At 65.5% G+C, this 57,671-nt stretch carries 47 protein-coding genes and 1 pseudogene (1 of these 48 running past the window's edge); 21 read left to right on the forward strand and 27 right to left on the reverse strand.

Going from position 1 to position 57,671, the window contains the following annotated elements:
• Positions 1-158: pseudogene (locus tag AC0L3U_RS33595) on the reverse strand (flagellin); the annotation flags it as partial.
• A 319-nt stretch (positions 159-477) separates the two neighbouring features.
• Between AC0L3U_RS33595 and flbT the strand changes: the two are divergent.
• Complete coding sequence (gene flbT, locus AC0L3U_RS33600) at positions 478-918, forward strand: flagellar biosynthesis repressor FlbT (protein ID WP_027566886.1); 441 nt, start codon at positions 478-480, stop codon at positions 916-918.
• Between the two features lie 102 nt (positions 919-1,020).
• Here flbT and AC0L3U_RS33605 read toward each other — a convergent pair whose 3' ends face one another.
• The 9 genes from AC0L3U_RS33605 to AC0L3U_RS33645 all read right to left on the reverse strand — a co-directional run bounded on the left by AC0L3U_RS33605 (position 1,021) and on the right by AC0L3U_RS33645 (position 15,040).
• Positions 1,021-2,517, reverse strand: a complete 1,497-nt coding sequence (locus AC0L3U_RS33605; RefSeq protein WP_473364606.1) for a pyridoxal phosphate-dependent decarboxylase family protein — start codon at positions 2,515-2,517, stop codon at positions 1,021-1,023.
• A complete protein-coding gene (locus AC0L3U_RS33610; RefSeq protein WP_473364607.1) occupies positions 2,514-3,767 on the reverse strand; it encodes an ATP-grasp domain-containing protein in 1,254 nt (417 codons plus the stop codon). Before AC0L3U_RS33610 ends, AC0L3U_RS33605 begins: the two co-directional genes overlap by 4 nt.
• 1 nt (position 3,768) lies before the next feature.
• The gene (locus tag AC0L3U_RS33615) at positions 3,769-5,418 is read right to left on the reverse strand and encodes a hypothetical protein (protein ID WP_473364608.1); all 1,650 of its coding nucleotides are present in this window, start codon (positions 5,416-5,418) and stop codon (positions 3,769-3,771) included.
• Complete coding sequence (locus AC0L3U_RS33620) at positions 5,408-6,190, reverse strand: hypothetical protein (protein WP_247392603.1); 783 nt, start codon at positions 6,188-6,190, stop codon at positions 5,408-5,410. Before AC0L3U_RS33620 ends, AC0L3U_RS33615 begins: the two co-directional genes overlap by 11 nt.
• Before the next feature lie 71 nt (positions 6,191-6,261).
• The gene (locus AC0L3U_RS33625; protein WP_473364609.1) at positions 6,262-8,613 is read right to left on the reverse strand and encodes a flagellar hook associated protein; all 2,352 of its coding nucleotides are present in this window, start codon (positions 8,611-8,613) and stop codon (positions 6,262-6,264) included.
• A 21-nt stretch (positions 8,614-8,634) separates the two neighbouring features.
• Entirely contained in the window at positions 8,635-10,518 is a 1,884-nt protein-coding gene (flgK, locus tag AC0L3U_RS33630; protein ID WP_473364610.1) for a flagellar hook-associated protein FlgK, read from the reverse strand.
• Between the two features lie 35 nt (positions 10,519-10,553).
• Complete coding sequence (locus AC0L3U_RS33635) at positions 10,554-12,806, reverse strand: flagellar hook-basal body complex protein (RefSeq protein ID WP_456769132.1); 2,253 nt, start codon at positions 12,804-12,806, stop codon at positions 10,554-10,556.
• Between the two features lie 178 nt (positions 12,807-12,984).
• A complete protein-coding gene (msrB, locus tag AC0L3U_RS33640) occupies positions 12,985-13,497 on the reverse strand; it encodes a peptide-methionine (R)-S-oxide reductase MsrB (RefSeq protein ID WP_473364611.1) in 513 nt (170 codons plus the stop codon).
• 85 nt (positions 13,498-13,582) lie between these two features.
• Entirely contained in the window at positions 13,583-15,040 is a 1,458-nt protein-coding gene (locus AC0L3U_RS33645; RefSeq protein ID WP_473364612.1) for an NAD(P)/FAD-dependent oxidoreductase, read from the reverse strand.
• Between the two features lie 92 nt (positions 15,041-15,132).
• On the opposite strand from AC0L3U_RS33645, the gene AC0L3U_RS33650 reads away from it, so the two are divergent.
• From AC0L3U_RS33650 to AC0L3U_RS33660, 3 genes are all read left to right on the forward strand, one after another.
• A complete protein-coding gene (locus AC0L3U_RS33650) occupies positions 15,133-15,666 on the forward strand; it encodes a SixA phosphatase family protein (protein ID WP_473364613.1) in 534 nt (177 codons plus the stop codon).
• 87 nt (positions 15,667-15,753) lie between these two features.
• Complete coding sequence (locus tag AC0L3U_RS33655) at positions 15,754-16,179, forward strand: universal stress protein (RefSeq protein ID WP_007602088.1); 426 nt, start codon at positions 15,754-15,756, stop codon at positions 16,177-16,179.
• A gap of 15 nt (positions 16,180-16,194) precedes the next feature.
• Positions 16,195-16,656 (forward strand): hypothetical protein, encoded by a 462-nt coding sequence (locus tag AC0L3U_RS33660; protein ID WP_473364614.1) that lies wholly within the window; start codon positions 16,195-16,197, stop codon positions 16,654-16,656.
• A gap of 925 nt (positions 16,657-17,581) precedes the next feature.
• Here the strand turns inward: AC0L3U_RS33660 and AC0L3U_RS33665 are convergent.
• Positions 17,582-17,818 (reverse strand): DUF1127 domain-containing protein, encoded by a 237-nt coding sequence (locus tag AC0L3U_RS33665; protein WP_027566875.1) that lies wholly within the window; start codon positions 17,816-17,818, stop codon positions 17,582-17,584.
• Positions 17,819-18,001: 183 nt separating this feature from the next.
• Here AC0L3U_RS33665 and AC0L3U_RS33670 point away from each other — a divergent pair, with 183 nt between their 5' ends.
• Positions 18,002-19,345, forward strand: a complete 1,344-nt coding sequence (locus AC0L3U_RS33670; RefSeq protein ID WP_473364615.1) for an aminotransferase-like domain-containing protein — start codon at positions 18,002-18,004, stop codon at positions 19,343-19,345.
• A gap of 26 nt (positions 19,346-19,371) precedes the next feature.
• Here AC0L3U_RS33670 and AC0L3U_RS33675 read toward each other — a convergent pair whose 3' ends face one another.
• A complete protein-coding gene (locus tag AC0L3U_RS33675; RefSeq protein WP_473364616.1) occupies positions 19,372-19,959 on the reverse strand; it encodes a hypothetical protein in 588 nt (195 codons plus the stop codon).
• 79 nt (positions 19,960-20,038) lie between these two features.
• Here AC0L3U_RS33675 and AC0L3U_RS33680 point away from each other — a divergent pair, with 79 nt between their 5' ends.
• Positions 20,039-20,473 carry a hypothetical protein gene (locus AC0L3U_RS33680; protein ID WP_473364617.1) on the forward strand — a complete coding sequence of 145 codons (435 nt, stop codon included), beginning with the start codon at positions 20,039-20,041 and terminating at the stop codon, positions 20,471-20,473.
• 2 nt (positions 20,474-20,475) lie between these two features.
• Here the strand turns inward: AC0L3U_RS33680 and AC0L3U_RS33685 are convergent, their stop codons facing one another.
• From AC0L3U_RS33685 to AC0L3U_RS33695, 3 genes are all read right to left on the reverse strand, one after another.
• Positions 20,476-22,875 (reverse strand): bifunctional diguanylate cyclase/phosphodiesterase, encoded by a 2,400-nt coding sequence (locus AC0L3U_RS33685; RefSeq protein WP_473364618.1) that lies wholly within the window; start codon positions 22,873-22,875, stop codon positions 20,476-20,478.
• 112 nt (positions 22,876-22,987) lie between these two features.
• Entirely contained in the window at positions 22,988-24,391 is a 1,404-nt protein-coding gene (locus tag AC0L3U_RS33690) for an MFS transporter (RefSeq protein ID WP_473364619.1), read from the reverse strand.
• A gap of 152 nt (positions 24,392-24,543) precedes the next feature.
• On the reverse strand, positions 24,544-25,050 hold the full coding sequence (locus AC0L3U_RS33695; RefSeq protein WP_027566868.1) for a YciE/YciF ferroxidase family protein: 507 nt from the start codon (positions 25,048-25,050) through the stop codon (positions 24,544-24,546).
• 426 nt (positions 25,051-25,476) lie between these two features.
• Here AC0L3U_RS33695 and AC0L3U_RS33700 point away from each other — a divergent pair, with 426 nt between their 5' ends.
• The 8 genes from AC0L3U_RS33700 (at position 25,477) to garD (ending at position 36,885) form a co-directional block, all read left to right on the forward strand.
• Positions 25,477-26,559 (forward strand): lysylphosphatidylglycerol synthase transmembrane domain-containing protein, encoded by a 1,083-nt coding sequence (locus AC0L3U_RS33700; protein ID WP_473295371.1) that lies wholly within the window; start codon positions 25,477-25,479, stop codon positions 26,557-26,559.
• Positions 26,560-26,714: 155 nt separating this feature from the next.
• Complete coding sequence (locus tag AC0L3U_RS33705) at positions 26,715-28,667, forward strand: SGNH/GDSL hydrolase family protein (RefSeq protein WP_473364620.1); 1,953 nt, start codon at positions 26,715-26,717, stop codon at positions 28,665-28,667.
• Between the two features lie 271 nt (positions 28,668-28,938).
• A complete protein-coding gene (locus tag AC0L3U_RS33710; RefSeq protein ID WP_473364621.1) occupies positions 28,939-30,291 on the forward strand; it encodes an MFS transporter in 1,353 nt (450 codons plus the stop codon).
• 122 nt (positions 30,292-30,413) lie between these two features.
• Complete coding sequence (locus AC0L3U_RS33715) at positions 30,414-31,319, forward strand: LysR family transcriptional regulator (protein WP_027518955.1); 906 nt, start codon at positions 30,414-30,416, stop codon at positions 31,317-31,319.
• Positions 31,320-31,443: 124 nt separating this feature from the next.
• Positions 31,444-32,388 (forward strand): 5-dehydro-4-deoxyglucarate dehydratase, encoded by a 945-nt coding sequence (kdgD, locus tag AC0L3U_RS33720; RefSeq protein WP_027518956.1) that lies wholly within the window; start codon positions 31,444-31,446, stop codon positions 32,386-32,388.
• Positions 32,389-32,413: 25 nt separating this feature from the next.
• On the forward strand, positions 32,414-33,757 hold the full coding sequence (gene gudD / locus AC0L3U_RS33725) for a glucarate dehydratase (RefSeq protein WP_473364622.1): 1,344 nt from the start codon (positions 32,414-32,416) through the stop codon (positions 33,755-33,757).
• A 19-nt stretch (positions 33,758-33,776) separates the two neighbouring features.
• Positions 33,777-35,225, forward strand: a complete 1,449-nt coding sequence (locus AC0L3U_RS33730; protein ID WP_473364623.1) for an aldehyde dehydrogenase family protein — start codon at positions 33,777-33,779, stop codon at positions 35,223-35,225.
• Between the two features lie 118 nt (positions 35,226-35,343).
• Positions 35,344-36,885 (forward strand): galactarate dehydratase, encoded by a 1,542-nt coding sequence (gene garD, locus AC0L3U_RS33735; protein ID WP_473295275.1) that lies wholly within the window; start codon positions 35,344-35,346, stop codon positions 36,883-36,885.
• 91 nt (positions 36,886-36,976) lie between these two features.
• Here garD and AC0L3U_RS33740 read toward each other — a convergent pair whose 3' ends face one another.
• From AC0L3U_RS33740 to AC0L3U_RS33750, 3 genes are all read right to left on the reverse strand, one after another.
• Positions 36,977-37,333 (reverse strand): hypothetical protein, encoded by a 357-nt coding sequence (locus tag AC0L3U_RS33740; RefSeq protein ID WP_473364624.1) that lies wholly within the window; start codon positions 37,331-37,333, stop codon positions 36,977-36,979.
• A 374-nt stretch (positions 37,334-37,707) separates the two neighbouring features.
• The gene (locus AC0L3U_RS33745; protein WP_456769116.1) at positions 37,708-38,310 is read right to left on the reverse strand and encodes a DUF2147 domain-containing protein; all 603 of its coding nucleotides are present in this window, start codon (positions 38,308-38,310) and stop codon (positions 37,708-37,710) included.
• 116 nt (positions 38,311-38,426) lie between these two features.
• The gene (locus AC0L3U_RS33750) at positions 38,427-39,455 is read right to left on the reverse strand and encodes an NAD(P)/FAD-dependent oxidoreductase (protein WP_085357944.1); all 1,029 of its coding nucleotides are present in this window, start codon (positions 39,453-39,455) and stop codon (positions 38,427-38,429) included.
• A gap of 179 nt (positions 39,456-39,634) precedes the next feature.
• Here AC0L3U_RS33750 and AC0L3U_RS33755 point away from each other — a divergent pair, with 179 nt between their 5' ends.
• Positions 39,635-40,102, forward strand: a complete 468-nt coding sequence (locus AC0L3U_RS33755) for an acyl-CoA thioesterase (protein WP_473364625.1) — start codon at positions 39,635-39,637, stop codon at positions 40,100-40,102.
• 12 nt (positions 40,103-40,114) lie between these two features.
• Here AC0L3U_RS33755 and AC0L3U_RS33760 read toward each other — a convergent pair whose 3' ends face one another.
• Positions 40,115-40,435, reverse strand: a complete 321-nt coding sequence (locus AC0L3U_RS33760; RefSeq protein WP_007602043.1) for a 2Fe-2S iron-sulfur cluster-binding protein — start codon at positions 40,433-40,435, stop codon at positions 40,115-40,117.
• 165 nt (positions 40,436-40,600) lie between these two features.
• Positions 40,601-40,975, reverse strand: a complete 375-nt coding sequence (locus AC0L3U_RS33765; protein WP_027566855.1) for an Hpt domain-containing protein — start codon at positions 40,973-40,975, stop codon at positions 40,601-40,603.
• On the opposite strand from AC0L3U_RS33765, the gene AC0L3U_RS33770 reads away from it, so the two are divergent.
• Both AC0L3U_RS33770 and AC0L3U_RS33775 read left to right on the forward strand, forming a co-directional pair.
• Positions 40,974-41,228 (forward strand): hypothetical protein, encoded by a 255-nt coding sequence (locus tag AC0L3U_RS33770; RefSeq protein ID WP_473364626.1) that lies wholly within the window; start codon positions 40,974-40,976, stop codon positions 41,226-41,228. The genes AC0L3U_RS33765 and AC0L3U_RS33770 overlap by 2 nt on opposite strands.
• Before the next feature lie 143 nt (positions 41,229-41,371).
• Positions 41,372-47,014, forward strand: coding sequence for an apolipoprotein A-IV repeat region-like domain-containing protein (locus AC0L3U_RS33775; protein ID WP_473364627.1), 5,643 nt, complete (start codon positions 41,372-41,374; stop codon positions 47,012-47,014).
• A 237-nt stretch (positions 47,015-47,251) separates the two neighbouring features.
• On the opposite strand, the gene AC0L3U_RS33780 is transcribed toward AC0L3U_RS33775, so the two are convergent.
• The 3 genes from AC0L3U_RS33780 to AC0L3U_RS33790 are packed head-to-tail and all read right to left on the reverse strand — an operon-like array spanning position 47,252 to position 50,056.
• Positions 47,252-48,133, reverse strand: a complete 882-nt coding sequence (locus AC0L3U_RS33780) for an MlaD family protein (RefSeq protein WP_456769111.1) — start codon at positions 48,131-48,133, stop codon at positions 47,252-47,254.
• A gap of 16 nt (positions 48,134-48,149) precedes the next feature.
• Positions 48,150-48,920 (reverse strand): ABC transporter ATP-binding protein, encoded by a 771-nt coding sequence (locus AC0L3U_RS33785; protein ID WP_247400481.1) that lies wholly within the window; start codon positions 48,918-48,920, stop codon positions 48,150-48,152.
• 2 nt (positions 48,921-48,922) lie between these two features.
• Entirely contained in the window at positions 48,923-50,056 is a 1,134-nt protein-coding gene (locus AC0L3U_RS33790) for an MlaE family ABC transporter permease (RefSeq protein ID WP_456769110.1), read from the reverse strand.
• Between the two features lie 143 nt (positions 50,057-50,199).
• On the opposite strand from AC0L3U_RS33790, the gene dgcA reads away from it, so the two are divergent.
• Positions 50,200-51,195 (forward strand): N-acetyl-D-Glu racemase DgcA, encoded by a 996-nt coding sequence (gene dgcA, locus AC0L3U_RS33795; RefSeq protein WP_473364628.1) that lies wholly within the window; start codon positions 50,200-50,202, stop codon positions 51,193-51,195.
• On the opposite strand, the gene AC0L3U_RS33800 is transcribed toward dgcA, so the two are convergent.
• Positions 51,165-52,361 (reverse strand): MFS transporter, encoded by a 1,197-nt coding sequence (locus tag AC0L3U_RS33800; protein ID WP_473364629.1) that lies wholly within the window; start codon positions 52,359-52,361, stop codon positions 51,165-51,167. The two genes, dgcA and AC0L3U_RS33800, sit on opposite strands and share 31 nt — an antisense overlap.
• A gap of 75 nt (positions 52,362-52,436) precedes the next feature.
• On the opposite strand from AC0L3U_RS33800, the gene AC0L3U_RS33805 reads away from it, so the two are divergent.
• Complete coding sequence (locus tag AC0L3U_RS33805) at positions 52,437-53,840, forward strand: hypothetical protein (RefSeq protein ID WP_473364630.1); 1,404 nt, start codon at positions 52,437-52,439, stop codon at positions 53,838-53,840.
• 50 nt (positions 53,841-53,890) lie between these two features.
• On the opposite strand, the gene AC0L3U_RS33810 is transcribed toward AC0L3U_RS33805, so the two are convergent.
• Positions 53,891-54,832, reverse strand: coding sequence for an IS110 family transposase (locus AC0L3U_RS33810; protein WP_473364631.1), 942 nt, complete (start codon positions 54,830-54,832; stop codon positions 53,891-53,893).
• A 370-nt stretch (positions 54,833-55,202) separates the two neighbouring features.
• On the reverse strand, positions 55,203-55,562 hold the full coding sequence (locus AC0L3U_RS33815; RefSeq protein WP_007612410.1) for a hypothetical protein: 360 nt from the start codon (positions 55,560-55,562) through the stop codon (positions 55,203-55,205).
• Positions 55,563-55,684: 122 nt separating this feature from the next.
• Between AC0L3U_RS33815 and AC0L3U_RS33820 the strand changes: the two genes are divergently transcribed.
• The gene (locus tag AC0L3U_RS33820) at positions 55,685-56,002 is read left to right on the forward strand and encodes an antibiotic biosynthesis monooxygenase family protein (protein ID WP_473364632.1); all 318 of its coding nucleotides are present in this window, start codon (positions 55,685-55,687) and stop codon (positions 56,000-56,002) included.
• 30 nt (positions 56,003-56,032) lie between these two features.
• On the opposite strand, the gene AC0L3U_RS33825 is transcribed toward AC0L3U_RS33820, so the two are convergent.
• Complete coding sequence (locus AC0L3U_RS33825; RefSeq protein ID WP_473364633.1) at positions 56,033-56,476, reverse strand: RbsD/FucU family protein; 444 nt, start codon at positions 56,474-56,476, stop codon at positions 56,033-56,035.
• A gap of 164 nt (positions 56,477-56,640) precedes the next feature.
• Here AC0L3U_RS33825 and AC0L3U_RS33830 point away from each other — a divergent pair, with 164 nt between their 5' ends.
• Positions 56,641-57,671, forward strand: partial view of a caspase family protein gene (locus AC0L3U_RS33830; RefSeq protein ID WP_473364634.1) — the 5' portion only. The gene runs 781 nt beyond the window's last position; only the first 1,031 of its 1,812 coding nucleotides appear in the window; the start codon lies at positions 56,641-56,643; the stop codon falls past the right edge of the window.

The raw sequence follows: 57,671 nt of genomic DNA on the forward strand, positions 1-57,671 counted from the left end.
AGCGACTGCGCGGTGAAGAAGTTGGTGGGATTGTCCAGGGCCGAGTTGACGCTCTTGCCGGTCGACAGACGGTTCTGCGTGGTGGCGAGAAGATCAGCGGTGGACTGGAGGGAGAGGAGGTTCTGACGAACCGAGGAGGAGAGAACGATACCGGACATTGGGTGTTACCTTTCTGGTAAACGACGCTTACTGTTACGCGTCTGCATGGATCGAGTGACCCAGCGACCGGCGGACCGTGGGGCGGAGTCCTCTAACGAAACATGAAATGAAATCGGCACTTTTGCTGAGTCGGCGCGCGATTCGGCCCATTCGCACACTCGCGACGCCACGCAGCTGGGCGACTTCGGCCTTGATATGATTGAGCTTTTCCGCGGCATCGGCCGGGATTTACAACTCGTTAACTAGTCTTGATGGAGTATTGCGCCCTGATCCGCCGCAACACACGCTCGGTTACGAAAGCGTTGATGGAGAACAGGCATGGCCCTCAAGGTCGAGCTCAGACCGCACGAACGCATCATCGTCGGTAACTGCGTAATAACCAACACCGACCAGCGCGCCCGCCTTCTGATCGACGGCGACAACGTGCCGATCCTGCGCGAGCGCGACATCCTCACACCGGAGACCGCCGACTCGCCTGCCAAGCTCGTCTATCTGGCGGTCCAGCTCATGTACATCTCGCCGGATCCGCAGACCCAGCACGGCACTTATTTCAACCTGGTGCGCGACATCGTCACCGCGGTGCCGAGCTCCTGGCCGATCATCGAGGGCATCAACAACAACATCCTCAACGGCGACCTCTATCGCGCCCTGAAGGATGCTCGCAAGCTGATCGCCTATGAGGAGAAGCTGCGCGGCCAGTTCGAGGCCACCCATCCCAAGGCCGAAGCGGACAAGGACGACGTCAGCACCGCCGCCTGATCCCACGCGTTCGCGGGCCCACGCCGCGCGAACGACCGGCCTGAAACGACAACGGCCCCGGATCGCCTCCGGGGCCGTTGTCGTTTCAGGCCAGCATCAAGGCTACTGTGCCGCGAGCGGCGGCGCCTCGACCTCGATCACTCCCCCGCTCCGGCGTCCGCCGAATTCCAGCACGGCCGCGACCAGCGCGTCGATGTCGGACTCGTCGGTACGGTGATTGACGATCGCGGCGCGGATCGCAAACCTGCCGTCCAGCGTCGTGCTCGAGGGCGCCGCGATACCCGACTCCTGGATGTCGGCGACGATCTCGCGATTGACCTCGTCGGCAGCGCGGTAACGGAAGCAGACGATGTTGAGATTGACCGACGCCAGCAATTCCAGCCGCGGCTCGGCGAGAACGCGCGTCTCCAGATATTTCGCCAGCGCACAGCTTCGCGCGATCACCGCACCGAGCCGATTTGTGCCGAATGTCTTCAGCGTGAACCACGTCTTCAGCGCACGGAAGCCGCGCGACAGATCGGGGCCGAGATCGCAGGGCCAGATCGCGCCGGCCGCAAGTCCCCTCGCCTCGCGGCGCAGATAGGCCGCGGGCTGCGCAAAGGCCTGCCGATGCTGCTCGCCGTCGCGCACCAGCAGGAAGCCGGCGTCATAAGGCACTTGTCCCCATTTGTGGAAATCCAGCGCAATGGAATCCGCAAGCTCGATGCCGCCGAGCAGCGGCGCAAGTTCGGGCGACAGGATCGCGAGCGCACCGAAGGCGCCATCGACGTGAAACCAGATTCCCTCCTCGCGGCACAGCTGCGTGATCGCCTTGAGATCGTCGACCGCGCCGATATCGACCGTACCGGCGGATGCGACGACCATGAACGGTTTGAAGCCGACCTCGCGATCGATCGCGATCTGCGCACGTAGCGCGGCAACGTCCATGCGATGATCGGCATCGACGCCGATCTTGCGCAGCGCGTCGGTGCCGAGCCCGGCGATGTCCATCGCCCTCGAGACGCAGCCATGCGCGGCCTGCGACGTATAGGCGGTGAGAAGCGCACCATCATTGCCGATGCCGTATTGCCGCGCCAGCGTGCCGAGCGCGCTCGTACGTGCCACCAGCACCGCCATCAGATTCGCCATCGACGTGCCCGTGACGAAGATGCCGCTCGCGCTTTCCGGGAAGGCGAACAGGCGGCGCATCCAGTCGACGACCTGGCGCTCGACCTCGATCGGCATATGGTCGCGGCCGCCGAGATTGGCGTTGAGGCCTGCCGCTAGCATTTCCGCGACCATGCCGACCGCGGTGCCGCCGCCATGCACCCAGCCCATGAAACCGGGATGGACGTTCCCGGTCGCATAGGGCGCGACATGTTCGGAGAAGTCGCGATAGACATCGGCGAGATCGCTCGCCTCGCGCGGCACGTCGGCCTTGAATGCCGCACGGACGCCGTCGGGGATCGGCTGCCACACCGGATGCGCGCGAATGTTGGCGATGCCGTCGATCGTCTCGTCGAGCATGCGATGGGCTAGCGCGCGAAACTCGCTCCAGTCCTGCGGATCGAGTGAGGTGTGCGTGACGGAACTTTGCGGGTTGCGGATGATCTCGTTCATGCTGCACTCTCCTCGTCCGCTCTTGAGTGTCGCGACAGCATCGTCGTGAATGCCGCGAAGATCTTGCGCATCTGCGGCGGCTTGTACGGAAACACGGCCGGCGGATCCATGTTGTGCACGACGGCGGTGTTGTCCGCTTCGAAGACCAGCAGCTCGCGGTTCTGGTTCTCGGCGCAATCGACGATGAAGTAATCGAGACCGACGCGCCTGCTCATTTCGTCCAGCGCGATCTTGTGGCGCGCCGCGAACGCATGGTCGAAGTCGAGCATGAAGACGGCTTCCTCGGCCCGCTTCTCCTCGCTGAACGCCATGAAGGCGTTGAGATACCAGATGTCCCAGCGATCGGCGATCGCCATGTGACAGGCATAGGGTTTGCCGTCGACCATGGCGAGACGATATTTGCGGTAGAGTCCGTCGGAACTCGCATAGTCGACGAAGCGCGCGACGAAGAAGTCCTGCTCTTGCCGCTCGGCAAGATAAGCCGCGAGCGCCACCGCGTCGTCGAGCTTGGCAAGTCCGACGCCGGCATGCGTGCCGCGCGGCCGCACGATCATCGGAAAGCGCAGTTCGCCCGTGATCGCCTCGCAGACGATCTTGCCTTGCGAAAGCTCCGACAATTGCGCGCGCGTCGTGGGGGCGGTCACTGGAATGTCGAGACCGGGCACGCCCGCCAGCAGACGATACAGCTTGTCGCGATCGAGATTGCCGATGAGATCGGGGCGATTGAGCAGCGGCCTCGGCCAGTGCGGCGCGGCCTTCTCGATCAGCGCGAGCGCCTCCCGGCACTCCTCGGAATCGGACGCGATCACGATGGCGACGTCGTGCTCGGGCAGAGTCTCCGGCAGGCCGATGCCCTTGACCACGTAGAGCGTCAACAGCTCGATATCGGAATCTTCAAGCAGGAAGTCGATCGGCGTGTTGCCGCCCATGTCGATATCGGCGGCGAGCGCGAGCACGCGCAGCCGGGGTTTTGCAGCAGCGCAAGGCGTACGAAACAATTGGTGGAAGGAGAGCACCTCGGTCTGGATCACCAGCCCGGCCTCCTTCTCGCCGAGAAGCTGGGCAATCAGCGAGAGATCGAGGCCTTCGCCGGCTTCGGCCGTCCCCTCCTCGATCCGCGCCAGCAGCCGCTCGCGCAACGGATGCAGGTCGCCGCCCTCGAAGGCGCGGCGCGTCAACTGCGCAAAGCCGATGCGGTCGGCATGGTTCGGCACGGTCACACCGCTCGTCAAGGAAACTGGATGTTGCATCTCACACCTCGAACACGGACTTTGCCGGCACGGCCGCAACTGCGCCACGGTCAAGCAGCAGCTCGATCTTCACCAGCACATGGGCGATGCGATCGAGAACCTGCTGCACATTGCGTTGCGCCTGCATTGTATCCGGCGACCACGCCTCGGTCACCAATCGTGCGCCGACGCAGAGGCGCAACACGGCCTGCGGCGCGCCGTCCTGCCGCTCCAGTCGGACCGGCTGGCCCACGAGACAGCGCTGGGCGGCCACTTGCCGGTCCGCCGCGCTGCCGCTGATCTCCTCGGCCATGTCGCGCGCCAGCGCCCGATGCACGGCGCTGGTCTCGGCGATCGAGACCGGCTTGCCGCCGCGCAGCAGCGTGAACGGAAAGATCGTGGCTTGCGCGAATTCCTCGTCGTCCGCGCCGGACTTCTCGATCGCGGTGGGAACGGCGCGAAGCGACGGCGACAACGCGATCATGCTGTCGATGCCGGCTGCAAGCTCGGCCAGCATCCTGGCGCGGAAAGCCCCGGGCACGGCATAGTAGCTGCCGATCTCGGCCAGCGCGGCCTCCCAGCGCAGCCATTGACCGAAATTCGGCCGGCGCTCGAAGCGCGAGCGCAGCGTCGTCCACGCCACCGGCCAGTCGCAGCGGCCGGCATAGTCGAAGATGCCGGGCGCGATCGCACCCATCCGGTCGATCGACCGCGACAGGCCTTTCGGCAACAGCAGCGCACCGCTGAAGGCGGGTCCGCCGAAGAATTTCGAGCCGGTGATCAGCACCATGTAACCGCGGTCGAGATAAGCGCGCAACCGCCGGCGGCCGAGCCGCGCCTGACAGGCATCAACGACGATTTGAACCTTGCGCGGCCAGCGCCGCGCGATCTCATCGAGACAGGCCTCGCTTGGGGCGCGCCAACCGAGTTTTGACGAATCCATGATCTGCAACAAAACGCGGCGGCCTTGCGCGAGGCTGGTCTCGACCGCGCGCAGCACCGCGGCATCGGCATCGGTGCGCATCGCAATGCCGGCCGCCATCTCGATCAGCGGCACAGCAATGCTGTCGCCGGCGAGCCCCGTCACCGCGCCGTCCTTGCGCACGGCCATGCCGCCTGCGGTCATCGTGCTGAAATGGTGGCCGCGTGCAGTATGCGGCGTTCCGCTTCCGGTCTGGTCGGCGCCGACCACGATCGTCACCGGCGCCGCGCCGAGCACAGCGCGCGCCACGAACAGGGCGTGAAGCTGGGAGTCCGTGCCGGACGGCGAGAACACGACGTCGATGCGCGACGAGAGCGCAAGGTGACCGCGCAGCTCCTCGCGCATGTCCTGGCAGCGGGCGTCGAAGGCGATTTCGACCTCGTCGAACAGGCACTTGTGCATCAGCTCTTCGCGCGCCAACGCGGCACGGTCATAAGCCATCTGCGAGATCGTCGACGCGGTCGCGGAAGCAAAATTCCAGAGCTCCGGCTCCGGCGACGCCGCGCAGCCATAGGCGTTGACACGGTCGTTCGGATCGAGCGCCAGCCGCGGATCTCCGCCGGAGGCGAGCAGCGTATCCAGCGGTGTGAAGAGATCGCGCAGGCGATAGCGCGAGCCGCCGTCGGACGCGCGCTCGCTGGCTGAGAGAGGGGATGCGCCGGCGCTCATCCCGAAAGGCTCACGCCGCATCGGCCGCCGCCGCGGGCGCCGGTGCGAATTGCGAGGTAATGTCGCCGTGGAACACCGACGGTCCGACGTGATCGAGCGAACTTTCGATGTCGGCCCAGATCTCGCCGCCGATGTCGGTCCAGCGCTTGCAGAACGCGAAATCCTCGGACAGATAGGTGCCGGTCGCCGGGTCGATCATGCATTCGAACAAGGCAAACCGGTTCTGGCTCGCCGCCAGCGTATCGTGCGAATGCTCGCGGAAGAATTGCAAGGCCGCGTAGTCCGGATGGCGGCACATCGCCTCGAGCACGGAGCGCCGGATCATCAGGAAGCCGGTGCCGGCGTAGCGCACACGGGTGAATCCGTTCACCACCACGATGCGGTCGGGGTCCTCGATCTCGAGCACGTAGTCGAGCGATGCGGCCGGCACGTCGGCGCGGCCGGACTGGATCGCCCGCGCGGCCTTGTCCCAGTTGATCCGCTTGATCGGATAGCAGCCGGCGACGACGTCCGCGCCGCACTCGATCAGCCGGAACACCTGCTCCGGCTTGAAGCCGATGTCGGCATCGATGAACAGGAAATGCGTCGCTTCGGGATCGTCCAGGAACATCGCGGCCAGATTGGCCCGCGCGCGCGTGATCAGCGCATCGCCGTCGCGCAGCAGCACCTTGAGCTCGAGATTGGCCATGCCGTGCACGGCGCGCTGGAGCGCGAAGATCGAGCTCGCATAGATGCTCGTCACCTGCCCGCCGAAACATGGCGTGGCCACCACCAGTTTCATCTTCTCCGACATCGTCAGCTCCGCCCCGCTGCAATCCTCACCAAGAGGTAAAGAGGCATGGTTAACGGCGCCTTAACGCCCGCTTACAGGAACTTGACGAGCGAGAGCTGCGCGAGGTTCGAGGTCACCTGGTAGGACGCCTGGAGCGCGTTCTGGAGCGACAGGATCTCGCTCGCGACCTGGTCCGGCGGCGCCGATTCCGCCTGGTCGATGATGGTCTGGAGCTGCGCCTTGGCCTGGGTCTGGCGCGTACCCGCGTCCTTCATGGTGTTCTGGGCCATCGCGATGTCGGTCTGGATGTCCTCGATGCGCTGCTGGCCGGGCTGCTTGGTCAGGGCCTGCGTCACCCGCAGGCTCAGCGCGGCGACCTGCCCGCCCGCATACTGCCCGGTCGGCGAGGTCGAGAACGTCCCGAACACGGCGACCGCCTGCAGCTCCTTGCGGATCGCGTCCTCGTTCGCCTGCGCGCCATACTGCACCGTGACGGAATCGTCGACCCGGGCCATCGCGGTGGAGCGCGGCGAGCCGGGCCCGTCATTGCCCAGGTACCATTGCACGGTGGTGGCCGAGCCGTTCACCAGCGTCGTCGCTGAGCCGAGGGGCGAAGAGCCGACGCGCAGCGGAGCCTTTGCCGCCGTGACCGGGGAGGTCGTGAAGCCGAGCGCCGCGAACGCCGTGCTGTTCGAGCTCGTGATGTTGAGGCTCCCGGGATCGTCCGTGTTGATCGTGATCACGCCGCCATGGATGGTCGACGGCTTCGTGGTGCCGGTGATCTGATCGATCTTGCCAAGGAGAGTTGTGATGTCGTCGGTAATGTTGATCTGGTTTGGGCCGGCGGCACCCGAGGCGACAAAAGTCAGCGTCTGACCGTTCACCGTGATCGTATCGGGCGCCTGGAACGCCGCTGAGAGGACTTCCGGGCCGCCCGTGGTCGCAGTGCCGCTCAGCACAGTTGAACCGGTGATCTGAGGCGTCGACGCCACGCTGCCGCGCGTCACGTTGCTGAGACCGAGCGCCGTGGCCGCCGCGCCGCCGGTGACCGCCACGTCCGTGCCGGTGCCGGTCGCGATCTGGATATTGCCGCCGGCGCTCAGAGTCACGTTGGCGGCGGGGATGCCGGCGGCCGTCGCGATTGCATTCAAGATATCAGACACCTTCGCGGCGCTGCCCGAAGCCAATCCGATCGTGGTATTGCCGCTGGCCGTCGTGACAGTGGTGACGGTAGGGTCGAAGGTGATCGTGTGGGCGCCGCTCGCGCCGGTGATGGTCAGGGTGGTACCGGTCGGAGAGTTGGCGAGCGCGGTGAGAATGGTCCCGTTGAGATGGGGTGTCGCCGAAGAATCGAGCGACGTGGTCGTAGACGCAATCGCCAATGCGCTGTCCTGCAACGCGACCGAGCCCGTCCCGGTCGTCGAGGTATAGGAGCGCAGATTGCCTGTGGCCGCCACATTCGCGGTGGCGGATCCCGCCGTGTTGAAGAAATTGTCGCCGGCGGTGACGGCGGAGGCCGCCACCAGCGAGGTGCCGGCGAGCTTCTTGATCGCGGTATTCAGCGCGGTGTTGAGGTTCGTCGCCGTGTTGTTCGGGTTGACCGGGACGCTTGCATCGATCGCAAAGCTGCCGACGGGCGTCGGTGTCGCGCTGGACGCCGTCAGGTCGATCTGCTCGGTCGAGCCATCGGGCAGCGTGAACTGCACGCTGAGCTTGTCGCCATTTTTCGGATTGACGCCGTTGAGGTCGACCGAGAACGACACCGGCGAGCCGCTCGGGCCGGTGACCGTCGCGCCGGTCAGCGTCGAGGAGACTGCGGCGATCTTCAGGCCGAATGGCGACGCGGCCGCGTCCTCCGATACCATCACCGAGCTCGGCGTCGGCTGTGGCGTCGCCAGCACCAGCCGGCCCATGCCGTTGGCACCGAGGTCGGCGGCCTGGCGCTCCGCCATGACGGTCTTGAAGCCCGCCTGCGTCGTGGTGCCGTTGATGATGTCGCCGGCATTCGCGACGGACGGCGTGTTGAAGGCGGTTCCGGAGAACAGATAGCGATTGCCGGATTGCGTGTTGAGAACGCCGACCATCGAGCCGAATTGCGCGGCTGCGGTGTTCTGCGCCACCGTCTGGCCGTTGACGTTGAGATCCTGCGCGGTGTTGGCCGAGCCCGTCTGCACCGTGTTGCGGATCGTAGTCAGCGCCTGCAGGGCGGTATTGGCGAGATTGATGCTGACGTTGACGTTGGTCATCGTGTCGGTATAGGCGGCGATGTTGGAGAGCTGCGCGCGCCCGGCGATCGCAAAGCCCTCGTTGGTGCCCATCCCGGAATAGTTCTGCGACAGCTTGCCGGTCGAGAGCTGCGTCGACAAATCGGTGAGCTGCTGGTTGATGTTGCGGATCTGCGAGCCGAGAACCGACGAGGAGTAGTTGATGCTGCTGATCGACATGTTTCAGAGCCCTGTTACTTGTTACACTTGAGCCTGGAGCAGCGTATTCATCATGCTCTGCACCACCGACATGACATGAGCGTTGGCGGCATAGGCATTCTGGAGCTGGATCAGGTTCGACATCTCCGAGTCCAGGTTGACGCTGGAGGTCGAGTTGAACTTGGCCTGCAGCGTCGAGACCACGACGCTCTGGCCCTGCTGAAGCTGGGTCGCCTGGGTCGCGGCATTGCCCTGAACGCTCAGGAACTGCTGGAGGTAGTTCGAGACGCTGCCGGTGAAGGGCTGGCTCGCCGAGCCCAGACCGGATTGCGGCGAATAGGAGAACACCGCCGAGGTGAGCTGCGAATAGAGATAGTCCGAGCGCGTGGTGTCGCCGGTGGGGGTCACCGGCGAGGTGTTGTAGATCGACAGCCGGGTCGGGTCGGTGGTGAGCTGCGTGTTCACGGCGATGCGCCCGGCAAGGCCGGTCATCTGCAAACCCGATGCCGTGATCGCGCCGGTGTAGAGCGCCTGCCCGCCATCGGTGAACAGCGGCAGTTGCGGATTGCCCGAGGTCAGCGACGAGATCGTCTTGGTGATCGAGGCCGAATTGACCTTGGCGAGGCCGCTGTTGTCGTCGGTCACCCGCAATGTGGTGGCCGTCGCCGGCGACGGGGCGGCGGCGAACGACAGATGCGAGCCGGAAAGTGCGGTGTTGAGCGCCGAGGCGATCGCGCTCATGCCGCCGGAGAAGTTCACCCCGATCTGCATCGGATTGGCGTTGGTGGGGTTCTGCAGCGGCAGCGCCGCCGGATCGGTCACGTTGACCAGCGTGACCTGTCGCTTCGTGTTGGTGGTCGTGTCGGTGTAGCTGAAGTTGACGCTGTTGCCCGGCGCTGCCCCGGCAAGGTCGAGATCGAAGCCGGCCGGCGGGCCGGTGACCGTGCTGCCGGCCGTGGTCTTGTCCGACAACGCGCTCGACATCGTTGCGGCGAACTGGTCGATCTGGTTCTGCGCCTGCACCAGCGTCTGGTCGCGCAGCTTCAGATCGGCCGCGATCTGGCCCGAAGACACCACGTTGTTGGCGATGACGTCGACCGAGGATCCGTTCGGGAGCTTGATGTTGAACGCGCCGACGCCGGATTTGGCCGGATCGATGTTGTAGAGCGAAGTCGCCGACAGCGCACCGGCGGACGCGAAGGTGAATTGCGAGGCCAGCCCGGCGCCGACCAGCTGGATACCGGTGGTGGTGTAGATGTTGGCCTGATTGGACCCGTCGGTGGTGACGTGGACGTCGACATATTTCGACAGCGTGTTGATGGCCTGGTCGCGCTGGTCCATCAGTGTCGCAGCCGAGGGGTCGTGTTCCGACAGGCCCTGCAGCCTTCCGTTGATGTCGGCGACCTGCTGCATCGCCGCGTTGGCAGCTAGCGCCGAGGTGCTGAGATCCTGCTCGACGTTGGAGCGCAGCGACTGGATGCCCTTGGTGGTGAGGTTGAGCTGCTGCGCCAGCGTCTGCGCGGCGCCGAGCGCAACCGTTTGCGCCGACGACGAGCCCGCGTTGGTCGACAACGCCTGCAGCGCCGTGGTGAAACTGTTCAGCGCGGTTTCGAGCGTACCGCTGTTGCCGGGCGTGCCATAGACATTCTGAAGCTGCTTCAGAATGTTGGCCATCTGGTCGGCGTAGCCGCCGCCGCCGGTCTCGGTGCGCAGCTGCTTCTGCACATAGGTGTCGAGCTCGCGGCTGACGCCGGTCGTCGTCACCGTCGAGCCGAAGTCGCCGGTGGTGACCTCGATCTGGTTCGGCGTCTGGACGACGTAACCCGGCGTCTGCGAGTTGGCGACGTTCGAGGAAACGATCGAGAGCGCAGCCTGATTGGCACGCAGACCGCTCATCGCACTGGCGAGGGCTGAACTCAAACCCATGTTGACTTGCCGCCTTTGGTTACGTCACGCCCCAATCAGCGCAACACGTTCAAGAGGTCCTGCACCATCGTATTCGCCGTCGTGATCACCTTGGTGTTGGCCGAATAGGCCTGCTGGGTCACGATCAGCTTGGTGAATTCGTCGGCGATGTCGGTGTTCGAGCCTTCCAGCGACGAGCCGCTGATCGAACCGGAAGCGCCATCGATCGCGGCGCCCGACTGTTCGGTCGCTGAGTAAGCGCCGCCGTCCTGCGCCTTCAGGTAGTTGGTGCCGTTGAAGTGCGACAACGAGACCTGTGCGAGATCGAGGTTCTGGCCGTTCGAGAAGGTCCCAACCACGAGGCCGTTGTTGTTGACGGCGACCGAGCGAAGCTGACCGGCGGCATAGCCGTTCTGGGTGATGGTGTTGATGGTGACCGCGCCGCTGGTGCTGGCATATTGCGTCAGTCCGCCCGAGGAGATGTTGAAAGAGACCGAGCCCAGCGATTGGCCGCTGACGCTGACGTTGTTGATGGTGATACCCGAGCCGCTCGGCGAGGTCAGCGAGCCGTCGGCGGCAAAGGTGAAGGCCTGGCCGGTATTGACCCAGCCGACCGTCGTGCCGGTCGCATTCGGGTCGGTCTGGTAGAACATGTTCCAGCTATCGGCATGGCCCGCGCCCAGCGAGGCGCTGTCGGTCTTGGCCCAGCGCAATTGCAGGTTCACCGGCGTGCCGGCCGCGTTGTAGGCGGTCACCGCGCCACCGCTGATCGATTCCTTGGTGAAGGTGGCGATGTCATTGCCGATCACGCCGCCGGTACCGGCAACGCCACCACCGTCACGATTCTTGGTGATGGTCGAGGTGAAGCCGAGCGCGGCGAAGGCCGCGCTGTTGGAGCTCGCCACCGACAGGTTGGAGGATGTGCCGGTGTTCAGCGTGATCACGCCGCCACTGCTGACCGACGACCCCGTTGCACCGGAGAGCGCGTCGATCTTGCCGAGCAGCATCGTGATGTTGTCGGTGACGTTGATTTGGTTCGGGCCTGAGGCGCCGGCGGCCATGAAGGTCAGCGGCTGACCATTGACCGTGATGACGTCGCCGGCGGAGAAGCCCGATGTGATCACCTCGGCGCCGCCGGCCGCCGCCGCGCCGCTCAGCACCGTGGCGCCCGAGATCGCTGGGGAGGACAGCACGTTGCCGCCGCGCGTTACGCTGCTGATGCCGAGCGCCGTGGCCGCCTGGCCGCTACCAACCGGTACGTCGGTGCTGGTGCCGCTGGAGATCACGATGTTGCCGCTGGGATTGAGCGATGCGGTAACGCCGGCGCCGCCGGCCAACTGGATGGCGGAGATGATGCTGGCCACCGTGGCCGTCGTGCCCGCGCCGAGACCGATCGTGGTGTTGCTGCCGGCCGTCACGACGGTGGTGCCGCCGTTGAACGTGATGGTGTTGCCGTTGATGGTCAGCACCTGGCCGCTGAGCGCGGTGAGGGTGGTGGAGGCGAGATGCGTACCCAGGGCGTTGTCGAGCGAAGTTGTGGTCGATGCCACCGCTGCAGAGTTGTTCTGGAGCGCCGTTGTGCCGGTCGTAGTGGTCGACGAGTACGGCGAGCGGATGTTGCCGGTTGCGGCAGCGCCGGACGTTGTGGCGTTTGCATATGGTGGAGGCGGCGTGCCGACCGGCAGCGGGTTGGCCGCGAAGTCCGACGGGTTCAGTCCGCCGGCCGCCAGCAGCGTCTTGGTCGCCGCCGTCGTGCTCGCCACGGTGTTCGGCTGGGTCGGCAGGTTCGCCGCGTACTGGATCGAGGTGGTCGCCTGCGCCGGGATGAAGTTGTTCTGGAATTTCAGGACTGTCGCGACGTTGCCTTGCGGGTTGCCGGTCTTCGGGTCGACCGTGACACCCATCAAATAGTAGCCGGCGCCGTTGACCAGATTGCCGTTGGCATTGAGCTGGAAGTCGCCACGCCGCGTGTAATAAGTGACGCCGCTGAACACCGGCGCGTTGTCGACGACGCCCGTGGCCTTCTGGATCGAGAAGAAGCCATCACCGGTGATCGCCATGTTGGTGGCGACGCTGGAGCCCGAGATTGTGCCCTGCGTGGTGATGGTGGCCTTGGCGTTGGCGGTCACACCGCCCGCGACCTGCTTGCTCGGGACCGACGAGTCGGGAATGAGATCGACGAAGCTGGTGCCGATGCCCTTGTACGCGGTGGTGGATGAGTTCGCGATGTTGCCGGAAATGTTCTGCAGCGCGTAGGACTGCGCCTGCAGGCCACCCACCGAGGTGTTCATTGCATCGAAGATACCCATAACTTTGTCTCCAGATCCGATCTCGGCGGCCGGTCGACCATGGCCGCAGTCGGAGGAGACTGTCGCAAGGGCTATGCCAATGCGGGTACTTTCACGAAATCAATGACTTAATGAAAAAGCCCCGGTCTGATGACCGGGGCACATTTGCCGGGACCGGCAACAATTGCCGGGACGAAACCTAGGTTGCGGACGCCGCCGCGGGATGGAAGACCAGCCCGAAACCGTCGATGCAGTAGCGCAATCCGGTTGGCTTGGGACCGTCGTCGAAGACGTGGCCGAGATGGCCGCCGCAGCGCCGGCAATGCACCTCGGTGCGGAGCATGCCAAAGGTGCGATCCTCGGTCTTGCCGACATTGCCCTCGATCGGCTGGTAGAAGCTCGGCCAGCCCGTGCCGCTCTCGAATTTGGTGTCGGAGGCGAACAGCGGCAGGTCGCAGCCGGCGCAGGCGAAGACGCCCTTGCGGTGCTCCTTGAGCAGCGGGCTGGAGCCCGGCCGCTCGGTGCCTTCCTTGCGCAGGATCTCATATTGCTGCGGCGTGAGCTGGGCACGCCATTCGGCGTCCGTCTTCTCGATCTCGAATTTCTGCGCGGCTTTCTCTCCAGCCTCCGCCGGCGATGCTCTGAGCCAGCGGAAGGCCGCAAGGCAGAACAGGCCGGCGACGGTCGTCAACAGGATGCGGCGGTCAAACATCTCATTCTCCATGCGGGAGCGTCTACGCCCTGAGATACGGGCTCTAACCGGCGACGTTACACTTCCGGGCCGAGTTTTTCTCACCTTATCGCGAGGCGCTCTCGTCCTGCGGGACCGGTTCCACGGCTTCTGCCACAGGCTTCGGCGGTGGGGCCGGCCGGGGCCGAATCCCGGGCGCCGGACGGCGCGGGCCGGTGCCGGCGGCCCGGTTGGCTTCGGCGAGGCGTGTCTCGCGTTCCCGGTCCTTGATCCTGGCGCGCTCCCGATAGCGGGCAAGCGAGCCTGCGGCAGCGGAACTCGCCCTGCCCCAGATTCCGACCAGTTGGCCGGCAACCCGCCCCGTCGTTCCCCCCGCCCAGACCAGCTCGAACGGTGAGAACAGCTTCCAGCGCTCGTCGCCCCACAGGATGCTGCGCGCGATCATCTGCCCGGCCATGGCCGAGGTGTTCATGCCCTGGCGGCCGAACCCGCTGGCCACCCACAGGCCTTTGCGCAACTGGCCGATCTGCGGCATGCCATGCACGGTCTGGCCGGTGGCGCCGCCGAAGGTCTCGGTGATCTCGACATTGCCGAGTTGGGGAAAGATCGACCGGATCCGCCGCCTGACGGCGCCCGCAAAGCGTTGCGGGCGCGCCGCCCACGTGGTCTCCGGGCTCTCCCACATCAGGCGGTCGCCATCGACGATCCGGAAATGATCGACGCCGTCGGAATCCATCACCGATCCCTTGAAGGCGATGATCTCGTGCACGCGCTCGCCGAGCGGCGCGGTGATGCCGGCATAGCGCCAGACCGGCAGCAGCGTTTCCGACAGGCGCCGCAACGGCGCGCCGAGATGGATGTTGCCGGCGAGCACGATATGGGTGGCGCGCAGCCGCGCCGAGGGCGTGACGATGCGCTTGCGGATGCCGGAATGATCGATGCTGACGACCGGCGTATCCTCGAAGATACGCGCTCCCGCCCGCCGCGCCAGCGCTGCAAGGCCGTGCACATATTTGCGGCCGTCGACCTGGAACGCCTTCGGATAATACACGCCATGGAAGTAGTGATCGGTCTTGAGCACCTCGCGGACGCGATCGACCTGCCAGCCCTCGGCCTCGGTGTCGAAATCCTCGTTCAGCATCTGCAAGCGGCTGATCAGCCGGTCGCCGGCATCGACGTTGGAGACCTCGAGCACACCGTCGGTCGGGCCGATCCCCGGCATGTTCTCTTCCGTGGCGTTGGCCCGGACGAACTCGGCGCCCGCTTTCGACAGCGTCCACAATTCCCGCGCGTCCTCGAAGCCGATGCGCTCGATCAGCTCGGCGAGCGGCAGCGCGAAGCCCGGCATCACGGTGCCGAGTTGATTGCCGGAAGCGTTCCAGCCGATGTGGCGGCCCTCGAGCACCGCGACGCTGGCCCCCAGCCGGGCCGCCTCGAGCGCGATGGACAGTCCGGCAAGCCCGGCCCCGATGACGCAAATGTCCGCATCGAGGTCGAACGACAGCCGCGCCCGGTCGCGAAAGCCGGCTTCTTCCTGGGACACGCTTGTGAAAGTCTCGCTCATGTCGTTTCTTAAAGGACTGAGCGGCCGCTTGTCACCTTGTCCTCGACCAGCGCCTGTAGATTATCCTGGTCGTGTAACGATTCGAGAATGCCATGCGCCGTTTGCTGCTGCTGCGTCACGCCAAGACCGAGACCGACGCGCCGAGCGGCCGCGACCAGGACCGCCGGCTCGACGACCGCGGCCACAAGGATGCCGCCGAGATCGGCGACTGGATGGCCTCCCATCCCCCCTTTCCCGAGGCCGTACTGGTATCGCATGCCGTCCGGGCCCGGCAGACCTGGGACATTGCCTGGGAGACCATGAAGGACCGCGTAGCCGCGCCGCAGGTCGAGATCCTGCCGGAACTCTACGCCGCCGATCCCGCCCAGATCCTGGAATCCATTCGCACTGCAACCGTCCCGGCCGACCCGAAGCAGTTGCTGCTGGTCGGCCACAATCCGGGCATGCACGAGATCGCCCTGATGCTGACGGGCGGCGGCGATCCGGCCGGCGCCAAGGCGCTCGCCGACAACCTGCCCACGTCGGGGCTTGCGATCTTCGACTTTGACGTCAAGGATTGGGGCGACGTAGCCTACCGTCGCGGCAAGCTGGTGCTGTTCGTCAGTCCGAGGTTGCTTCGAAGTTAAGGCTGCTTCGAAGCTAAGGCTGCTTCGATCGGGTTGATCGCGCGACGTGCCGGCAAGACGTCCTGACTGGAAGATTTGGAGGCGCAGATGTTCAAGTCCATCCTCGTGCCCATCGACCTCGCCGACACCGATTTGGCCAAGCCGGCGATCGCGACCGCGGCAACGCTGTCACAGACCTGGAGCGGCGTAGTGCGCCTGCTCAACGTGCTGCCGATGACGCCGGTGATGCTGGCCGAATACGTGCCGGCCGATTTCGACGAACAGCAGCGCCAGACCTCGGAAGAAGCCCTCGCCATCGTCGCACGCGAGTCCGGCATCGAGCCATCCCGCATCTCCAGCGTGGTGCGCCAGGGCGGCATCTACCACGAGATCCTGGAGGAAGCCGTGCACATGAAGGCCGAGCTGATCGTGATGACCTCGCACCGGCCGGCGATGCGCACCTATTTCCTCGGCTCCAATGCCGGGCATGTCGTGCGCTACGCCAAATGCTCTGTGCTGGTGGTGAGGCACTGAGCTCGGAGCAATGTCGTGAAGCAATGGTGGCGGAGATGGACGTACGAGATCCCGCTCGCGATCGGCGATGCTTTATGGGAGGTGCTGGTCGTGCAACTGGCCGCACTGCTGGACAGGCTGACGGTGCGGAAGGTAATCGCCTTCATCCCCGTCGTGATCCTCGTACTGGCTTACTACCACAGGATCCCAATCCCGCCGGAATTGATGCTGGTCGGCGACTTCCTCGCCTATATCGACATCTTCTCGGTGCTGATCCTGCTCGGCGTGCTTAGCCGCGTCACGACGATGCTGTTCGTCGTTAAACAGGCCGCCGCACGTATCGCCAAGTTCGCCGGCAACGTCGCTGCACATTTGCCGCGCCGGGATGTCCGGCATCGGCGCCAAGGCGGCGCAGCGACACGACCTCACCGCAAGCCCGAGCGCTCCGAAGACGATCGAGCTCTCGGCGGTGTTTGGGACCAGGCCGCCTTCGCCTGAGCCATATACAAGCTCGTAGCCCGAGTGAGCGAAGCGATACCCGGGACAGCTCGTATCACGATTCCCGGATATCGCTTCGCTCATCCGGGCTACAAGCCCTTGCGTAGCCGTCGGACAAAATACCCAAACTGCAGGTCAACGCCCGCCGCTGAAAATATTCCACTTTACCGAAATTCGGAAATCACGTATGTCTCGCGGCAACCCGGCCCAAGGAAGAGGGGCGTATCGCGATCGTCACGAACGCGGGCCGGACAGCGGCGGACGCTGGGCCACACCGGCGCGAATGGCTTCGCAGGGCGGGCAACCGTGAGCGAAGGCGTCGCGCATACGACCGATGTGATCAGCGTACGGCAAAACCGTGTCGTCCTGACGCCCGGGGTCTGTGCGTCAAGTCTTGTGGTGATGTGGGCGGCCCGACCGGGCATTCGCATCAGCCATCCGCAAGGCGACGGGGGCAATAGTGCATCGCTCCCCGGGGAGAGCACGGCATAAGCCGTAAAACCGCTGCGCAGGGAAGGCCGGACGTTTTGGCTTCACCTGTATGCCGCTGTGCAAATTCCTTACTGCAACTTCGCACAGTGGACCGCGGGTGCCAGCCGGCGCCCGGTCTTCCCTGCGCTCTCTTTCAACTGAGGGTGAGACGGCGAAGCAAAGCTCGGGCGAAATGCGCCGCGAGGATGCGAAGGTGTGTCTGCGAGCGAGATGCGAGCTCAAGGAGCGACAGTGCTACCCACAAACGCCGTCATTGCGAGCGCAGCGACTTGTCCGCCGAAGCTTTAGCGAAGGCGGAAGCAATCCAGAGTCTTTCCGCGGAGGGATTCTGGATTGCTTCGCTGCGCTCGCAATGACGATGTTGAAGCAGGTGGGCCTGAAAACTCAGTGTGGTGCCCCGGACGCAGCGCGTCCGGGACAAGAGCGAAGCGCTTTACAGATACCGAGTCAGCTCTGCTTTGGCCTGACCGTAGACCGCGTCCTCGATCTGGCTGCGCGTGATGCCGATGTCGCGCAAGGCGCGGTCATCGAGGTCGTTCAGCGTCTTGACGGCGGAGCGTTGCTCCAGGCGGTCGAACAGCGCATAGGCGCCGTTGGCCAGCTTGCGGAAAAATCCGTCTGACGAGGATGAGCGTAAACTCCGCCCGGCGGTCTGCGAGATCGTGGTCATTGTCCTTCTCCGGCCTGTTGTCCACGCGGCGAAGCGGATGCCGTTGGCGCAAGCGCCCGAGCGCCTGCACCTCATTTGCGTCGGATTGCTCTCGCTCTCCTCGGCTCAATCGTGAAGCTTGATGGAACTTAAATGCTCCAGTACACTACTCGGAGCAAGTGAAACATTGCTCTCGGTGCAATAATGTCCAAGTTCGAATACGTGAAGCTTGCCGATGCCATTGCTCTCGATATCTCTAACGGCACGTTAAGGCCCGGCGACCGGCTGCCGCCGCAGCGCAATTTTGCCTATGACCGTGGCATTGCGGTCTCGACCGCGAGCCGGGTTTATACGGAGTTGCTCCGCCGCGGCCTCGTCGTCGGCGAGGTCGGCCGCGGCACCTTCATCTCCGGCGCCATCAGGCGCGAGGTCGAGGCGCTGAGCGAGCCGCGCGACGCGCGGATCGATTTCGAGGTCAATTACCCGCTGCTGCCGCAGCAATGGGCGATGATCGCCAAGAGCCTTGCAGGCCTCGAGCGCGTCGACGCGCTCGAATCCGCGCTGCGCGTCTCCACCAGCACCGGCACCAAAAGCGCGCGCAATGCAGCCGCCGCCTATCTCGCACGCAAGGATTTCGCGCCGCAGGCCGAGCAGATCGTCTTCACCGCCAACGGCAAGCAGTCGCTCGCGGCCGCCCTCGCAGCCCTCGTTCCCACCGGCGGCCGCTGCGGCGTCGAGGCGCTGACCTATCCTTATGTCAAGAGCATCGCCGCGCGGCTCGGCGTGACGCTCGTCCCGATTCCGATCGACGAATTTGGCGCGCGCCCCGACGCCATCCAAAAGGCGCATCGCGAGGCGCATCTGTCGGCGCTGTATCTCCAGCCCATCATCCAGAACCCGCTCGGCGTCACCATGAACGCAACACGGCGCGCGGACATCATGCGCGTCGCCGAGAAACTCGATCTCACCATCATCGAGGACGCCGTCTACGGCTTCCTGGCCGACGACACGCCGCTGGCCGCGCTCGACCCCGACCGCTGCATCGTGATCGACAGCCTATCCAAGAAGGTCGCGCCGGGCCTGGCGCTCGGCATCCTGGTCGCGCCGCCGCGATTGCGCGAGAGCGTGATGTGCGCGGTCCGCACCGGCGGCTGGATCGCGTCCGGCCATGCGCTGGCGTCCGGGCAGCGGCTGATGGCAGACGGCACCGTCGCCGAGCTGACGCGGCTGAAACGCGTCGACGCCGCGCGCCGCCAACAGGCCGCGGCAAGGCTGCTCGCCGGCTACCAGCTCTCCGCCGATCCACGCTCCTATCACCTCTGGCTCACGCTGCCGGCACACTGGCGCTCGCAGACCTTCGTCGCCGCAGCAGCCCGGCGCGGCATCGCGCTGACACCGTCCTCGACCTTCGCGATCGCCCATGGCCACGCACCGAACGCAGTGCGGCTCGCGCTCGCCCCGCCTTCGTTTGAGCAGCTCGATTCCGGCCTGCGCACGATCGCATCGCTGCTCGGCACCAAGGAAGAGGACTTTGACTCGACGGAGTAACGCGCCGTCCAAGGCAGCAAGGCCATTTAGGGCAGCAAGGCGCTCGGCACGCAATCGAAGCTATAGCTCCGCGGCTGGTTACGCCGGACGAAGCCGCCGATCTGCCAGGCGAACAGCGCGGCAAAGCCGATGATGAACAGCGCCCCGGCGAATTCGCCGATCGCGAGCGCGCGGATCAGGAGCCCCGTCATCGCCACTGCAAGCACCGCGAGGAAAGCCAACACCACCGCATAGGTCCTTCGGCCGAGGCCCGCGGTCAACTCGGCGCGGCTGCCGGCCTGCGCCATGCGCGCGTGCAACGCGACAATGAAATTGCGAAAGCCATTGTCCTGCGGCGCCATCAGGGCCGCGGTCTGCCAGCTCGTCGACAGGATCGCGATACGGCCGCCACCGGTGTGGCTGACATCGGCGCGAAAGCGGTGCTGCTGCATCGACACCGGGCGGAACGACAGCCGGATTGCACTGATCTCATCATAACGCCACAGACCCGAACGGCCGCCGATCTGCCAGGACAGCCCCTCCTCCGTCAGCTCGAAGCGATGCGCCGAACCGATCAGCGACGCCTTGTAGGCATAGCTCGCGCCCGCAGCCATCTCGGCTCCCGAATCCTGCATCTTCACAATCGATCCAATCCGGGCGATCCAGTCTGCGATCCGCTTGCGTGAGCGCCCTGCCCCATCCTACAAGCGGGACATGGCTGAGACGATTTTTTTTCCGCGCCGCCTGATTCTCGGCGCCGCCGTGATCTCCGGCGTGCTGCTCGCGCTCGCCGTGCACATGCTGGGCGCGCGCTACGGGCTCGACCTCGGCGGCCTCTGGCACTCGGACACCCACGAGTTCATACCGGCGGGCGCGGCGATCGCCTGGTGGCTGATCGCCTCCGTCGGCTTCTCCGGCGGCTATTTCACGGCGAGCTTGATGCAGAGCGCCGTCTCGGGCCAGATCCCGCAACGGATGCGGCAATTCCTGATCGCGGTCGGCGTGCTGCTGCTTGCGGGCGCGGGCCAGGTGGCCTCGGCGCCGAGCCCGGTGCCGACGATCTCGGGTGTGCTGGCCGGGATTGCGGCGCTGGGCCTCGGTGCCGTGATGGCGTTCTGCGGCGCGCATTTCGCACTGCGCCGCGGCTAACCTCAGGCGGTCGCGCGCAACGGCGGCCGGTCCAGCATGATCGCGACATCGGCAGCGGGCCGCGGTTTGCTGAACAGATAGCCCTGCGCCTGGGTGCAGCCTTCGCGCCGGAGCAGCTCGAGCTGCGCGTCGTTCTCGACCCCCTCTGCCGTGGTGACGATGCCGAGGCTCCGGCCCAGCCCAGTCACGGCACGGATGATCGCCATGGAATCCTCACGCGTCGCGAGTTCCGACACGAAGGAGCGGTCGATCTTGATCTTGTCGAAGGGGAAGCTGCGCAGATAACTCAGCGAAGAATAGCCGGTGCCGAAATCGTCGAGCGAGATGCGTACGCCCATGGCGCGGAGGTCATGCAGCGTGGCCAGCGTCGCCTCGCTGTTCTGAAGCAGCACGGATTCGGTGATCTCGAGCTCGAGACGGCGCGCGTCGAGTCTGGAGGCGACCAGCGCCTCGGTCACGGATGCGATCAGGTTCGGATTCTTGAATTGCACCGGCGACAGGTTGACGGCGACGTCGACGTCGTCGGGCCAGGTGGCCGCGTCGGTGCAGGCGGAGCGCAGCACGAATTCGCCGAGCTGGATGATCAGTCCGGTCTCTTCGGCCAGCGGAATGAAGTTCATCGGCGCGATCAGGCCGCGCTCCGGATGGTTCCAGCGCAGCAGCGCCTCGAACGCGACGACGCGACCGCTGACGACGTCGCGGATCGGCTGATAGTACGCCTCGAACTCGTCGCGTTGCAGGGCGGCGCGCAGGTCCATCTCCAGCAGACGCCGCGCCTGCGCGCGCGCATCCATGCCGGTCTCGAAGAACCGATAGGTGCCGCGGCCGTCAGCCTTGGCGCGATACAGCGCGAGGTCGGCGTTCTTCAACAGCTCGTCGGGATTGCTGCCGTCCTGCGGCGACAGCGAGATGCCGATCGAGACGCCGATGATGATCTGATGGTCGTCGATCTCGTAGGGCGCCGAGATCACCTCGACCAGGCGGCTGGCAAGGGACCTTGCCGCGGTTTCCTCCGAACGTCCGATCTGGACCACGGCGAACTCGTCGCCACCGAGCCGCGCCACCGTGTCGCTCTCACCGACGGTGGCCTTCAGCCTGCGCCCGACCTCCTTGAGCAGCGCGTCGCCGATGGGATGGCCGAGCGAGTCGTTGATGTCCTTGAAGTGATCGAGATCGAGACAAAGCACCGCGAGCTGGTCGCCCGATCTGGTCCGGCGCAGTCCCTGCACGAGCTGCTCGTGGAACAGCACGCGGTTCGGCAGGCTGGTCAGCGCGTCATGGCGCGCCATGTGCGAGATCTTGGCCTGGGCCTCCAGCCATTCGGTGATGTCCTCGAAGGTCGCGACCCATCCGCCGCCCTGCATCGGCTGGTTCACGACCCGGATGGAGCGGCCGAACCTGGTCACGATGTCGGTCGTGGTGCGGCTCTCGCGCGCGTCGGCGACGAGGCGCGCGAAGAATTCGCCGGCATCGCCCTGCCACTGACCCTTCGCCTGCTCCTCCCGCAGCACGTCGACCAGCAGTCGGCCGGTGAGCAGGATGTCGGTGCGGCCAAGCATCGCGGCATAACGCTCGTTGAACAGGATGATCTTGCCGTCCGCGTCGAACATGCACAGTCCCTGCGACATATTCTCGAGCGCGGTATCCAGCACGACCTGCTGGCGTCCCAGTTCGCCCTTGGCGCGGCGATCGAGCAGCGCGGCCACGAGCGCAATCGCGATGATCGCAACTGCGGCACCCGCGGTGAAGAAGGACAACGAGGCCGGCGGGATCGATAACCCGCTGATCGCGAGCGTCGGATCCGGCGTCAGAACGACAGCGCCCATTGCGGTGAAATGATGTGCGACGATGGCGACCGTCAGCAGTGTGCTCGCGGTCAGCGCATGGAAGAGGTCGTCGCGCCGCGCGGCGACGAACAGCGCGAGCGCCGCGAAAACAATTCCGAACAGCACCGAGGCGGCAACCGTGCTCCCGATCCAGTCGACCCGGGCAGGCATCTCCAGCGCCGCCATTCCGGTATAATGCATCGTCGCGACCGCGGCGCCGACGATGGCGCCACCGAGCACGATCCACGGCGCACGCGCGGAGGATGCCGCAAGACTCAACCCCACGAAGGTTAAGGAGATCGCGAAGATCAGGGAAAGGATCGTCACCGGGATGTTGTAGGCGCCGGCGCCGCCCGGTCCGTAAGCGAGCATCGCAATGAAATGCGTCGCCCAGATGCCGCATCCGCTGACGGCGGCATCCAGGGCGATCCAGACCAGGCGCCCGGAGCCGTGCGTCGCGCGCGCCCGGTGAAACAGGCTGATCGCCGCCGCGCTTGCGAGCAGGCACACCGCGCCGCCAAGCGCGACGAGCCGCCAGTCGTGCTCCTCGGTGAGACAGTAGAGAACTTGATGCATTGCGGGCCCCTATCGACCCACACTTGAACCGACAGAGATGGACAGTCGGTAACCGGCTACGTGCCTGTTTCGGGGATGGTGAACGGAAGCTGTGTTCAATCGCTCGGATTGTTCATCCGCGCGAAGGCGCGCCGAGGCCGATCACGGCGGCGGCGAGCAGCAGCACGGCCGCCGACACGACCAGCGACAGGTGCAGGCCCGTCATAAACGACCCCTCCGAGGCCACCAGCGAACCGAACAGCGCGACGCCGAGGACGCTCCCGGTTTGTCGCGTCGCGTTCAAGACGCCCGCCGCGATACCGGAGCGCGCCTTCTCGACGCTGCCCAGCAAGGTCGAGGTCAGCGGCGGCACCAGCAGCCCAAGTCCGCTGCTGATCGCGATCATCTGCGCAAAGATCGCCCAATAGCTCGTGCCGGCTTCGATCCAGAGCAGGCCGACGCAACCGAGCGCCGAAACGCAGGCGCCGAGGACGATGGTCGGGCACGGGCCGATACGCTCGGCGAGGCGCGGCGCCAGCAGATTGACCGGCAGCACCACGCCCATCATCGGCACGAAGGCGAGACCGGTCCACCATGCCGACAGCCCGTTGATCCTCTGGAAATACAGGCTGAGCACGAAGATCAGGCCGTAGATCGCGATGTTGACGAGCAGGCCGACGAGCGAGGTCAGCGCGAACAGCCGGTGGCCGAACAGCGACAGCGGCAACATCGGCTGCGCCGCACGGCTTTCGCGCCAGACGAAGAGCACGGCGAGAATTGCGGCTGCGACAAAGGCCGCGACCACGGCTGGGTGGTCCCAGCCAAGCGCGCCGCCTTCGATGATCGCGCCGGCGAGTGCTCCCAGCGCGCCGATCGCGGTAAGCTGGCCGGGCAGATCGATCTCGCGCGAGCGCGCCCGCGTGGTTTCGCCGGCGTAACGCCAGCTTAACCACAGGCCGACGAGCCCGACCGGCAGATTGACCAGGAAGATCGCACGCCAGCCGACCAGCGTGATCAGCGCGCCGCCGACGAAGGGGCCGGCAGTGAGTGCGAGGCTCGCACCGGCGGCCCAGATTGCAACGGCGCGGCCGCGCTCGCGGTCGTCCGGATAGGCATGATTGAGCAGCGCAAGAGAATTCGGCACCAGGATCGCCGCCGCCAGCCCCTGGACCAGCCGCGCTGCGATCAACACGGTCGCATTGGGCGACAACGCGCAGGCAAGCGAGGCCGCGGTGAAGATGGCGAATCCCGCCATGAAGACGCGCTTGGCCCCGATGCGGTCGCCGAGCGCGCCGGCCGTCAGGATGAATGCGGCAAACGCGATGGTGTAGGCGCTGACCACCCATTGCACCTCGGCGACGCCGCCTCCGAGCGTCCTGCCCATCGCATCGAGCGCGGTGTTGACGATGGTGACGTCAAGCTGCACCACGCCATAACCAAGGCTCATCGCGGCAAGGGTGAGGGATGTTGCAAGGCGGGAGCCGGTATGCGGCGCGCCGGCTCCGAAGGCTTCGTATTTGACGGTGCTTACTCGCATGCTGCCATCTCGGTTGCAGCCCCATGCGAACGATACGCTTCCAATTCGCTGTCATGTTACGACAACGATCGAATGATGGACGTGATGGATATGCGCGAGCGTCGCGCGAACGGCCGCGCGACGCTCTATCCTGATCCTGGCTGGGCCTGGCCCTAGCTCGCTGCGCGCAGGTTCACCTTGCTCTCGGCGAGCGTGGTCAGCTTTTTGTCGGTCGCCTTCTCTTCTTCCAGCGTCTTGGCGAGCACGCTGGCGCAGTCATTGCGGCCGAGTTGCTTGGCCCAGGCGATCAGGCTGCCGTAGCGGACGATCTCGTAGTGCTCCGCCGCCTGTGCCGCGTTGATCAGCGCGGCGTCGAGCACCGCCTTGTCGGCGACTTCGCCGGCGGTCTCGTCGGCCTCCTCGATGATGCCATCGATCGCCGGGCAATCGACCGCCTTTACCTGCGCACCGTGCATCTTGAAAACTTCCTCGAGGCGCTTGACGTGCTCCCTGGTTTCTTCGAGGTGCGTCAAAAAGCCCTGCTTCAGCTGCGGATCGGTCGCTTTATCCGCCATTTTCGGCAGAGCCTTGGTGAGCTGCTGCTCGGCGTAATAGATGTCCTGGAGCTGATGCACGAACAGGTCGTTCATGGTTTTGATGTCTTTTGTGAACAATCCCATCGGTCCGATCCTCTCGGGTTGTGGGAACACGGAGGCACCGGCTTGCAGGAGAAGCCGGTTATTCCGCCATGTTCGATTGCTGATGCGGCACTAACCAGCGCAGGGCGTCGTCGTTCCAAAAAAGCCCGCATCCCTTGCGCTGGAACAATGCTGGCCGTGCAGGATCTGAGACCATGTCACGGACGGACGCGACCGATCCCACGACTCATATGCTTAACGCGCGCCCGATGTGAACCGCGTATGACAAAGTGGCTGGTCCAAGCTGGTCCAAGGCAGAACCTATCCTTGTCAAGGGCTGCACAAGTCACTGTTTTTGCCTTAAATGAGCTACATCATGCCTAGCGATCCAGGCCCACATCGGGCACTGATCGCATCCGACCGGCCAATGTCTGGCCTGGTCGGTCTTGCCCCCCGCCGGGAGGATGAATGCACGGACTGCTGACCGCGCTGAAGCGCGGCTTCACGAGATGGATCGGCTGGCGGCGACTCGGCGTTGCGGCGAGCGTCTTCATCATCACGTTCGCGATCACTACGCTGGTACGTACGCTCAAGGGCATCGACACCGGGGTCATCCTGACCGCGTTGACCGAGATTCCCCGCGGTAACATCGGGCTGGCGGCGATCTGCGTATGCTTCGCGTTCTGTACGCTGACCTTCTACGATTTTTTTGCACTGCGAACGATCGGCAAGAAGCACGTGCCCTATCGCATCGCAGCGCTCTCCAGCTTCACGTCCTATTCGATCGGCCACAATATCGGCGCCACCGTTTTCACCGGCGGCGCGATCCGCTTCCGGATCTATTCGGATTACGGGCTGAATGCGATCGACGTCGCAAAGATCTGCTTCCTGTCGGGCCTGACCTTCTGGCTCGGTAACATCTTCGTGCTCTCGATCGGCATGGCCATCCATCCGGATGCCGCCTCCTACATGGATCAGCTGCCGTCGTCGATCAACCGGCTGATTGCGCTCGGCGGCCTCGCCTCGATCGGCGCGTATCTGGTCTGGCTGTGCATGGGCGAGAAGCGCCGCGAGCTGGGCCAGAAGGGCTGGAAGGTGGTACTGCCGTCAGCGCCGCTGACGCTGGTGCAGATCCTGATCGGCGTCGTCGATCTCGGATTCTGCGCGCTGGCGATGTACCTTCTGGTGCCGGCCACGCCGCAGATCGACTTCCTGTCGCTTTCCGTGGTGTTCATTTTGGCGACATTGCTCGGCTTTGCCAGCCACGCCCCCGGTTCGCTCGGCGTGTTCGACGCCGCCATGCTGGTGGCGCTGCCGGAGTTCGGCCGCGAGCAGCTTCTGGCCACGCTCCTTGTCTTCCGCATCCTCTATTTCGTGATCCCGTTCGGACTGGCCATCTCCATCATGGGCACACGCGAGCTCTGGATGAATGTGGTGGAGCCCTGGCAGGAGCGCCGAAGGCTGGCGGAGGCCTGCGCGCAGGCCAACCTGCCCAAGCAGGTGGCGGCGATGGAGCGCGAGCGGTCGCTGCGGCAGGCCAGCAAACGCTGAGCATGATCCGGAAAAAGTGCGAAGCGGTTTTCCGGAAAGGTCATGCTCGAACGATAGTCCGCTAGACGCCGGCCGGCAAAACCGTCAGACCAATGTTGCAGGCGGAGAGCAGCTCTCTTATTTCCGCCTCAACTTTGCCGTTGAAAATGCGGGCCATGATCCCTGTATCCCTTCGCCGTTTCCTCGCTGGTGCCCTGCTGCTCGCCGGGCTCCTCACCGTCGTGCCGCCGGAGCGGGCGGCCGCGCAGGACGCGGGCGCCATGCAGATCAGCTGGGAGGTACGCAACCGCTTCCGGCTGTTCCGCGAGGAGCGCGACTTCCTGCTCCACGTCGAGAACGCGCGTAACCGCAGCATCCTCGCCGCCGAGCAATCGCTGGAGCTCCAGAGCGAGGGCCGCGGCTGGGCCCGCAACATGGTCAACCGGCTCTGCATCGACCTTCAGGGACGGGTCAACCAGCCCTGCACCCGCGACAACACCAAGGAAAACTACCTCACCCCCCTCGACCATCCCGTCACTGTGCGCCTCGCCGGCGCGGTGCCGGTCGGCGCCACCTGCGCCTGGTCGTTCGACGACGGCGACGGGCCGCAACAATCCACCTTCGACTGCGCCGAGCCGATCAATCTGCGGGTCCGCTACGGCAAGCAGACGGTCGCGAGCGTCGACGTCTCCTCCGGCTCCGATCCGACCCAGCGGGTCCAGACCGAGATCCAGGTCCGCGACATCTTCGTCGCTGGCCTCGGAGACAGCATCGCCTCGGGCGAAGGCAATCCGGACCGGCCGCTGGCGCTGTCGGACGAAGGTTTTTGCTTCCGCTCCTATCTCGGCACCGCCGGCGCGCAGTATTACCGGCCGAGCCGGGCCGGCTTCAAGGGCGGCCGCGCCTGCGAAGCTCCGGATACGCTTGCCAACTGGCAGCGCTACAGCGCGCTCTGGTTCAACTCGCCGTGCCACCGATCGCTCTACAGCTACCAGGCCCGCACCGCGCTGGCGCTCGCGGTACGCTACACCCACGTCGCCGTAACCTTTCTGCCGCTCGCCTGCACCGGCGCCAGCATCAGCGACGGCCTGCTCGGCTCGCAGCGCGCCCGCGAATGCCCGCCCGGCAAAACCGGCGTCTGCAACATCAGCGTGAACGCGCAGGTCGCCGAGCTGCGCGAGGCGCTGACCGCCGCGAGGAAACGCCAGCCCGAGCGCACACTCGACCTCGTGCTGCTCTCGGTCGGCGCCAACGACGTCTATTTCTCCGGCCTCGTCGCCGACGTGATCGTCGAGACCGCAACCGAGCGCGCGATATTCCGGCGCTCCGGCGTGATGGCGAGCGTCGATGATTCCCGCGATGCGCTGGCGCGCGAGCTGCCGCAGAATTTCGTCAAGCTGCGCGAGGCGCTGAAGCCGCTGGTCGGCGGCGACCTCTCGCATGTGGTCTACGTTTCCTACGCCAACCCGGCGCTCGCCGATGGCGGCGTGCCCTGCCGCGGCGGCCGCGCCGGCTTCGACATCCATCCGTCCTTCAACGCCGATCCGCAGCGCCTCGCCCGCGTTTCGACCTTCGTCGACACCGAATTCCTGCCGCAACTGAAGGGGCTCGCCACCTGCACCCGCGGCGCGCTGTGCCGCGATCCAGAGGCCGACCGCATGACCTTCGTGGATTCGCATCAGGCGGCGTTCGCCGATCACGGCTTCTGCGCGCATTCGGGCAACGACCCCGAATTCGACCGCACCTGCTTTGCCGAGAACGGCCAGAGCTTCAATCCCGACATCGTGAGCGCGGCGAGCCAGCCGATGCTGTGCGGCCGCGGCGCCTCCGAATTCCGCGCCTATCAGCCGCGCGCGCGCTGGATCCGCGACGCCAATGACAGCTATTTCGCCGCGATGACCTATCCGCAAGGCCTGCCGGCAGCCAGCCAGCCGACCGACATCCACGACGCCACCTGGGGCGTGCTCTCCGCCGTCTATGGCGGCGCCGTGCATCCGAGCGCCGAAGGCCACGCCGCGATGGCGGACGCGGCGCTGCCGGCCGCAAGCGCCGTGCTGGGACTGGATGCGGCACCGCCCGGCGTCACACGCGGGCTGCTCGCGCCGCTGCTGCCGGGCGCGCGGCAGTAGGCGCAAAGCGGGCTCTCTCCACATCGTCATTGCGAGCGCAGCGAAGCAATCCAGAGTCTTTCCGCGGTGGAATTCTGGATTGCTTCGCTGCGCTCGCAATGACGAGATTGGAGCTCACGTCTCGGCACTCTCTCACAATCGTTCCTCCCACCTCCCGTTCCATCCATCTAAAATCAGCATCGATCGATACTGCCTTGAACTTGGACACTTTGCCGCGCGCACCTCTAGGAGTCGCAGTGGGGAAACGTTTCGAGTTCTAAGGAGGCGCGCAATGAGCGCAGTGATGTCCGCAGCGGATGTGAGGAGGTCTCGCGTCAGGCTGTTCATCGTGACCATGTTGTTCCTGGTCACGACCGTCAATTATGCCGATCGCGCCACGCTGTCGATCGCGGGCCCCGCGCTCTCCAAGGAGCTGCATCTCGATCCGGTCGCGATGGGCTACATCTTCTCGGCGTTCGGATGGTCCTATGTGATCGCGCAGGTGCCGGGCGGCTGGCTGCTCGACCGCTACGGCTCCCGCCTCGTCTATGCCTTCAGCATCATCGTCTGGTCGCTGTTCACGACGCTGCAGGGCTGGGTCGGCTTCTTCAGCGCCGGCACCGCGATCACCGTGCTGTTCGGCCTGCGTTTCCTGGTCGGTATCGCCGAAGCGCCCTCGTTCCCCGCCAACGCCCGCATCGTCGCTGCCTGGTTTCCGAGCAACGAGCGCGGCACCGCCTCTGCGTTCTTCAATTCCGGGCAGTATTTCGCGACCGTGATCTTCGCACCCTTGATGGGCTGGATCGCGCACGACTACGGCTGGCGCTACGTGTTCTTCGTGATGGGCGCGCTCGGAATCGTCATGGGCCTGGTCTGGATCAAGACCGTCTACGGGCCGAAAGAGCACCCCGGCATCAACGAGGCCGAGTTCGACTACATCAAGGACGGCGGCGCGCTGGTCGATCTCGACGCGCCCAAAGACGATCTGAAGCAAGAGCGCGCGCCCGAGGCCGGCTCCGGGTGGGACCACATCCGCCAGCTGCTCTCCAACCGCATGATGCTCGGCGTCTATCTCGGCCAGTATTGCATCAACACGCTGACCTATTTCTTCCTGACCTGGTTCCCGGTCTACCTCGTCAAGGAGCGCGGTCTGTCGATCCTGCAAGCCGGCTTCGTCGCGACACTGCCGGCGCTGTGCGGCTTCATCGGCGGCGTGCTCGGCGGCGTCATCTCCGACGCGATCCTGCGCAAGACCGGCTCGCTGACGATGGCGCGCAAGATCCCGATCGTCGGCGGTATGCTGCTGTCGATGTCGATCATCGCCTGCAACTATGTCGACGGCCAGGCGCTTGTGGTCGGCTTCATGGCGCTCGCCTTCTTCGGCAAGGGCATCGGCGCGCTCGGCTGGGCTGTCGTCTCCGACACCTCGCCCAAGGAAGCCGGCGGCGTCTCGGGCGGCCTGTTCAACACCTTCGGCAATCTCTCCTCGATCAGCACCCCGATCGTGATCGGCTACATCCTGGCCGCGACCGGCTCGTTCAACGGGGCGCTGATCTTCGTCGGCGCCAATGCGCTGGTGGCCGCATTCGCCTATCTCGTGGTCGTCGGCAAGATCGAGCGCGTGGTGCTCAAACGTTCCTCCTGAGGGCTCCCATGGGAGCTTGACCAGGCAACTTAACGGCGGCTTCACGGCCGCCGTCTTTGTTTTGGGAGTAATCGATGCTAGAAGCGCCGGGGAAACGCCTTATCCATCTAAGGCATGTATCGATGTTCGACCTCAACCAGCTCCGCTGTTTCGTCACGGTGGCGGAGGAATTGCACTTCGGCCGCGCCGCCGCGCGGCTGAACATGACCCAGCCGCCGCTGTCCCGGCAGATCCAGGTGCTCGAGCACATCATCGATGCGCCGCTGCTGGAGCGTACCAGCCGCTCGGTACGCCTGACGCCGGCCGGGCGCAGCTTCCTGCCGGAAGCGCGGCGCATCCTGAAGCTTGCGGAAAGCGCCTCGCAGGTCGCCCGCCGTATCGCGCTCGGCAAGTCCGGCTCGCTCAAAATCGGCTTCACCGCGGCCGCCGCCTACGGCTTCCTCCCCGAGCTCGTCGCCGCCTGCCGCGCCAAGCTGCCCGAGGTGGACTTCTCACTGAAGGAGATGGTGTCGGGCGACCAGTTCGAGGCGCTGACCTCGGGCCAGATCGACGCCGGCCTGCTCAGGCCTCCGATCGCGCGCCCCGAAATCGCCAGCCGCCGCGTCGTCGCCGAGCCCCTGCTCGCCGCGATCCCGAAAAAGCATCCGCTGGCGAATGCCGAGACCATCACGATCAAGGATTTCGACAACCAGCCCTTCGTGATGTATTCGCCCTATGAGAGCCGCTACTTTCACGACGTGCTGGTGGCGCTGTTCACCCGCGCCGACATCCTGCCGCGCTATGTCCAGCACCTGAGCCAGATCCACTCGATCCTCGCCATGGTGCGCGCCGGCCTTGGCCTTGCCATCGTGCCGGCGGCGGCGGCGAGCCTGAAAATCGCGGACGTCCGCCTGCGGCCGCTGAAGCTGCGCACCCGCGTCCCGGTCGAGCTGTTCATGGTCTGGCGCCGCGACGACGAGAACCCGCTGCTGTCGGCCCTCGTCAAAATCGCGAGCGAATTGTCCTCGGCGGAGGTGATGGAAGATTGATGCTGATTTCGCATCGGTCGATATAGGCTTTGGCTTGGACCCGCATCGAACGGTCTCCTAAACCACGGCGCATGGACGCGCAGCCTTTGCGTCCTCCACAACACGAGACCAGGGAGCAGCGCCCATGAGCAAGATGACCCCGCAGGAAATGGCCCAGAAGATCGGATCCGGCCTGCTGTCTTTCCCCGTCACCCCGTTCAAGGCGGATTACTCCTTCGACGAGACGACCTACCGCGCCAACATGGACTGGCTCTGCGGCTATGACGTCGCGGGCCTGTTCGCCGCCGGCGGCACCGGCGAGTTCTTCTCGCTGACGGCCGCCGAGGTTCCGCAGGTGGTCAAGATCGCCGTGGACGAGACCAAGGGCCGCGTGCCCGTGCTCGCAGGCACCGGCTACGGCACCGCCACCGCGCGCGAGATCGCGATCGGTGCGGAGAAGGCCGGCGCCGACGGCCTGCTGCTGCTGCCGCCCTATCTCACCCATGCCGAGCAGGACGGCCTTGCTGCCCACGTGGAAGCGATCTGCGCCTCCGTGAAGATCGGCGTCATCGTCTACAACCGCGACAACGCCATCCTCCAGCCCGATACGCTCGCCCGCCTCGCGGAACGCTGCCCCAACCTCGTCGGCTACAAGGACGGCATCGGCGACATCGAGCTGATGACCCGCGTCTACACCAAGCTCGGCGACCGCCTGACCTATATCGGCGGCCTGCCGACGGCGGAGACCTTCGCGCTGCCCTATCTCGACATGGGCGTGACCACTTACTCCTCGGCGGTCTTCAACTTCGTTCCGGAATTCGCCACCAATTTCTATGCCGCCGTGCGCAAGCGCGACCACGCGACGATCCACGCCGGGCTGAAGGACTTCATCCTGCCGCTGATCGCGATCCGCAACCGCAAGAAGGGCTATGCCGTCTCGATCATCAAGGCCGGCATGAAGGTGATCGGCCGCGATTCCGGCCCCGTCCGCCCGCCGCTGACCGATCTCACCGAGCAGGAGATCGCGGAAGTCACGGCGCTGGTGAAAAATCTGCCCGCCATCCGATCGTCACAACAGGCTGCAGAATAACGGACGACACAGGGAGGAGCCTGCGATGGTCAAGACCGAGATCACTGGCGCACCGGTCGTCACCGCGATGCAGGTGATCCCGGTTGCAGGTCGTGACAGCATGCTCCTCAATCTGAGCGGCGCGCATGCGCCGTTCTTCACCCGCAACATCGTCATCCTCACCGACAATGCCGGTCACACCGGCGTCGGCGAGGTGCCTGGCGGGCAGAAGATCTGGCAGACGCTGCAGGACGCCCGTGATCTCGTGATCGGCAAGACCGTCGGCGCGATGAACAACATCCTCGCCGATATCAGGACCGCCTTCGCCGATCGCGATGCCGGCGGCCGCGGCAAGCAGACTTTCGATCTCCGCGTCATGATCCACGCCGTCACGGCCGTGGAGTCGGCGCTGCTCGATCTGCTCGGTCAACATCTCAACCTGCCGGTCGCAGCCCTGCTCGGCGAGGGTCAGCAGCGCAACAGCGTCGAGACGCTGGGCTATCTCTTCTTCGTCGGCGACCGCCGCAAGAGCAAGCTCGACTATGTCAGCGGCGAGACCGGCAAGCCCGAATGGTTCAACCTCCGCCATCAGCAGGCGATGACGCCGGAAACCGTGGTGCGGCTCGCGGAAGCCACCCACGACCATTACGGCTTCGCCGATTTCAAGCTCAAGGGCGGCGTGCTGCGCGGCGAGCAGGAGATCGAGGCCGTCACCGCGATCGCCAGGCGCTTTCCGAATGCGCGCGTGACCCTGGACCCGAACGGCGCTTGGTCGCTCGAGGAGGCCGTCAGCCTCTGCAAGGACATGCACGGCATCCTCGCCTATGCCGAGGACCCCTGCGGCGCCGAAGGTGGCTTCTCCGGCCGTGAGATCATGGCCGAGTTCCGCCATGCAACGGGCCTGCCGACCGCAACAAACATGATCGCGACCGACTGGCGGCAATTGTCCCATGCGCTGCGCCTCGGCGCGGTGGACATTCCGCTGGCCGACCCCCATTTCTGGACCATGCAAGGCTCGGTGCGCGTGGCCCAGACCTGCCGCGACAACGGCCTGACCTGGGGTTCGCACTCCAACAACCATTTCGACATCTCGCTCGCCATGTTCACCCATGTCGGCGCCGCCGCCCCCGGCAAGGTCACCGCGATCGACACGCACTGGATCTGGCAGGATGGCCAGGCCCTGACCAAGGAGCCACTCCAGATCAAGGGCGGCAAGATCGCCGTGCCTGAGAGGCCGGGCCTGGGTATCGAAATCGACAGGGCCGCCATCGACGCCGCGCATGACCTCTACAAGCAGCATGGACTCGGCGCCCGCGATGACGCTATTGCCATGCAGGACCTGATCCCCGGCTGGACCTTCGACGACAAGCGTCCCTGCCTCGTGCGTTAGAAAATTCGGAGGAAGAGATATGACTGCGATCCTGAAGAACTTCATCGGCGGCGAATGGGTCGATGGCTCCGCCGTCACCAAGAACATCAACCCCTCCAACACCAACGACGTCGTCGGTGAATACGCCAAGGCCGACAAGGCGCAGACCGAGAAGGCCATCGCAGCCGCCAAGGCCGCCTTCCCCGCCTGGGCGCAGTCGACGCCGCAGGCGCGCTACGACGCGCTGAACAAGATTTCGCTCGAGATCATCGCCCGCAAGGAAGAGCTTGGCCGCCTGCTCGCCCGCGAGGAAGGCAAGACGCTGCCCGAAGGCATCGGCGAGGTCGCGCGCGCAGGCCAGATCTTCGCATTCTTCGCCGGCGAGGCGCTGCGCATGATCGGCGAGAAGGGTGCCTCGGTGCGTCCCGGCATCGACGTCGAGCTGACCCGTGAGCCGATGGGCGTCGTCGGCATGATCACGCCCTGGAATTTCCCGATCGCGATCCCCGCCTGGAAGATCGCGCCCGCGCTCTGCTATGGCAACACCGTGGTGTTCAAGCCTGCCGAGCTGGTGCCGGGCTCGGCGCATGCGCTGTCCGAGATCATCACCCGCTCCGGCATCCCGTCCGGCGTGTTCAACCTCGTTGTCGGCTCGGGCTCCGTGGTCGGCCAGACCCTGATCGAGCATCCCGACGTCGCCGCGATCACCTTCACCGGCTCGGTGCAGACCGGCCGCAAGATCGCGCAAGCCTGCGTGACCTCGAGCAACATGAAGAAGTTCCAGCTCGAGATGGGCGGCAAGAACCCGCTGGTGGTGCTCGACGACGCCGATCTCAAGACCGCCGTCGAAGTCGCCGTCAACGGCGCCTATTTCTCCACCGGCCAGCGCTGCACCGCCTCCTCGCGCCTGATCGTTACCGAAGGCATCCATGACCGCTTCGTTGCGGCTGTGGCCGAGCGCCTGAACAGCCTGACGGTGGACGACGCGCTCAAGCCCGGCGTGCATATCGGCCCGGTTGTCGATCAGAGCCAGCTCGACCAGGACCTGCGCTACATCAAGATCGGCCAGGACGAGGGTGCCAAGCTCGCCTGGGGTGGCGAGTTGCTCAAGCGCGAAACGCCCGGCCACTACCTGCAGCCGGCGCTGTTCACCGAGGCCAACAACAACATGCGGATCGCGCGCGAAGAAATCTTCGGCCCGGTGGCGACCGTCATTCGCGCCAAGAACTACGAGGAGGCGCTGGCGATCTCCAACGACACCGAGTTCGGCCTCGCCTCCGGCATCTGCACCACCAGCCTGAAATACGCCTCGCATTACAAGCGCAACAGCGAGTCCGGCATGGTGATGGTCAATCTGCCGACCGCCGGCGTCGACTATCACGTGCCGTTCGGCGGCCGGAAGGGTTCGAGCTACGGCGCCCGCGAGCAGGGCTCCTATGCCCGCGAGTTCTACACCACGGTGAAGACCGCCTATACCTATCCCGGTTGATGGATCGTAGGTGTCGTAGGGTGGGTTAGCGCAGCGTAACCCACCTCTTGTGGTTCGACGGATGTAGACGGTGGTGGGTTACGCTGCGCTAACCCACCCTACACTTCGGAGTCCTTCCATGGACCAGTCAGTCGCAGCGAAAGAGCAGCCCCGCTACATCAAGCTCAACGAGCGCGACAACGTCGCGATCGTGGTCAATGATTTCGGGCTTCCTGCCGGCTCCCGCTTCGCCAGCGGGCTGACGCTGCGCGCCTTCGTGCCGCAGGGACACAAGACGGCGCTGGTCGACATCCCGCAGGACGCCCCGATCATCCGCTATGGCGAGGTGATCGGCCATGCGCTCGCGCCGATCCTGGCCGGCGAATGGGTGGACGAAGCGCGCATCCGCATGCCGGAGGCCCCTGCCCTCGACAAGCTGGAAATCTCGACCGCCGTTCCCGCGCCGCTGCCGCCGCTGGAAGGTTTCACGTTCGAAGGCTTTCGCAATTCCGACGGCTCCGTTGGAACTAAAAATATCCTCGGCATCTCCTCCTCCGTGCAATGCGTCAAGGGCACGATGGAATATGCCGTGAAGCGCATCCGCGCCGAACTGCTGCCGAAATACCCGAATGTCGACGACGTCGTGCCGCTGACGCATGCCTATGGCTGTGGCGTCGCCATCAACGCGCCTGATGCTGTGATTCCGATCCGCACGCTGCAAAACATCGCGCAGAACCCGAATTTCGGCGGCGAGATCCTGGTCATCAGCCTCGGTTGCGAGAAGCTCGCGCCCGAGCGTCTGGTGCCGGAAGGCGTCAGCAATGCCATCGTGCGCATGCAGGACGAAGCCTTCGACGGTTTTGGCGCCATCGTCGACGCGATCATGACCCAGGCAGAGGCCCGCCTGAAGATCCTCAACAAGCGCACCCGCGAGACCTGCCCGGCCGCCGATCTCGTCATCGGCCTGCAATGCGGTGGCAGCGACGCCTTCTCCGGCGTCACCGCGAATCCTGCCGTCGGCTTCGCCGCAGACCTGCTGGTGCGCGCCGGCGCCACCGTGATGTTCTCGGAAGTCACCGAAGTGCGCGACGCGATCCAGCTGCTCACGCGGCGCGCCATCAACGAGGACGTCGGCCGCGCGCTGGTCCGCGAGATGGCCTGGTACGATTCCTATCTGGCCCGCGGCGGCGCGGACCGCAGCGCCAACACCACGCCGGGCAACAAGAAGGGCGGCTTGGCGAATATCGTCGAGAAGTCACTCGGCTCGATCGTCAAGTCCGGATCAAGCGCCATCACCGGCGTCCTCTCGCCCGGCGAAAAGGCGACGCAGAAGGGCATGCTGTTTGCGGCAACGCCGGCGTCCGACTTCATCTGCGGCACGCTCCAGCTCGCCTCCGGCATGACGCTGCAGGTGTTCACCACCGGCCGCGGTACGCCCTATGGCCTTGCCGCTGCGCCCGTGATCAAGGTCGCCACCCGCAGCGAGCTCGCGCGACGCTGGAAGGACCTGATCGATTTCGATGCCGGCGGCATCGCCACCGGCGAGAAGACCATCGAGGAGACCGGCTGGGACCTGTTCCGCCTGATCCTCGACGTCGCCAGCGGCCGCACGCAACCCTGGTCGGATCGCTGGGGCATCCACAACGATTTGACGCTGTTCAATCCGGCGCCGGTGACCTGAGCGCTGCGCGCGGACACTGCCTCGCCGCCCGGATGCGCTGGTGCGAGAGTCTCGTTTCGGCGCGACGCGTCGCCCGGGATGACGCTTCCGTTTACGTCATGCTGCCCGGCATGAAGCAGCGCACGCGCGGATGGCCGTCGATGTAGTGCTTCCACACCATGGTGCGGCCGATCTTGTTCGGCACGGTGATGACGGCGCCGTCGGGCACGATGACCCATTCGCCCTCGAGATGCACGCGATAGCGGCCCTTGTCGGATTCCCAGTCGACATCGGCGACCACGTAGCCATCGGCATCCGAGCAGCATTGGCCGTATTCGCTGTGCAGGCTCTCGAACCAGGGTTTTAACGGCGAGTTGGCGTAGCGGCCGTCATCACGCGCCATCGTCGGGGCGGTCAGCAGCACCGTCGGGACCAGCAGCATGGCGGCACGCGATATTGCACGTCTCATGTCGTCTCCGCGGATCGAGGTCATCGCCGCGGGGCGATAGTTGCCGTCCGCCTTCCGCGACTTGGCGAAGGCGTCAAGGACGGCGACTCATCCCCCAACAGCTTTGCGGATAGCTATGCAAATCTGGCGCCAGCGCGCATTCCGGGGAACTACTGGCGCGCGTCCAGCACCGTTCGTCTTTCGAGGGGTATGATCGCTACGCGCGCGCCAAGATCTCCGCTGTCTCAGCCGGCCGCATGCGCGATTGCGCACGGGGGGACACCGCGCAACAACGCGGAGAGGCTGCGGCGTACTGGAGTCCCCCGCCTTGGCGGGCAATGACGGCAATGTGTGGAGCTACGGAAGTACGGGCACCATGGCGCGCGACGTAGATCCTACTGCTTCGGCGCCGGCGCCATCATCGCGCCGCCCTTCTTCGCCGCGGGCACGGGCACGGGCTTGGTCGCGGCGGTCGTTGGCGCCGGGAGATATTTCGCGACGATGGCGGGATCGACCTGTGCGATGTTGGCGTCGGGAAGACGCGTCCAGGTCTCGTCCTTGCCGAACAGGGAAATGCCGAGGAAGCCGCGCATCGTCAGCGTCTGCCCATCCGGACTGACCGTCATCTTGGCCTTCCAGATGTTGCCGTCGCGCGGATTGACCACGTTGCCGCCGTCATACTTCAAGCCGTCGCGCTTCATGTCGCGGATGAAGGAGAGCCCGAGCACCGGCGCGTTCTTGCGATCGTCCGTGCATTTCGCGCAGATCTCGTTCGGGTCGTCGCCGGGCCGCGGAAAGGTTTTCGCGATGACGCCTTCGAAGATGCCGTTGTGGTCGATGAAGAGAAACCAGCCCACCGTCTTGCCGTCTTCGACCTTCTGCCACAGGCCCGCGGCGGTCGGCTGCTGCACTTGCGCCACAACGGGGCTCACCGCACCGAGCGCCATCGCGAGCGCGAGGAATGAGAACAGCCGAAAGCTGGAAAAGAGAGTCCGCATTATCATCACCTTGCTGAGCCAATCGCCTTGCTAAGCCGCCTACCGCAATGGCCGCAGACTACGGCGATTTCGCGAACTGTTCCAGCACCAGAAACATGGGGCATCGCCCGCCGCCGTCAGTTGACGCCGAGCTTCTTTTGCAGGCTGGAGGACGAGGTCGTGTACTGGAACACGAGCCGCTTCTCCGGATAGACGTAGCGATGGGCTTTTTGCGACATCAGCGCGCCCTCGTGGAAACCGCACAGGATCAGCTTGATCTTGCCGGGATAGGTGTTGATGTCGCCGATCGCGAAGATGCCTGGCACGTTGGTCTCGAACGCGGATGTCTCGACCGGCACCAGATTGTTCTCCAGCGCGATGCCCCAGTTTGCGACCGGACCGAGCTTCATGGTCAGCCCGAAGAACGGCAGCATGGTGTCGCAGGTGATTTCGTTCACGCTGTTGTCGTTGCCTTTGACGGTGGCGCCGCTCAGCTTGCCCTCGTTGCCCGACAGCGCGGTGACCTGGCCGAGCCGCAGGTCCATCTTGCCGGCCGCGACCAGCGCGCGCATCTGCTCGACGCTGTGGGGGGCGGCGCGAAAGTCGTCGCGACGGTGCAAGAGCGTGATGCGCTTGGCGATCGGATGCAGATTGAGCGTCCAGTCGAGCGCGGAATCGCCGCCGCCCACGATCAACACGTTCTTGTCGCGGAACGTTTCCATCTTGCGCACGGCGTAGTGCACCGAGCTTCCTTCATAGGCTTCGATCCCCGGTACCGGTGGACGCTTGGGCTGAAACGAGCCGCCGCCGGCAGCGATCACCAGCACCTTGCATTCGAACACCTTGCCGGCGTCCGTGGTGCAGCGGAACAGGGGATCGCCGATCTTCTCCACGGTCTCGATCATCTCGCCGAGATGGAAAGTCGGATGGAACGGCTTGATCTGCTCCATCAGCGCGTCGGTGAGGCCCTGTCCGGAAACCTGCGGAATGCCGGGAATGTCGTAGATCGGTTTTTCCGGATAGAGTTCTGCGCACTGACCGCCGACCTTGTCGAGGATGTCGACGAAATGCGTCTTCATGTCGAGAAGGCCCAGCTCGAAAGCGGCGAACAGACCGCAGGGGCCGGCGCCAATAATCAGCACATCGGTTTTGATCGCGTCGCTCATGTCGTCTCTTTGTCGGTCGTTTGGTGGACGGCGCCCTGTGGGCCGAGGTGACCCTGCCTGTCTAGCCAACGGGGATGGATCAGGGAAGGCATAAAAGCGGGAGCGCCCCGCAGCCGCGCCCACTTGCCGGGTCAGGATAACTGGGCTGTAACCAGCAACGATATGACGGAGATCAATCGGTGAACGCACCAAGCCGCCTCGATACGACGCCGCGCCTGGAGGACTATCCTTTTCGCCTCAGCGACAATGTCCGCTTCGGCGATCTCGACCCCAACCAGCACGTCAACAACGCGGTCTACGCCACCTATTTCGAGACCGGCCGTGTCACGCTGATGAAGTTCCCGGAATACGGCCTGACGCCGCCCGGACTTGCCTGGATCATGGTGCGGCTCGACATCCATTTTCGCGCGGAGCTGCACTGGCCGAACACGATCGAGCTCGGCCTCGGCGTCGCGAAGCTGGGACGAACGTCGGTGACCTTCGAGCAGGTGGTGTTTTCGGAAGGGAAGTGCATTGCATCGGCGACATCGGTCGCCGTGATGATCGACGAAGCGTCGCGTCGGCCAACGCCGCTGATCGCGGAAGTGCTCGAGAAGCTCAGGCCCTGGCACAAGCGCGGCATCGAAGTCGCGCCGCCGAGCACATGATAGCTAAGAGAGTTAGGCCTGCCGTTCCGGCGTCGCCACCACCAGGCCATCGAGATCGTCGGAGACCTTGATCTGGCAGGACAGGCGCGAGTTCGGGCGCACGTCGAAGCCGAAATCGAGCATGTCCTCTTCCATCGGCGTCGGGCTGCCGACCTTCTCGCGCCACGCTTCGTCGACATAGACATGGCAGGTGGCGCATGCGCAGGCGCCGCCGCATTCGGCCTCGATGCCGGGAATGCTGTTGCGGATGGCGGCTTCCATCACAGTCGCGCCGTTCTCGACGTCCACCGTACGGGTTTCGCCCTTGTGATCGACAAAGTGAATTTTGGCCATGTGTGCTCGTGCTGCCGCGATCTAGGGAATGAAGGAGGGTCCGGGCTGTCCTATAACGGGTCGGTCAGCCCGGCGCCATAGCGTTTTGATTCAGTCGCGAATACCGTTGCGCGGGAAGAAAACCCGTCAAAACAAAGACTAGAGCACGGGTCCGGTGCTGTCGCCCTAAGGGTTGAGGATCGCCTCGATGGCGACGCGAGCCTCGGTCACCGCCTCTTTCAGCGCGGCGAAGGCGTGAGGCCGGCCCTGGCCGGTCTGGATCGCGGTCTCCAGGCTGGCTGCGGCATCCGCCACCGCAAAGGCGCCGATCCCGCGCGCCGAGCCCTTGAGCTTGTGGGCGAGTGCGCCAGCCTCGGCCGGCAGCGCGGCCATTGCCGCGATCAGGCGCACCGCCTGCTCGGCAAACATCGTCAGCACCTCCTGTTCCAGCTCGGAATCACCGAGCGTCATGCGGGAGAGATGATCGAGGTCGAGCGGGCTATCGATGGGTGCAAGCGGGGGCGAGGGCATCCAGTCCATCCGTTGCAGTTCAGGAGTCATGGCGCAGGCCCCGGCATCGCGCGATGTCCGCCGGTCCGGCGGTCAAGTTCGCTCCACCCAAGCACGGAAATGGTTAACGAAATGTTCCGGCCGTTTGGCGCAAATCTGCCGGTTTATTGACGAAATGTTGCCGCAATCCGGCGAGTCCGGTGGAGAATTGCATTTATTGCTAAGGCCTTACGGCGCGATCCTGTTAACGATGATTAAGAATGTCTTAATCGCGGGCATTTCATTCGCGACGCTCTGCCAATAGGATGTTGGAGAAATTGGCGGACAAGCCGTCCGGGTGGGGATGGCTCGGAGATCCGCGCAAGCGGCATGATCCGGACTGTGGGCTTGCGTAGCGCGCAGGGCTCGCGGGGGGACGCGTACAAGTAACGAGGGCTCGGACTGAACATGGCAAACACTCCGAAAAAGGTCAAAGACCCCACAGAAGATGCGCTTTCTGCAATCCAGGAAGCCCTGAACATCAGCGACACGGCGGCGGACACCAGCCGCAACGCCTCGATGCGCAGCGAAACGCCGCCTCCGGTCGCGCCACCGGCTCCCCCGATGTTCGACGAACCGAGCTTCGACCCGCGTCCTGCCGCGAACGAACGCGCGATGTTCGACCAGGTCGAGGAGCCGCGCTCCTCGCGCCGCGCCGCCAATGACGACCGTGCGACCATCGGCCAGCTCTTGCAGACGTTGCAGACCGGACGCCCGACCCGCAACATCTACACCGGCGCGACGATCTTTACCGTCATCTGGCTGGCGGCCTGCGCCGCGCTGACGGTCGGCTTCCTGCCTTCGATCCAGGCGGCGATGGGCCAGAGCGGCGGCGTGTTGGCCATTGCCGGCCTCGTCACGATGTTCTTCGCGCCGATCATGCTGTTCTTCTTCCTGGCGAGCCTCGTCTGGCGCGGCCAGCAAATGAGCTCGGTCGCGCAGGCTATGGCCCAGGTTGCGATCCGCTTCTCCGAGCCGGAAGGCTCGGCTTCGGATTCGATGGTGACCGTCGGCCAGGCCATCCGCCGCGAGGTTGCGGCGATGGGCGACGGCATCGAGCGCGCCATCGCGCGCGCCGGCGAGCTCGAGACGCTGGTCGCCAACGAGGTCGCGGCGCTCGAACGCGCCTATTCCGACAACGAAGTGCGCATCCGCGCCCTGCTCCAGGACATCGCGCATCAGCGCGACAATCTGGTCGGCCAAGCCGAGCAGGTCCGCAGCGCCATCTCCGGCGTGCAGATCGATTTGCGCCATGACATCGCGCTGATCTCGGACGCGATCGCCTCGCGCGTCGACGAGGTCGCCAAGTCCATCACCGGCGCGCTCGAAGAGCGCGGCGCCCACATCACCGGTGCGCTCAGCAACGCCGGCGACAACATGATCCTCGCGCTCGGCGAGCGCGGCGGCGACCTGCTCGACCGCCTCGAGGAGGCCAGCAACGAGACCACCCGCGCCGTGCTCGACGCCAGCGAGCGGCTGACCACCAGCCTGAATTTCAAGACCGGCCACGTTCACGACGAGTTCGTCGATCTCGCCGACCGCGTCCACGAAATGCTCAACGAGCGCATCGACCGCATCACCGGCGAGTTCGAGCAGCGCTCCGCCGCGATCGTCGACGGCATCTCCGAGCGCACCGAGCAGGTGCACGACAGCCTGAAGAATTCGTCGGACTCGCTGCTGCTCGAGCTCGAGCTGCGCTCCAACGACCTCTCCGCCAAGATCGACGACGCCGGCAACCGCCTCGCCGGCCACATCATGACCTCCGGCGACAAGGCGAGCGAAGCGCTCGACGCCACCGTCAACACGCTGGTCGCCAAGGTCGTCAGCCAGACCGAGACCGCGCACGACTCGCTCTCGCTCCAGATGAGCGCCTTCGACGAGTTGGTGAAGAACCAAGGCACCGAGCTGGTCGAGAAATTCGCCCGCGACTCCGGCACGCTGGGCGCGCTGATCACCCGCCACATTTCCGAGTTCGACCGCACCGTGAAGACCTTCGGCGGCGAGATCGTCGATCGTATGGGCCAGCGCACGCAGGACATCCATGAGTCGCTGAAGACCTATGTCGACAATTTCGACACCCGCTTCACCTCCAACGGCGGCGCGATCACGGCGGTGCTCGACCAGCGCCTGGTGCAGTTCGAGACCACGATCGGCGAACGTGTCAGCAACCTCGATGCCTCGCTGAACGGCAAGATCTCGGGCCTCGACTCGACGATCGACGGTCACATCAAGACCTTCGACGAGCAGCTCGTCGGCCGCGTTGCCGCGCTCGAACAGTCGTTCGATACCCGTGCGAAGTCGGTCACCGAGACCATCGACGGACGGCTCAACACGCTCGCCTCGTCGCTGACCGACGGTGCCGCGCAGGCGATCCAGTCGATCGACTCCCGCCTCACCCACCTCACTTCGTCGCTGACCGATGGCGCATCGCAGACCATCCAGTCGATCGACACGCGCCTCACGCATCTGACGACGACCCTCACCGGCGGCGCGTCGCAGGCGCTCGAATCCATCGACACGCGCCTCACCTACCTGACCACCGCGGTGACGAACGGCGCCTCGCAGGCCGTGCAGTCGATCGATACCCGCCTCACCCTCCTGACCTCGACGCTCACGGACGGCACCGCGCAGGCGATCGAGGCGGTCGACCGCCGCATCACCGGTGTCACCGAGATCATCGACGGCCGCAGCATGCACCTGACCGACACGGTCACGGCGCGGTTCCAGGACATCCAGCAGGCCATCGAGACCAAGGTCGGCTCGGTCGCCAGCGACATCGACGTGCGCGTGGCGCAGTTCGAGGACCTGCTCGGCTCGCGCGTCGAGGCCGTCGCCGGCCGCATCGAGAGCAGCGGACGCCAGGCCAGCGAGGACATGATGTCCCGCGCCGAGATGATCTCGACCGCGATCCGCTCGCATGTCGAGGACGCCGAGCGCTCGCTCACCAATCTCGTGGTCAACACCAGCGAGACCATCCAGACCGGCGCGCGCACCGCGCAGCAGTCGCTGATGACGGTCTCCTCCGACGTCAACGCCCAGCTCAAGATGACCTCCGCCGAGGTCGAGCGCGCGCTGACCGCGGTCGGCACCGGTGCCGCGAACTCGATCCTGACCAGCGCCCGCGAAGCGCAGTCGACGCTGGTCGCAGCGTCCGGCGATGCCTCCAATCAGATCAAGGGGCTCGCGGCCGACGTCGAACGCACGCTGTCGTCGGCAGGCTCGGCGACCGCCGCCTCGATCCTGGCCGGTGCCCGCGAGGTGCAGACCACGCTCGTCACGGCGTCCTCGGACGCGGCCAACCACGTCAAGACCCTCACCGCCGACGTGCAGCGCTCGCTGTCGATGGCCGGCACCACCACGGCGGAATCGATCACCGCCGGCGCCCGCGATGCGCAGAGCACGCTGATCGCGGCCTCGAGCGAGACCGCCAACCAGATCAAGGCGCTGTCCTCGGACGTGCAGCGCTCGCTCTCGATGGCGGGAACCGCGACGGCGGAGACCATCATGACCGGCGCCCGCGAAGCCCAGAGCACGCTCGTCAACGCGTCCTCGGATGCGGCGAGCCAGGTCAAGTCCCTCGCCGCCGAAGTGCATCGCTCGCTCTCGCAGGTCGGCCAGTCGACCGCCGAGACGATCACGACCAGCGCCCGCGATGCCCAGAGCACCCTGCTGGCGGTCTCCGCCGAACAGACCGGCCAGGTCCGTTCGCTGGCGGCCGAGATGCAGCGCGCGCTGGCGACCGCCGGCGGCGCCACCATCGAGGCGCTCACCAGCGGCGTACGCGAAGCCCAGGGCACGCTGATCTCCGCCTCGACGGACGCAGCAGGCCAGATCAAGTCGCTGACCATCGACATCGAGCGCACGCTGACCTCGGTCGGCGCCGACACCGCCTCGACCATCCTCAACAGCGCGCGTGAGGCCCAGACCTCGCTGACCTCGACCTCGGCGGATGCCGCAAGCCAGATCCGCACGATCTCGAGCGAGATCGAGCGTACACTGAGCACGGCCACCGCGAACGCGACCAACGACATCCAGACCAGCGCGCTCAACGCCCAGAACGCGTTGATTAATGCCTCCAACGAGGCGAGCTCGCGGGTCAAGTCGAGCTCGGCGGACGTCGAGCGCTCGGTGCTCGCCGCCAGCAGCAGCTTCGGCCAGGCCATGACCGGCAAGACCGACGAGATCGTCACCTACGTGCAGCAGCAGTCGGACCGTCTTGCCAACATGATCGACGCCAAGCGCGGCTCGCTCGTGGACGCGATCGGCTCCAAGACCAGCCAGCTCACGCTCGACATCGACCGCGTCACGTCCGACGCGCTGAAGTCGATCGAGACGCGCGGCCACGCGTTCTCGCAGACCATGATGGGCAACGGCTCCGAGGTGGCGCGCACCATCAACTCGGCGAGCGAGATGGCGACCGGTGCCGTCAACAAGTCGCTCAAGGACCTCGAGCAGGCCTCCCGCGCGGCGATCGACCAGTCGCGCCAGGTCTCGATCGCAGCCGTCACCGAGATGCAGGAGACCAGCAAGATCCTGCGCACCGACACGGTCGCCCTGTTCGAGCGCCTGCGCGAAGGCAACATCCTGCTCCAGGAGGTGCTGACCGGTGCGCACGACAACCTCAACTCGCTCGAGCGGGCGCTGGTGACGCGCGTCGCCGACTTCGTCTCGGCGATGAACGACGTCACCTCGCGCAACGGCGCTGCGACGCAGAACCTGGAAGACCAGCTCAACGTCTTCAACAGCAAGACCACGCGGGCGCTCCAGGATCTCGGCGAGCTGTCGACCCAGTTCGACGCGCACGGCAAGGCACTGGTCGAGGCCGCGCAGGTCGTCGAGCAGAGCAACAAGAACACCACCGCCTCGCTCGCCGAACGCAAGGAGGCGCTGGAATCGCTCGTCACCACGATCGACCTGCGCACCGCCGATCTCGACCAGCGCCTGTCGCGCTTCACCGGCCTGCTCGATGAATCGCTGGCGGCCGCCGAAGAGCGTGCCCGCGACATCGCCCGCGTCGTCGCCGAGACCGCCGGCGCAGGTTCCGCCGCGATCACCCGCCAGTTCGAGGCGGTGCGGTCGGCCTCCGAAGAGGAGCACCGGCAGACCGTCGAGGCCATGCACGACATCTACCGCCAGACCACCGACGAGGCGGATGCAATGTTCAAGCAGTCGACCGAGAAGTTCACCAACCTCGTCTCCAGCATGAAGCAGATGGCGTTCGAGATGCACAACGAGCTCGAAGCCACCCGCAACGAGCTGCGCCGCGGCGTGCTCGAGATGCCTCAGGAGGCCGCCGAGAGCACTGCGCAGATGCGCAAGGTGATCGTCGACCAGATCGAGGCGCTCGCCGAGCTGAACCGCATCGTGGCCCAGCACGGCCGTGGTCTCGACGTCTCCACGACGGGCCGCGCCAGCGTGCAGCGCCAGGAAGAGCCGATGCTCGCGGCCGTCGGCGCGCGCAGCACCGAGACGCGCATGCGCGAGAGCGCCAGCGCCTCGACGCTGCCGCCGCCGGACCTCGGCATGCCGGCCTCCTCGCGCCGCACCGAAGCGCCGCCGGTCGCCCCCGCGGGCAACGACCAGGGCCGTGACGGCTGGCTGTCGGACCTGTTGAGCCGCACGGACGCCAACCAGGGTGCGCCCACCGGACGTGAGCCCCAGCGCGGCCGCCAGGCTGCACCGGCGCCGCAGCCGCAGGCTCCGCAAGGTGGCGGCAATCCGCTGGAATCCTTGTCGCTCGACATCGGCCGGCTGATGGACCGCAACCTCGCGTCCGAGATGTGGGACCGCTACCAGCGCGGCGAGAACAAGGCCTTCACCAAGCGCCTCTACACGCCCGCCGGCCAGAAGGCCTTCGACGAGGTCGCCCGCAAGTATCGCTCCGACCGCAACTTCAAGGCCACGGTCGACCGCTACGTCGCCGAGTTCGAACGCCTGCTCGACGAAGTCGCCCGCGACGGCCGCGGCCCGCAGGAGCTGCGCAACCACCTGACCTCGGAGACGGGCCTGGTGTACACGCTGCTTGCGCACGCAGCGGGCCGGCTGGGGTAGGCGGTCAGTCGCCAAGACGCATGACGAAAGAAAACGGAGGCCTCACGGCCTCCGTTTTGTTTTGGCGTCATAGGAACGAAGCGTTCGACCAAGCACTCGGCGTCTCCTGGCGAAAGCCAGGACCCATACCGCGAGGTCTGTCGATTGCCGCCGGTGGAAGTACCGAACGACTGCTCTTCGCCAAACTCCTCCCTGGGGTAATGGGTCCTGGCGTTCGCCAGGACGACATCTGGGACGCTACTGCCGCCGGCGCTCCGGCACGGCAGGCTTCGGCGGCTCGGGCGGTGGTGGCGGCGCGGCCGGCGGCGCGTTGTTGCTGGCGCCGAACAGGACGCGGGTCGGGTTGCGGTCGAAATTGTTGACGGCGCGGCTGATGTCGCCGAGCGTGCGGCGGCCGTCGGTCATCAATGCGCCGGAGCGCTTGTCGAAATCGTCGGCCAGTTCACGGATCGACTTCACCGCCAGAAACAGCTCGCCGCCGTCCTTGCCGCCGGCGAGCGTGTTGAGGCCGAGCATGAGGCTGTCCGCCTTGAGCATCACGCCGTCGACCTTGGCCATCACGCCGTCGATTTTCTCGGAGTTGCGCGCGAGCGAGTTGGTGAAGGTCTCGAGATTCTTCAGCGAGTTCTTCACCGATTCCTGATTGTCGGCGACGATCTTGTTGATGTTCTGGAGCGTGCCGCGGATCGCCTCGGTGACATCCTGGAGCTTGTTGGGATCGGCCGTCAGCGTCGGGATGCCGTCCTCGTCGAGCGGCGGCGACGGCGCGGCCTCCTCGCCGCCCTTGAGCGAGATCGCGGCGACGCCGGTCAGGCCCTGGAATTCGAGGCCGACCAGGGTGTCCTTGCGGATCGGGGCGTTGTTCTCGACCATGGCGAGTGCGACAACCCGCCGCGGATTGTCGAGCTTCACCGAGACCACCTCGCCCACCCGGATACCGTTGAAATTGACGCTGCCGCCGTTGCGCAGGCCCGCGGCCGGGCCTTCGAACACCACGCGCAGGGGGCTGCGTTGCTTGGTGGTATGCAACGACTGAAACCACAGCACGAAGCCGATCGCGGCGGCGATCACCGCCAGCGTGAACGACCCGATCAGCACGTAATTTGCGCGCGTTTCCATCAGCTACTCCGGCACCTCAGCCCATCACCGCGCGAGCGCGCTTGCCATGGAAATATTGCCTCAGCCAGGGATGCTGCGAGGCCTGCATGTCGGCGATCGACCCTGCCGCAATGATCTTACCGTTGCCTAAAACGGCGATGCGGTCACATGCTGTGTAAAGGCTATCGAGGTCGTGGGTTACCATGAAAACGGTCAGCCCCAAAGTCCGCTGCAGCGTCCTGACCAGCTCGTCGAAGTCGCCGGCGCCGATCGGGTCCAGGCCCGAGGTCGGTTCGTCCAGGAAGACGAGATCCGGGTCGAGCGACAGCGCGCGCGCCAGCGCCACGCGCTTGATCATGCCGCCCGACAGTTCCGAGGGAAAGCGATCGGCGACTTCGGGCTTGAGACCCACCATGGTGAGCTTGGCGATGGTGATCTCGTCCATCAGCCGCTGCGATACCCGCAGATATTCGCGCATCGGAAACTGGATGTTCTGCCGCACCGTGAGTGAGGAGAACAGCGCCCCCTGCTGAAACAGCACGCCCCAGCGCCGCTCCACATTGCGACGCTGCGACGTATTGGAGGCATCGAGATCGACGCCGAACACCTCGATGCTGCCTGCGACCTTCGGCACGAGGCCGATGATGGTGCGTGTCAGCACGGACTTGCCCGCGCCGGACGGGCCGACGAAGCCAAGAATCTCGCCGCGCTTGACGTCGAGGTCGAGCCCGTCGAGCACGCGCGTCGCGCCGAACTGCACGGTGATGTCGCGGACGCGGATGATGGGGTTCTGGATCTCGGGAGCCATCGTCACATCCCGATCGAGGCGAAGAAGATGGCGAACACGCCGTCCATGACGATGACGAAGAAGATGCCCTTCACCACCGACGCCGTCGTGTGCTGGCCGAGCGATTCCGCACTGCCCTGCACCGCGAGGCCCTCGACGCAGGCGACGATGCCGATCACCGCGGCCATCACCGGCGCCTTGACGATGCCGACGATGAAATGGTCGATCGAGATGGCGTCGCGCAGGCGCAGCAGGAAGGCTTCGGGATCGACGCCGCCATAGAGCCAGGCGACGAGACCGCCGCCATAGAGCGCGGCCATCGCGCCGAGGAAGGCCAGGATCGGCAGCGCCAGCACCAGCGCCAGCATGCGCGGCAGCACCAGCACCTCGATCGGATCGAAGCCCATGGTGCGCAGCGCGTCGATCTCTTCGCGCATCTTCATCGAGCCGAGCTCGGCCGTGTAGGCGCTGCCCGAGCGGCCGGCGACCATGATCGCGACCAGCAACACGCCGATCTCGCGCAACACCAGAACGCCGAGCATGTCGACGACGAAGATATCGGCGCCGAACCTGCGGAAATGGAAGATGCCCTGCTGGGCGATGATGCAGCCGATCAGAAAGGTGATCAGCACGACGATCGGCACCGCGCGCCAGCAGACCTGCTCGAGATGATGCACGGTCGAGGTCAGGCGGAACGAGCGCGGGTGAATCAGGGTGCGCGCGCCCGCTGCGAGCACCGCGCCGAGCATGTCGATCAGGCCTGCCACGGTGCCGGCAACCCCGGCCACGGTCCGGCCGATCTGCTCCAGCATGCCGGTGATGGTGATCGTGCTGGTGTCGATGACGGGCGTCGCCCTGACCCGCCGCACCTCGTCCACGAGGCTCGAATAATTGGCGGACAGCCCCGCGATCTGCGCCTCGACGGCGCCCTGCGTCAGGCTGCGGCGCAGCCGCTCGATCAGCCAGGCGCCGAAGGTGTCGAGCTTGGAGACCTCGGACACGTCGATGAAGATGCTTTGCGGGCCGCCGGCGAGCTTCTCGGCGTCAGCCACCATCCGCTCCAGGACCGGCGCGAAGCTCGCGGTCCAGGTTCCGGTGGCGCAGAGTGCCAGCGCATTGCCCTTTGCAATCCGTTCCAGCTTCGGATCGCCGTTCAAGATGTCCGCTCCCGTGCCGGGGCGCGAGAAACGGTTGAAATCAGATGGTTGCGCACGCGCCCTTACCCGGAGAAGGTATCCCCAACTGGTTAACCTTAGTTGCTAGAGGTAACCAGCAGGTTCAGATTTCGCCAGAGTTCAAAATGACTTCCAGCAAAGTTCCGGTTCTCGGCGCGCGAATCGAGCGCTTTCCCATCGCGGGCAGTTTCACCATCAGCCGGGGCGCCAAGACCGAGGCCGTGACGGTCGTGGCCGAGGTCAGCCGGGACGGCCTGACCGGCCGTGGCGAATGCGTGCCCTATTCCCGCTATGGCGAGACGCCCGAGGCGACCCTTGCCGCCATCCAGGCCATGCGGGAGGCCGTGGCCCGCGGCCTCACCCGTCAGGCCCTGCAAGCCGCCATGCCGCCCGGGGCGGCCCGCAACGCGCTGGATTGCGCCCTGATCGATCTGGAAGCCAAGACGGCGGGCCTGCGGGCCTGGAGCCTGCTCGACCGCCCCGCGCCGGGCGAGCGCACCACGGCCTACACGATCTCGCTGGGCACGCCCGAGGCCATGGCGGCGGCGACCGCCAAAGCGGCGCACCGGCCGCTGCTCAAGATCAAGCTCGGCGGCGACGGCGATCCGGAGCGGATCACGGCGGTGCGCGAGGCGGCGCCCGAATCCGAGTTGATCGTGGATGCCAACGAGGCCTGGACCGAGGCCAATCTGGAGCACAATCTTGCCGCCTGCGAGGCCGTCGGCGTCACCCTCGTCGAGCAGCCGCTGCCGGCCGGCAAAGACGACGCGCTGGCCCGGATCAAGCGGCCACTGGTGGTCTGCGCCGACGAAAGCGTGCACGACCGCTCTTCGCTGGTGTCGCTCCGCGAGCGCTACGACGCCGTGAACATCAAGCTCGACAAGACCGGCGGCCTCACCGAGGCGCTGGCGATGGCCGATGCCGCTCAGGCGCTCGGCTTCGAGATCATGATCGGCTGCATGGTCGCAACCTCGCTGTCGATGGCGCCGGCGATGCTGGTGACGCCGCAGGCGCGCTTCGTCGATCTCGACGGCCCGCTGCTGCTGGCGCGCGACCGCGATCATGGCCTTCGTTACGACGACAGCCTGGTCTACCCGCCGGACTCGTCGCTGTGGGGGTGAGCTTTCAGCCGGTGCCGCGCCGACCAGATCACAAGCGCGCCGGTAGCGGCCATTGCCGCCATGACGTAATATAGGCCGTCGCCGATGCGGGCGTAGATCGCGCCTGACGCGATCGAGGTGGTCGCACCCAGCAGCCCGTTGCACGCGGCGTAGTAGCCCTGCCCCCGCGCGATCTGATGCGACGGCACGCGCTGCACCAGCAGACTCATGGTGCCGAGGATGGTCATCCCGAAAGTGAGGCCGTGGCCGAGTTGCACGACCGCCAGTAGCGCGAGCGGCGGATCGTATGCGGTGACGATCCAGCGCACGACCGCGCTCGCGCCCCCGATCGCCATGAGCGAGGCCGGATGCAGCGAGAAGCGCGGCGACAGCGCGAACACGACGATCTCGGCGATCACGCCCAATGTCCAGAGGCCCGCGATCGTCAGCCCGCCGAGGCCTTGGGCCTGCCAGTTGATGGCCGAGAACGTATAGTACGCGACGTGACTGCCCTGGATCAGCGCGGCCGAAACGATGATGGCCCAGAAGCCCGTGTCGCGCAGCAGCGCCTTGCCGGCATGCGCCACTGTCGTTCTTCGCCTGACATCGTCGAGCGGCTGCAGCAGCATGCCGGCGGCGACCGCAACAACAGCCCAGGCGACGATGATCCAGATCAGATCGCGCGCCGCGATGTGGTCCACGAGATAGCCGCAGGCGAGCGAGCCGGCCGCGAAGGCTGCCGAGCCCCACAGCCGCACCGGCCCGTAATCGAGGCCGTAGCGGGCGACGCCGCGCAGCGCATAGGCGTCGGTCAGCGGCATGGTCGGCGTCCACATCATGCAGGTCAGCGCATAGATCAGGAACAGCGCCAGCGGCTGCTGCTGCAAGGCGACCGCCGTGAACCCGATCGCCGTTGCCAGCACGGACACCATCATGCCGGCGCGAATCGCATGTTGCTTTTCGGCAAAGGCGGTGATCTGCGGCAGCGTGGTGAAGCGCGTGATCGCCGGCAGCGCGTTGATGAGGCCGATCCAGGCCGCGTCGATGCCGATCGCCTTCAGCCAGACCGGAAAGAACGGCAGATGCGTTCCCGACACCGCGAACACGGCCGAATAGAACAGCGCTAGGCTCACGGCGAATCGCCGCTTCCGAGCTGCTGCGATGGGGATTTGTGATTCGGGCGCCATCAAACCAATTGCGATTCGGTCGATATCGTGATGATCGTTACTGTAACGCGCGGTGATTTGCGCGACGAGATTGACATGGCCAACGAAGCATTCGCCCTCTCGCCTATGTCTGCCCGCGCGGCCGAGCCGAACGAGCAGGATTACGACGCGATCCGCGAAGCCTTCATGGAGACCGCGCGCGGCCGCTGGTTCCTCGGCGAATACGCCAAGCGCAACCGCAATGCGGATACCCGCATGGTGCTCGACGCGGTCGCGAAAATCGAAGAAACCCTTGCGGCACAGCGCCAACCCGTCGTCGAGGACCGCCTGCCCGAGGCGCTGGTCGCGATCCGGCATGCGATCCGCGAAGCCGAGACGATTGCGATCGCGGCGTTCGATCCCGGGGCGATCGAGGCGAGCCTCGCGCCGATTCCGCGCGGGCTGCGCATCATCAAGGAGATCTCCTGGCGCTGGCGCGAGATCGGCGCCGACGGGCGAATCTGCGACCTGATTGATTCGCAGCTCGCCTCCATCGAGGCGGCCTGCGCGCAGGTTTCGACCATCGACCCCCGCGCCGACCTCAAGGCCGCATTCGATCTGCTCAAGGACCGAATCGACCAGACGGACGCTGACGCAACGCCGCAGGGCGCGCGCCCGTCGCCGGCTCCGGTGCAGGAGGCACCGTCGCCCGTTGCGGAAGCTCCGCTGGCGGAGGCCGCACCTGCTGCGATGGCCAGCGAAGCAGCCGTTGCTTTTACGGAGGCACCGCAGGACATCGCAGAGGCGATCGAGCCCGAAGCTGCCGTGGAAGCGGCCGGAATCGGCGCCGAGGCCTTCTCCGTTGCCGAGCAGGCGACGGACGCGGCGCTCGAGCCGGAGACCGTCGCCGAGGACCGGATCGCGGCTGAAGACGCCGTTTTTGCAGAGCCAGCCGCTGAGCCCGCCGCCTTCGCCGAGGTGACGGACGAATTTTCGCTCGATGCCGCCGCCGAAGCCGAGGACGAAGCCATCCTCGAGGCCATCGCGCTGGAGATGGCCGCGCCAGATCCGGAATTCGACGAGATCATCGAACCGGTCGAGATGGAAGCGACGGTTCCGGAGCCGGTCGTCGCGGAGGCCGCAGCGCCCATCGCAGCCGAGATACCGCAGCCGATCGCACCAGAGCCGCTCAGACCCGAGCCAGTCGCCGCCGCAGCGGTCGTGGAGGAGCCCGTAGAGGAAGCGCCGATCGCGATGGAATCGCTCGCGCGCCTCACCAACGCCATTGCGGAAGCCGCCGCCGAAGTGATGGAGCAGCCGGCGCCGGTGATGGCCGCCACCGCGACATTCGGCGCGGCGCAGGCCACGACGCTGCCGATGCCGTCGCCGGTTCCGGAAGCCTCGCTTGGCGCCACCATCCTCGCCAGCGGCATCCTGCAAAAGCCCCGCGCCGCCGCAAACGATCCCATGGCGCCAATCCGCCGCATGACCCAAGCCGAGAAGATCGCGTTCTTCTCCTAAGGGGGACGCCTACTCGGTCCCGGACAAGCGAAGCGCAGATCCGGCAACTGTTATGTTGGGTTGGTTTGCAGGTACGATTTCCTATCGCGCATCATGGCGTTGAGGACTGTGAGCAGCTTCCTGGCGACGGCAATGAGGGCGAGCTTGGCCGGCTTACCGGCCTGTCTCAGCCGTGAATAGAAGGTCTTGAATGGGTTGGCTCTGCGCACCGCGTTAAGTGCCGCCATATAAAGGGCGTCACGAACGCGCTTTCGGCCGCCGGCGATTTTGCGTTTGCCCCGGAAGGCGCCGCTGTCGACGTTGAAGGGAGCCAGGCCGGCGAGCGCCGCCACCTGCTTCGGTCCGACCTTGCCGAGTTCCGGCATCTGCGCGATGAGCTGCATGCAGGCCACGGGGCCCACGCCGGGCAGCGAGCGCATCAACTGTGCATCATCCGAGATCTCCGGCTCTGCCTTGATCAGTGCGCTGATGTCGGCCTCGATCTCGGCGATCTCGCTATCGAGAACCTCGATGAGGCGGCTGATGCGTCCTGCCATGGCGTGATCCTCGGCTTCGCTGCGTCGGGTCTTCTCCTGGGCCCGCATCAGCACCAATTGATCTCGCCGTTTTGCCAGTTTGGCCAAGGTGTTGCGGGCCGGATCGGCGAGTTGCTCGGTGACCGGCTGCATGGCCCGCGCAAAGGCTGCCAGCATCCGTGCATCGATCGGATCGGTCTTGGCCAGCCGACCGCTGGCGCGTGCAAAGTCGCGGGCACGGGCCGGGTTGATCCGGGCAAAGCGGATGCCGGCCTGACGCAGTACCTCGCGCAGGTCGAGGTCATAGACACCCGTAGCCTCGAAGACGACCAGCACGTCGCATCGCCAACGCGCCACCAGCTGTGTGATGGCCTGTGTCGCGTTGGCGATGCGCTCCGGCACGCCCAGGTCTTCATCGAAGATATCGAGATATCGTTTGGAGACGTCGATTCCGACGCAACGAAGGGGTATGATCATGGTGCCTGTCCCTGTGATGCGAGGTCTGTTGCTGCAGCCTCGTGCAACTGTTCAGGTTGATAGATGGAACGGGCGGGAGACCGCGCCGGCTCACGGCGTCAAGCGCCAAGGACCCAACGGCTTCCCGCCCACCCCAATCATGACAGACTTCCAAGACACAGGGACCCAGGAGCCACGTCCGTCGCAACAGGGGCCCCGGCTCTGCCGCGCATCGTAGAAGAGACGCTACGCTGCGTCCCGGGCACGAGAGCGGGTGAGGAAAACACTCTCTCCTCGACGTCATTGCGAGCGCAGCGAAGCAATCCAGAATTTGTCCGCGGAGGCACTCTGGATTGCTTCGCTACGCTCGCAATGACGGAGGCTCAGTCCCTCACCCGCAATTCCAGACCGCACCGATCGGAGTCCGGGTCCAGCACGGCCCAAAACTGCCGCCGTTGTAACGGCCGCCGCCGAAGCCGGGCCGGCCGAAATAGCGCCACTCACCATCCCAGCCGTAATATTGCGGAACGGGGTCGATGTACCAATGGCGTCGGTCGCTGGGCGACATCCGCCGCATCGCTTCTTTCTGCTTGTAGAGCGGAATGCTGTTGCTCAGCGGCTGGCGATAGCCCGGCAGGAAGCCGTAGCCATGCCAGGCTTGCTTGGGACGCTTTTGAATTGAAGCAGCCGGCGCGACAGCCGGCAGCAGCGATAGGACGATAGCGACAGATAGACACATAAGGCGCGACATGGACCGACCATAAACAGTCGGATGCCGGCAGGCCATTCAAATTCGGGTGGGCGATGTAACAAAGCCCATCGCGAAACCGAAGAGATCGGGAACGGAAATCCATCACCGAGGGACAAGGAAACATGATTGGTGAAGTGATTGTCATTGGCGATCTGCAATTGCGTGACGACGCCTCTGTCGATGAACACGACCGGCTCGGCGCGCGCATGTACGACATCGTCAGCCGTCTTCCCGGCTTTGTGTCGGTCAAGTCGTTCAAGGCCGACGACGGCGAGGAGCTCACCGTGTTCCGTTTTGCCTCGGAGGAAGCGCTCGAAGCCTGGCGCACCCACCCCGAACATGTCGAGACGATGAAGCGGGGACATGCCGAGTTCTATGCCAGCGGCTTCCTGCAGATCTGCAAGGTGATCCGCGAGGTCGGACCGTTCGAGCACGCGTGACGCAGTCCCGCATCGTTCGATCGTGCGCTTCTAGCTGATCACACCCTTCCTGATCAGGAAGCATCCGTAACCCCTGCTGTCGCCGACCTGCACGACTCCAAAACTCGCCGCCGCCGCGCGATAAAAATCCGGCCGCGAGAGTTTTCCGGGCGTGACCGGCCGGCCGACGGCGCGTTCGATCTCGGCGAGCACCGCGCGCTGCACGTCGGGGACGCGATCGGGATCGTCGACCGGCATCATCACGCGCACCGGATCGGGATCGAAATCGTCGAGCGGATAGACCGACATGATGGCGCGGATCGCGGTCTCCATGCTCATGCCCGGCAAGTGGATCAGCCGCCGCGAATGCGTGCTCTGCGCGATGCGTGCCGCGGGGTGATTGGCATCGACGAAAACGAGGTCGTCGCCGTGGCCCATGGACGCCAGCAGCCAGAGCAGGTCGGGCGTGAGGATCGGATCGATCGATTTCAGCATGTGACGGACTGTCCTCCCATCGGAAGCTCACCTTGGCGGGTTCCAAACGTGATTCAGATCACGCAGCCTACCATGGTGATGGTGATCACGGACCTCAAACTCGAACGCGGCCAAGCTCCCCGGCAACCAATCTCGTATCGAGATCAGTGCCAAAGGAGCACGCCATGTTCCGCCTAAAACCTTTCCTGATGACGGCCAGCCTGCTGGGAAGCCTGTTCGGCTTCGCCTGCGGCCCTGTTTCCGCGCAAGTCGCCCCGGTCGAGCCGGCCCCCACCGCGCTGCAAGGCCCGGAACAGCGCGTGGCGCTGGTGATCGGCAATTCGAACTACCAGAACGCGCCGCAGCTCGCCAACCCCGACAATGACGCGGAGTCCATGGCGAAGTTCCTGAATTCGGCCGGGTTCGAAGTGGTCGCCGCGACCGACCTCACCCAGAATGACATGCTCCGTGTGGTGCAGGACTTCTCCGCCAAAGTGTCAGCGCGTGGTCCGAACACGGTGGCGATGGTCTACTACGCCGGTCACGGCGTGCAGCTGGCCGGCGAGAACTACCTCGTTCCTGTCGACGCCAAGGTCTCGAGCCAGACCGAACTCGTCAACAACTCCGTCCGCCTGGTCGACGTGATGTCGACGCTGGAGACGATCCCGAGCCGTATGCGCATCGTCATCCTCGATGCCTGCCGCAACAACCCGTTCCCGAACGTGAATGATGCCGGTCGCGGCTTGGCCATCGTCGATGCGCCGAACGGTTCGATCGTTGGTTATTCGACCGCACCGGGCGCGGAAGCGCAGGACGGCACCGGCGGCCACAGCCCCTACACGCAGGCCTTCCTGAACGTCGCGCGCGAGCCCAACGTCCCGATCGAGCAGCTGTTCAAGCGCGTGCGCCTCGAAGTGAACCAGACCACCAGCGGCGCGCAGATCCCGTGGGAGAGCTCGTCGCTGACATCCGACTTCACCTTTTTCGGCGACACCGCTGTTGCCGCCAGCCGCGCGCCGGTGAATGCGCCTGTGGTGCAGATGGCCTCCAACCTGCCGAGCCGCTCGACCCGCCAGGCCTATGACTACGTCGTGTCCGAAGCGCGGCCGGAGTACTATCAGGAGTTCATCACGATGTATCCGCACGACCCGCTGTGCGATCACGTCCGCTGGCTGCTCAACAACCTGCTGCTCACGCAGGCCTGGCACAAGACGGT

The organism is Bradyrhizobium sp. Kon69 (assembly GCF_055807515.1).

Bases quoted from the DNA above. Each gene is read 5' to 3' on its own strand.
- flbT (WP_027566886.1), top strand. From the start codon at position 478: ATGGCCCTCAAGGTCGAGCTCAGACCGCACGAACGCATCATCGTCGGT.
- AC0L3U_RS33605 (WP_473364606.1), bottom strand. From the start codon at position 2,517: ATGAACGAGATCATCCGCAACCCGCAAAGTTCCGTCACGCACACCTCA.
- AC0L3U_RS33610 (WP_473364607.1), bottom strand. From the start codon at position 3,767: ATGCAACATCCAGTTTCCTTGACGAGCGGTGTGACCGTGCCGAACCAT.
- AC0L3U_RS33615 (WP_473364608.1), bottom strand. From the start codon at position 5,418: ATGCGGCGTGAGCCTTTCGGGATGAGCGCCGGCGCATCCCCTCTCTCA.
- AC0L3U_RS33620 (WP_247392603.1), bottom strand. From the start codon at position 6,190: ATGTCGGAGAAGATGAAACTGGTGGTGGCCACGCCATGTTTCGGCGGG.
- AC0L3U_RS33625 (WP_473364609.1), bottom strand. From the start codon at position 8,613: ATGTCGATCAGCAGCATCAACTACTCCTCGTCGGTTCTCGGCTCGCAG.
- flgK (WP_473364610.1), bottom strand. From the start codon at position 10,518: ATGGGTTTGAGTTCAGCCCTCGCCAGTGCGATGAGCGGTCTGCGTGCC.
- AC0L3U_RS33635 (WP_456769132.1), bottom strand. From the start codon at position 12,806: ATGGGTATCTTCGATGCAATGAACACCTCGGTGGGTGGCCTGCAGGCG.
- msrB (WP_473364611.1), bottom strand. From the start codon at position 13,497: ATGTTTGACCGCCGCATCCTGTTGACGACCGTCGCCGGCCTGTTCTGC.
- AC0L3U_RS33645 (WP_473364612.1), bottom strand. From the start codon at position 15,040: ATGAGCGAGACTTTCACAAGCGTGTCCCAGGAAGAAGCCGGCTTTCGC.
- AC0L3U_RS33650 (WP_473364613.1), top strand. From the start codon at position 15,133: ATGCGCCGTTTGCTGCTGCTGCGTCACGCCAAGACCGAGACCGACGCG.
- AC0L3U_RS33655 (WP_007602088.1), top strand. From the start codon at position 15,754: ATGTTCAAGTCCATCCTCGTGCCCATCGACCTCGCCGACACCGATTTG.
- AC0L3U_RS33665 (WP_027566875.1), bottom strand. From the start codon at position 17,818: ATGACCACGATCTCGCAGACCGCCGGGCGGAGTTTACGCTCATCCTCG.
- AC0L3U_RS33670 (WP_473364615.1), top strand. From the start codon at position 18,002: ATGTCCAAGTTCGAATACGTGAAGCTTGCCGATGCCATTGCTCTCGAT.
- AC0L3U_RS33675 (WP_473364616.1), bottom strand. From the start codon at position 19,959: ATGCAGGATTCGGGAGCCGAGATGGCTGCGGGCGCGAGCTATGCCTAC.
- AC0L3U_RS33680 (WP_473364617.1), top strand. From the start codon at position 20,039: ATGGCTGAGACGATTTTTTTTCCGCGCCGCCTGATTCTCGGCGCCGCC.
- AC0L3U_RS33685 (WP_473364618.1), bottom strand. From the start codon at position 22,875: ATGCATCAAGTTCTCTACTGTCTCACCGAGGAGCACGACTGGCGGCTC.
- AC0L3U_RS33690 (WP_473364619.1), bottom strand. From the start codon at position 24,391: ATGCGAGTAAGCACCGTCAAATACGAAGCCTTCGGAGCCGGCGCGCCG.
- AC0L3U_RS33695 (WP_027566868.1), bottom strand. From the start codon at position 25,050: ATGGGATTGTTCACAAAAGACATCAAAACCATGAACGACCTGTTCGTG.
- AC0L3U_RS33700 (WP_473295371.1), top strand. From the start codon at position 25,477: ATGCACGGACTGCTGACCGCGCTGAAGCGCGGCTTCACGAGATGGATC.
- AC0L3U_RS33705 (WP_473364620.1), top strand. From the start codon at position 26,715: ATGATCCCTGTATCCCTTCGCCGTTTCCTCGCTGGTGCCCTGCTGCTC.
- AC0L3U_RS33710 (WP_473364621.1), top strand. From the start codon at position 28,939: ATGAGCGCAGTGATGTCCGCAGCGGATGTGAGGAGGTCTCGCGTCAGG.
- AC0L3U_RS33715 (WP_027518955.1), top strand. From the start codon at position 30,414: ATGTTCGACCTCAACCAGCTCCGCTGTTTCGTCACGGTGGCGGAGGAA.
- kdgD (WP_027518956.1), top strand. From the start codon at position 31,444: ATGAGCAAGATGACCCCGCAGGAAATGGCCCAGAAGATCGGATCCGGC.
- gudD (WP_473364622.1), top strand. From the start codon at position 32,414: ATGGTCAAGACCGAGATCACTGGCGCACCGGTCGTCACCGCGATGCAG.
- AC0L3U_RS33730 (WP_473364623.1), top strand. From the start codon at position 33,777: ATGACTGCGATCCTGAAGAACTTCATCGGCGGCGAATGGGTCGATGGC.
- garD (WP_473295275.1), top strand. From the start codon at position 35,344: ATGGACCAGTCAGTCGCAGCGAAAGAGCAGCCCCGCTACATCAAGCTC.
- AC0L3U_RS33740 (WP_473364624.1), bottom strand. From the start codon at position 37,333: ATGAGACGTGCAATATCGCGTGCCGCCATGCTGCTGGTCCCGACGGTG.
- AC0L3U_RS33745 (WP_456769116.1), bottom strand. From the start codon at position 38,310: ATGCGGACTCTCTTTTCCAGCTTTCGGCTGTTCTCATTCCTCGCGCTC.
- AC0L3U_RS33750 (WP_085357944.1), bottom strand. From the start codon at position 39,455: ATGAGCGACGCGATCAAAACCGATGTGCTGATTATTGGCGCCGGCCCC.
- AC0L3U_RS33760 (WP_007602043.1), bottom strand. From the start codon at position 40,435: ATGGCCAAAATTCACTTTGTCGATCACAAGGGCGAAACCCGTACGGTG.
- AC0L3U_RS33770 (WP_473364626.1), top strand. From the start codon at position 40,974: ATGGCGCAGGCCCCGGCATCGCGCGATGTCCGCCGGTCCGGCGGTCAA.
- AC0L3U_RS33765 (WP_027566855.1), bottom strand. From the start codon at position 40,975: ATGACTCCTGAACTGCAACGGATGGACTGGATGCCCTCGCCCCCGCTT.
- AC0L3U_RS33775 (WP_473364627.1), top strand. From the start codon at position 41,372: ATGGCAAACACTCCGAAAAAGGTCAAAGACCCCACAGAAGATGCGCTT.
- AC0L3U_RS33780 (WP_456769111.1), bottom strand. From the start codon at position 48,133: ATGGAAACGCGCGCAAATTACGTGCTGATCGGGTCGTTCACGCTGGCG.
- AC0L3U_RS33785 (WP_247400481.1), bottom strand. From the start codon at position 48,920: ATGGCTCCCGAGATCCAGAACCCCATCATCCGCGTCCGCGACATCACC.
- dgcA (WP_473364628.1), top strand. From the start codon at position 50,200: ATGACTTCCAGCAAAGTTCCGGTTCTCGGCGCGCGAATCGAGCGCTTT.
- AC0L3U_RS33800 (WP_473364629.1), bottom strand. From the start codon at position 52,361: ATGGCGCCCGAATCACAAATCCCCATCGCAGCAGCTCGGAAGCGGCGA.
- AC0L3U_RS33805 (WP_473364630.1), top strand. From the start codon at position 52,437: ATGGCCAACGAAGCATTCGCCCTCTCGCCTATGTCTGCCCGCGCGGCC.
- AC0L3U_RS33810 (WP_473364631.1), bottom strand. From the start codon at position 54,832: ATGATCATACCCCTTCGTTGCGTCGGAATCGACGTCTCCAAACGATAT.
- AC0L3U_RS33815 (WP_007612410.1), bottom strand. From the start codon at position 55,562: ATGTCGCGCCTTATGTGTCTATCTGTCGCTATCGTCCTATCGCTGCTG.
- AC0L3U_RS33820 (WP_473364632.1), top strand. From the start codon at position 55,685: ATGATTGGTGAAGTGATTGTCATTGGCGATCTGCAATTGCGTGACGAC.
- AC0L3U_RS33825 (WP_473364633.1), bottom strand. From the start codon at position 56,476: ATGCTGAAATCGATCGATCCGATCCTCACGCCCGACCTGCTCTGGCTG.